Annotated in this window: 52 protein-coding genes (2 of these 52 cut by a window edge); 14 read left to right on the top strand and 38 right to left on the bottom strand. The window is 65.5% G+C overall.

Translation table 11 applies throughout. The features are described from left to right. On the bottom strand, positions 1 to 976 hold the 5' portion of the coding sequence (locus tag QFZ42_RS06795) for a 3-deoxy-7-phosphoheptulonate synthase (RefSeq protein WP_307700229.1). Its footprint begins 149 nt before the window's first position; the window shows 976 of its 1,125 coding nt (coding positions 1-976); its start codon is at positions 974 to 976; its stop codon lies beyond the left edge, outside the window. Positions 977 to 1,182: 206 nt separating this feature from the next. Between QFZ42_RS06795 and QFZ42_RS06790 the strand changes: the two genes are divergently transcribed. Further along, on the top strand, positions 1,183 to 1,998 hold the full coding sequence (locus QFZ42_RS06790) for a class I SAM-dependent methyltransferase (RefSeq protein WP_307700228.1): 816 nt from the start codon (positions 1,183 to 1,185) through the stop codon (positions 1,996 to 1,998). A 238-nt stretch (positions 1,999 to 2,236) separates the two neighbouring features. Continuing rightward, positions 2,237 to 3,370, top strand: a complete 1,134-nt coding sequence (locus tag QFZ42_RS06785) for an ABC transporter substrate-binding protein (protein ID WP_307700227.1) — start codon at positions 2,237 to 2,239, stop codon at positions 3,368 to 3,370. Positions 3,371 to 3,481: 111 nt separating this feature from the next. On the opposite strand, the gene QFZ42_RS06780 is transcribed toward QFZ42_RS06785, so the two are convergent. The 3 genes from QFZ42_RS06780 to QFZ42_RS06770 all read right to left on the bottom strand — a co-directional run bounded on the left by QFZ42_RS06780 (position 3,482) and on the right by QFZ42_RS06770 (position 5,179). Beyond that, positions 3,482 to 4,132: a LysE family translocator gene (locus tag QFZ42_RS06780; RefSeq protein ID WP_307700226.1), complete on the bottom strand. Its 651-nt coding sequence runs from the start codon at positions 4,130 to 4,132 to the stop codon at positions 3,482 to 3,484. A gap of 80 nt (positions 4,133 to 4,212) precedes the next feature. Beyond that, complete coding sequence (locus QFZ42_RS06775) at positions 4,213 to 4,728, bottom strand: DUF3237 domain-containing protein (protein ID WP_307700225.1); 516 nt, start codon at positions 4,726 to 4,728, stop codon at positions 4,213 to 4,215. A 10-nt stretch (positions 4,729 to 4,738) separates the two neighbouring features. Then, entirely contained in the window at positions 4,739 to 5,179 is a 441-nt protein-coding gene (locus QFZ42_RS06770) for a nuclear transport factor 2 family protein (RefSeq protein WP_307700224.1), read from the bottom strand. A 122-nt stretch (positions 5,180 to 5,301) separates the two neighbouring features. On the opposite strand from QFZ42_RS06770, the gene QFZ42_RS06765 reads away from it, so the two are divergent. Further along, on the top strand, positions 5,302 to 5,790 hold the full coding sequence (locus tag QFZ42_RS06765; RefSeq protein ID WP_307700223.1) for a winged helix-turn-helix transcriptional regulator: 489 nt from the start codon (positions 5,302 to 5,304) through the stop codon (positions 5,788 to 5,790). Positions 5,791 to 5,899: 109 nt separating this feature from the next. Further along, the gene (locus QFZ42_RS06760) at positions 5,900 to 6,703 is read left to right on the top strand and encodes a DMT family transporter (RefSeq protein ID WP_307700222.1); all 804 of its coding nucleotides are present in this window, start codon (positions 5,900 to 5,902) and stop codon (positions 6,701 to 6,703) included. A gap of 66 nt (positions 6,704 to 6,769) precedes the next feature. Here the strand turns inward: QFZ42_RS06760 and QFZ42_RS06755 are convergent, their stop codons facing one another. Further along, positions 6,770 to 7,261 carry a GNAT family N-acetyltransferase gene (locus QFZ42_RS06755; RefSeq protein WP_307700221.1) on the bottom strand — a complete coding sequence of 164 codons (492 nt, stop codon included), beginning with the start codon at positions 7,259 to 7,261 and terminating at the stop codon, positions 6,770 to 6,772. 223 nt (positions 7,262 to 7,484) lie between these two features. Next, a complete protein-coding gene (locus QFZ42_RS06750) occupies positions 7,485 to 8,411 on the bottom strand; it encodes a LysR family transcriptional regulator (RefSeq protein WP_307700220.1) in 927 nt (308 codons plus the stop codon). Positions 8,412 to 8,528: 117 nt separating this feature from the next. On the opposite strand from QFZ42_RS06750, the gene QFZ42_RS06745 reads away from it, so the two are divergent. The 3 genes from QFZ42_RS06745 (at position 8,529) to QFZ42_RS06735 (ending at position 12,249) form a co-directional block, all read left to right on the top strand. After that, positions 8,529 to 9,476 (top strand): alpha/beta fold hydrolase, encoded by a 948-nt coding sequence (locus QFZ42_RS06745; RefSeq protein ID WP_307700219.1) that lies wholly within the window; start codon positions 8,529 to 8,531, stop codon positions 9,474 to 9,476. 113 nt (positions 9,477 to 9,589) lie between these two features. Continuing rightward, a complete protein-coding gene (locus QFZ42_RS06740) occupies positions 9,590 to 10,381 on the top strand; it encodes an SDR family NAD(P)-dependent oxidoreductase (protein ID WP_307700218.1) in 792 nt (263 codons plus the stop codon). Between the two features lie 224 nt (positions 10,382 to 10,605). Next, complete coding sequence (locus QFZ42_RS06735; RefSeq protein ID WP_307700217.1) at positions 10,606 to 12,249, top strand: alpha-amylase family glycosyl hydrolase; 1,644 nt, start codon at positions 10,606 to 10,608, stop codon at positions 12,247 to 12,249. Positions 12,250 to 12,253: 4 nt separating this feature from the next. Here QFZ42_RS06735 and QFZ42_RS06730 read toward each other — a convergent pair whose 3' ends face one another. The 4 genes from QFZ42_RS06730 to QFZ42_RS06715 all read right to left on the bottom strand — a co-directional run bounded on the left by QFZ42_RS06730 (position 12,254) and on the right by QFZ42_RS06715 (position 18,994). Continuing rightward, positions 12,254 to 14,539 carry a CocE/NonD family hydrolase gene (locus tag QFZ42_RS06730; RefSeq protein ID WP_307700216.1) on the bottom strand — a complete coding sequence of 762 codons (2,286 nt, stop codon included), beginning with the start codon at positions 14,537 to 14,539 and terminating at the stop codon, positions 12,254 to 12,256. Next, positions 14,536 to 16,176, bottom strand: coding sequence for an ABC transporter ATP-binding protein/permease (locus QFZ42_RS06725; protein ID WP_307700215.1), 1,641 nt, complete (start codon positions 16,174 to 16,176; stop codon positions 14,536 to 14,538). The genes QFZ42_RS06730 and QFZ42_RS06725 overlap by 4 nt, the downstream gene beginning before the upstream one ends. Positions 16,177 to 16,292: 116 nt before the next feature. Beyond that, on the bottom strand, positions 16,293 to 17,702 hold the full coding sequence (locus QFZ42_RS06720) for a glycoside hydrolase family 15 protein (protein WP_307700214.1): 1,410 nt from the start codon (positions 17,700 to 17,702) through the stop codon (positions 16,293 to 16,295). Then, positions 17,699 to 18,994, bottom strand: a complete 1,296-nt coding sequence (locus QFZ42_RS06715; protein ID WP_307700213.1) for a glucoamylase family protein — start codon at positions 18,992 to 18,994, stop codon at positions 17,699 to 17,701. The genes QFZ42_RS06720 and QFZ42_RS06715 overlap by 4 nt, the downstream gene beginning before the upstream one ends. 131 nt (positions 18,995 to 19,125) lie before the next feature. Between QFZ42_RS06715 and QFZ42_RS06710 the strand changes: the two genes are divergently transcribed. After that, positions 19,126 to 21,270, top strand: coding sequence for a glycoside hydrolase family 3 N-terminal domain-containing protein (locus QFZ42_RS06710; RefSeq protein WP_307700212.1), 2,145 nt, complete (start codon positions 19,126 to 19,128; stop codon positions 21,268 to 21,270). 65 nt (positions 21,271 to 21,335) lie between these two features. On the opposite strand, the gene QFZ42_RS06705 is transcribed toward QFZ42_RS06710, so the two are convergent. Then, positions 21,336 to 22,235: a LysR family transcriptional regulator gene (locus QFZ42_RS06705; RefSeq protein WP_307700211.1), complete on the bottom strand. Its 900-nt coding sequence runs from the start codon at positions 22,233 to 22,235 to the stop codon at positions 21,336 to 21,338. A 69-nt stretch (positions 22,236 to 22,304) separates the two neighbouring features. Here QFZ42_RS06705 and QFZ42_RS06700 point away from each other — a divergent pair, with 69 nt between their 5' ends. From QFZ42_RS06700 to QFZ42_RS06690, 3 genes are read left to right on the top strand one after another with little or no spacing between them, the layout of a single operon-like run. After that, a complete protein-coding gene (locus tag QFZ42_RS06700) occupies positions 22,305 to 23,756 on the top strand; it encodes an amidase (protein WP_307700210.1) in 1,452 nt (483 codons plus the stop codon). 44 nt (positions 23,757 to 23,800) lie between these two features. Further along, positions 23,801 to 24,769: a tripartite tricarboxylate transporter substrate-binding protein gene (locus QFZ42_RS06695; protein ID WP_307700209.1), complete on the top strand. Its 969-nt coding sequence runs from the start codon at positions 23,801 to 23,803 to the stop codon at positions 24,767 to 24,769. Then, a complete protein-coding gene (locus QFZ42_RS06690; RefSeq protein WP_307700208.1) occupies positions 24,762 to 26,228 on the top strand; it encodes an MFS transporter in 1,467 nt (488 codons plus the stop codon). The genes QFZ42_RS06695 and QFZ42_RS06690 overlap by 8 nt, the downstream gene beginning before the upstream one ends. Positions 26,229 to 26,271: 43 nt before the next feature. On the opposite strand, the gene QFZ42_RS06685 is transcribed toward QFZ42_RS06690, so the two are convergent. The 14 genes from QFZ42_RS06685 to QFZ42_RS06620 form a co-directional block, all read right to left on the bottom strand. Further along, the gene (locus QFZ42_RS06685) at positions 26,272 to 27,483 is read right to left on the bottom strand and encodes a DUF1501 domain-containing protein (protein ID WP_307700207.1); all 1,212 of its coding nucleotides are present in this window, start codon (positions 27,481 to 27,483) and stop codon (positions 26,272 to 26,274) included. A 57-nt stretch (positions 27,484 to 27,540) separates the two neighbouring features. After that, positions 27,541 to 29,106 (bottom strand): DUF1800 domain-containing protein, encoded by a 1,566-nt coding sequence (locus tag QFZ42_RS06680; protein ID WP_373423312.1) that lies wholly within the window; start codon positions 29,104 to 29,106, stop codon positions 27,541 to 27,543. Between the two features lie 115 nt (positions 29,107 to 29,221). Continuing rightward, entirely contained in the window at positions 29,222 to 29,905 is a 684-nt protein-coding gene (locus tag QFZ42_RS06675; RefSeq protein WP_307700206.1) for a DsbA family oxidoreductase, read from the bottom strand. A gap of 38 nt (positions 29,906 to 29,943) precedes the next feature. Beyond that, positions 29,944 to 31,353, bottom strand: coding sequence for an MFS transporter (locus tag QFZ42_RS06670; RefSeq protein WP_307700205.1), 1,410 nt, complete (start codon positions 31,351 to 31,353; stop codon positions 29,944 to 29,946). A 31-nt stretch (positions 31,354 to 31,384) separates the two neighbouring features. Continuing rightward, positions 31,385 to 33,277 (bottom strand): bifunctional sugar phosphate isomerase/epimerase/4-hydroxyphenylpyruvate dioxygenase family protein, encoded by a 1,893-nt coding sequence (locus QFZ42_RS06665; protein WP_307700204.1) that lies wholly within the window; start codon positions 33,275 to 33,277, stop codon positions 31,385 to 31,387. 142 nt (positions 33,278 to 33,419) lie between these two features. Continuing rightward, positions 33,420 to 34,184, bottom strand: coding sequence for an alpha/beta fold hydrolase (locus tag QFZ42_RS06660; protein WP_307700203.1), 765 nt, complete (start codon positions 34,182 to 34,184; stop codon positions 33,420 to 33,422). Next, positions 34,181 to 35,401: a Bcr/CflA family efflux MFS transporter gene (locus tag QFZ42_RS06655; protein WP_307700202.1), complete on the bottom strand. Its 1,221-nt coding sequence runs from the start codon at positions 35,399 to 35,401 to the stop codon at positions 34,181 to 34,183. Before QFZ42_RS06655 ends, QFZ42_RS06660 begins: the two co-directional genes overlap by 4 nt. Then, positions 35,398 to 35,823: a carboxymuconolactone decarboxylase family protein gene (locus QFZ42_RS06650; RefSeq protein WP_307700201.1), complete on the bottom strand. Its 426-nt coding sequence runs from the start codon at positions 35,821 to 35,823 to the stop codon at positions 35,398 to 35,400. Before QFZ42_RS06650 ends, QFZ42_RS06655 begins: the two co-directional genes overlap by 4 nt. Further along, positions 35,820 to 37,031 carry a 3-carboxy-cis,cis-muconate cycloisomerase gene (pcaB, locus tag QFZ42_RS06645; RefSeq protein WP_307700200.1) on the bottom strand — a complete coding sequence of 404 codons (1,212 nt, stop codon included), beginning with the start codon at positions 37,029 to 37,031 and terminating at the stop codon, positions 35,820 to 35,822. The genes QFZ42_RS06650 and pcaB overlap by 4 nt, the downstream gene beginning before the upstream one ends. 97 nt (positions 37,032 to 37,128) lie before the next feature. Beyond that, the gene (locus QFZ42_RS06640; RefSeq protein ID WP_307704182.1) at positions 37,129 to 37,962 is read right to left on the bottom strand and encodes a shikimate dehydrogenase family protein; all 834 of its coding nucleotides are present in this window, start codon (positions 37,960 to 37,962) and stop codon (positions 37,129 to 37,131) included. Positions 37,963 to 37,988: 26 nt separating this feature from the next. Then, on the bottom strand, positions 37,989 to 38,999 hold the full coding sequence (locus tag QFZ42_RS06635; protein WP_307700199.1) for a TRAP transporter substrate-binding protein: 1,011 nt from the start codon (positions 38,997 to 38,999) through the stop codon (positions 37,989 to 37,991). A gap of 49 nt (positions 39,000 to 39,048) precedes the next feature. Next, the gene (locus tag QFZ42_RS06630; protein ID WP_307700198.1) at positions 39,049 to 40,329 is read right to left on the bottom strand and encodes a TRAP transporter large permease subunit; all 1,281 of its coding nucleotides are present in this window, start codon (positions 40,327 to 40,329) and stop codon (positions 39,049 to 39,051) included. 15 nt (positions 40,330 to 40,344) lie between these two features. Next, positions 40,345 to 40,905 (bottom strand): TRAP transporter small permease, encoded by a 561-nt coding sequence (locus QFZ42_RS06625; protein ID WP_307700197.1) that lies wholly within the window; start codon positions 40,903 to 40,905, stop codon positions 40,345 to 40,347. 96 nt (positions 40,906 to 41,001) lie between these two features. Next, entirely contained in the window at positions 41,002 to 41,925 is a 924-nt protein-coding gene (locus QFZ42_RS06620) for a shikimate dehydrogenase family protein (RefSeq protein WP_307700196.1), read from the bottom strand. A gap of 198 nt (positions 41,926 to 42,123) precedes the next feature. On the opposite strand from QFZ42_RS06620, the gene QFZ42_RS06615 reads away from it, so the two are divergent. Both QFZ42_RS06615 and QFZ42_RS06610 read left to right on the top strand, forming a co-directional pair. Then, positions 42,124 to 42,918, top strand: coding sequence for an IclR family transcriptional regulator domain-containing protein (locus QFZ42_RS06615; RefSeq protein ID WP_307700195.1), 795 nt, complete (start codon positions 42,124 to 42,126; stop codon positions 42,916 to 42,918). A gap of 70 nt (positions 42,919 to 42,988) precedes the next feature. Continuing rightward, positions 42,989 to 43,999 carry a Bug family tripartite tricarboxylate transporter substrate binding protein gene (locus tag QFZ42_RS06610; protein ID WP_307700194.1) on the top strand — a complete coding sequence of 337 codons (1,011 nt, stop codon included), beginning with the start codon at positions 42,989 to 42,991 and terminating at the stop codon, positions 43,997 to 43,999. A gap of 30 nt (positions 44,000 to 44,029) precedes the next feature. On the opposite strand, the gene QFZ42_RS06605 is transcribed toward QFZ42_RS06610, so the two are convergent. Next, on the bottom strand, positions 44,030 to 44,680 hold the full coding sequence (locus tag QFZ42_RS06605; protein ID WP_307700193.1) for a hypothetical protein: 651 nt from the start codon (positions 44,678 to 44,680) through the stop codon (positions 44,030 to 44,032). A gap of 191 nt (positions 44,681 to 44,871) precedes the next feature. Between QFZ42_RS06605 and QFZ42_RS06600 the strand changes: the two genes are divergently transcribed. Next, positions 44,872 to 45,369 carry a hypothetical protein gene (locus QFZ42_RS06600; RefSeq protein WP_307700192.1) on the top strand — a complete coding sequence of 166 codons (498 nt, stop codon included), beginning with the start codon at positions 44,872 to 44,874 and terminating at the stop codon, positions 45,367 to 45,369. A 14-nt stretch (positions 45,370 to 45,383) separates the two neighbouring features. On the opposite strand, the gene QFZ42_RS06595 is transcribed toward QFZ42_RS06600, so the two are convergent. The 12 genes from QFZ42_RS06595 to QFZ42_RS06540 all read right to left on the bottom strand — a co-directional run. Further along, positions 45,384 to 46,607, bottom strand: a complete 1,224-nt coding sequence (locus QFZ42_RS06595; RefSeq protein ID WP_307700191.1) for an ROK family transcriptional regulator — start codon at positions 46,605 to 46,607, stop codon at positions 45,384 to 45,386. Continuing rightward, on the bottom strand, positions 46,600 to 47,397 hold the full coding sequence (locus tag QFZ42_RS06590; protein WP_307700190.1) for an ATP-binding cassette domain-containing protein: 798 nt from the start codon (positions 47,395 to 47,397) through the stop codon (positions 46,600 to 46,602). Before QFZ42_RS06590 ends, QFZ42_RS06595 begins: the two co-directional genes overlap by 8 nt. Next, the gene (locus tag QFZ42_RS06585; RefSeq protein ID WP_307700189.1) at positions 47,397 to 48,356 is read right to left on the bottom strand and encodes an ABC transporter permease; all 960 of its coding nucleotides are present in this window, start codon (positions 48,354 to 48,356) and stop codon (positions 47,397 to 47,399) included. The genes QFZ42_RS06590 and QFZ42_RS06585 overlap by 1 nt, the downstream gene beginning before the upstream one ends. 19 nt (positions 48,357 to 48,375) lie before the next feature. Beyond that, positions 48,376 to 49,380 (bottom strand): sugar ABC transporter substrate-binding protein, encoded by a 1,005-nt coding sequence (locus QFZ42_RS06580; RefSeq protein WP_307700188.1) that lies wholly within the window; start codon positions 49,378 to 49,380, stop codon positions 48,376 to 48,378. Positions 49,381 to 49,860: 480 nt separating this feature from the next. Next, positions 49,861 to 50,325 carry a hypothetical protein gene (locus QFZ42_RS06575; RefSeq protein WP_307700187.1) on the bottom strand — a complete coding sequence of 155 codons (465 nt, stop codon included), beginning with the start codon at positions 50,323 to 50,325 and terminating at the stop codon, positions 49,861 to 49,863. A 203-nt stretch (positions 50,326 to 50,528) separates the two neighbouring features. Continuing rightward, positions 50,529 to 50,780: an RHS repeat-associated core domain-containing protein gene (locus tag QFZ42_RS06570; RefSeq protein WP_307704181.1), complete on the bottom strand. Its 252-nt coding sequence runs from the start codon at positions 50,778 to 50,780 to the stop codon at positions 50,529 to 50,531. Positions 50,781 to 50,790: 10 nt separating this feature from the next. Continuing rightward, positions 50,791 to 50,976, bottom strand: coding sequence for an RHS domain-containing protein (locus QFZ42_RS06565; protein WP_307700186.1), 186 nt, complete (start codon positions 50,974 to 50,976; stop codon positions 50,791 to 50,793). Beyond that, entirely contained in the window at positions 50,915 to 51,166 is a 252-nt protein-coding gene (locus tag QFZ42_RS06560; protein WP_307704330.1) for a hypothetical protein, read from the bottom strand. The genes QFZ42_RS06565 and QFZ42_RS06560 overlap by 62 nt, the downstream gene beginning before the upstream one ends. A gap of 85 nt (positions 51,167 to 51,251) precedes the next feature. Further along, positions 51,252 to 51,707 (bottom strand): hypothetical protein, encoded by a 456-nt coding sequence (locus tag QFZ42_RS06555; RefSeq protein WP_307700185.1) that lies wholly within the window; start codon positions 51,705 to 51,707, stop codon positions 51,252 to 51,254. Between the two features lie 50 nt (positions 51,708 to 51,757). Next, positions 51,758 to 52,156: a hypothetical protein gene (locus tag QFZ42_RS06550; protein WP_307700184.1), complete on the bottom strand. Its 399-nt coding sequence runs from the start codon at positions 52,154 to 52,156 to the stop codon at positions 51,758 to 51,760. A 27-nt stretch (positions 52,157 to 52,183) separates the two neighbouring features. Next, positions 52,184 to 52,675, bottom strand: a complete 492-nt coding sequence (locus QFZ42_RS06545) for a hypothetical protein (protein WP_307700183.1) — start codon at positions 52,673 to 52,675, stop codon at positions 52,184 to 52,186. Beyond that, positions 52,672 to 55,855 carry the 3' portion of an RHS repeat-associated core domain-containing protein gene (locus tag QFZ42_RS06540; RefSeq protein WP_307700182.1) on the bottom strand. It continues 1,514 nt past the right edge of the window, so only the last 3,184 of its 4,698 coding nucleotides appear in the window; the start codon falls outside the window, past its right edge; its stop codon occupies positions 52,672 to 52,674. The genes QFZ42_RS06545 and QFZ42_RS06540 overlap by 4 nt, the downstream gene beginning before the upstream one ends.

The raw sequence follows: 55,855 nt of genomic DNA, 5'->3' as shown, positions 1-55,855 counted from the left end.
CGAGATGGCTCTCGATCATGAGGCCGGTGATGCGCCGCTCGCCGGCCGCGATCTGCGCCGCCACCTCTTCCGCGACGACGATCTGCCGCTGATGCTGCTTGCTGCTGTTGCCGTGCGAGACGTCGATCATCACCTGCGGCCGCAGGCCGTTCGCCAACAGCGCCTCGCAGCTGGCCGCGACATCCGCAGCCGAATAGTTGGGAGCCTTGCCGCCGCGCAGGATCACGTGGCAGTCGTCGTTGCCGCGGGTCTCGAAGATCGCCGCCATGCCCATCTTGGTCATGCCCATGAAGGCATGCGGTGCGCGGGCCGCAAGGATGGCGTCGGCCGCGACCTTGACGCTGCCGTCCGTGCCGTTCTTGAAGCCGACCGGGCAGCTCAGCCCCGATGCCAGCTGCCGATGACTCTGGCTCTCCGTGGTGCGGGCGCCGATGGCACCCCAGGCAATCAGGTCGGCAATGAACTGCGGGCTCAACAGGTCGAGAAACTCGGTGCCCGTCGGCAGGCCCAGGGTCGTCAGTTCGAGCAGCAGGCGCCGCGCGCGCTCCAGCCCTTCGTTGATCGCGAAACTGCCGTCCAGGTGCGGGTCGTTGATGTAGCCCTTCCAGCCCACGGTGGTGCGCGGCTTCTCGAAATAGGCGCGCATCACGATCAGCAGGTCGTCCTGCAGGGAATCGGCGACCGTCTTCAGTCGCTGTGCGTATTCGATGGCCTGGTCGTGGTCATGAATGGAGCATGGGCCGACCACGACCACCAGCCGGTCGTCGCGCCCGTGCAGCACGTCGGCGATGGCCGCGCGGCTGCCTTCGACCAGCGCCAGCGTGTTGTCGCGCACAGGCACGCGCTCCTGCAGCAGCGCGGGGGTGATGAGCGGGCGAACGGCGCCGATCCGCACGTCGTCGATCCGGGTGGTGTCGAGCGTGCTGTCGCGGGAGCCGATTTCGGCGTCGTGGAGGGGGTCGTCGAGACGGGGCATGGTCGTGGATGTGGTTCGAATTGAGCTTCTTCGATTGTCCTCTCCTCTCGAAGGCGCCTGTCACCAGAACGACGTTGACGAAAGCGGCACGCACGGCCACGATGGTGCGTCGTCGCCGAACGCCCAGCCGGGCGACGGACCCACTGAGAGGCCGGGCTCGCTCTGGAATGGGGCCAGGCGCCGTTCAGGGCCTTCAAGGAGTTCTCATGGCTGAAAGCGACAAGGTGTTCTCGGGCTCGATCCCGAAGTTCTACGACACGCTGATGGTCCCGCTGATCTTCGAGGGCTATGCCGCCGACCTGGCGGAGCTTGTCGCCGCCTTCTCTCCTGCCTCGGTACTTGAAACGGCGGCCGGCAGCGGCGCGGTCACGCGGGGGCTGGCGCCAAGACTCGGCGCCGGCAAGCGCTACGTGGTGACCGACCTCAATCAATCCATGCTCGACTATGCCGCCACCCGGCAGAAGCCCGACAGCCGCATCGAATGGCGGCAGGCGGACGCGCTCGACCTGCCGTTCGAAGATGCTTCGTTCGATGTCGTCTGTTGCCAGTTCGGCGCGATGTTCTTCCCCAACCGGGTTGAAGGCTACGCCGAGGCGCGTCGCGTGCTGAAGCCCGGCGGGCACTTTGTCTTCAATGTGTGGGACCGCATCGAAGAGAACGCCTTCGCCGACGACGTCACCAACGCCGTCGCCACGGTGTTTCCACACGACCCTCCGCGATTCCTGGCCCGCACGCCGCACGGCTATCACGACATCGCGCTGATCCGCGAGGAATTGAGCCGCGCAGGGTTTGCCGACATCACGATCGAGACGCGCGAAAAAGTGAGCCGCGCGCCCTCGGCACGCGATGTCGCCACCGCCTATTGCCAGGGAACGCCGCTGCGCAACGAAATCGAGGCGCGCGATGCCAGCTTGCTCCAGCTCGCGACGGACCGCGCGGCAGAGGCGATTGCCAGCCGCCATGGTGGCGAGGGACCGGTGGCCGGCAAGATTCAGGCGCATGTGATCGTGGCGGCGGGATAGCGGGGGCCGACCAAGGGCCCAAGGCCGCCACGACCGAGTCGTTGGAGGCGATTGCAAAACGACGACGGTTCAACGGGGCGAACTGATGAACTGCAACATCGGAGTGGCGTTGTTCCGCAACGTCGGCGCGGGCGTGTCGCGACCTTAAACTGGCCAGGTTCGAACCCGGTCTCTTTCTGACCGCTCGCCCGACTCATTCACAAGGAACACCCTGATCCTTCGCATTCGTTCTGTCCTCATGGCCTGCGCCTTGGGCGCCATGGCGCTGGCCGCCTCCCCACAGGTAAAAATCGGCTTTGTCGGCACGCTGTCGGGACCGGCGGCAGCGCTCGGCCAGGAGCAGTACGACGGCTTCATGCTGGCGGTCCAGCAACGGCAAGGAATGCTCGGCGGCGTGCCTGTGGCGATCATCAAGGAAGACGATCAGCACAACCCCGAGCTCGGTGCGCAACTGGCGCAGAACCTGATCGAGAAAGACAAGGTCAGCTTCATCACCGGCGTGACCTTCTCCGACGTGATGATGGCCATGGCCAAGCCGATGGCCAGATCGGGCATGCTGTTGGTCGGCTCGAATGCCGGCCCGGCGCCGATTGCCGGCAAGCGTTGCAACAGCAAATTCTTCTTCACCTCGTACCAGGACGAGTACCAGGCCGGGATCGTGGGACGGTACGCCGTCGATCAGCGCTACTGGAAGACGCTGTTTCTGGCGCCTGATAGTCCGTCGGGCAAGGAGCAATTGCGAGGCTTCAAGCGTTACTACTCGGGCGAGGTGATCAGCGAAATCCACGTCCGGCCCGACCAGACCGACTACGCGGCAGCGCTGGCGCAAATCAAGCGCGTCGCCCCCGATGCGGTGGTTGCTTTCTTGCCGGGCGACATGGGCGTCAAATTCATCCAGCAGATGAATCGCTCGGGCCTCCTGAACAAGGTGCCCCTGCTGACAATCGGCACGGTCGATGGCACGACACTGCCGCTGCTCGAGGATGCCGCGCTCAATGTGCTGGCAGGCGCGGTCTGGGGCCCCGACCTGCCGAGTCCGACGAGCAAGGCTTTCGTTGCCGCCTTCGAAAAGAAGCACGGGCGCATCCCATCGCAGTACGCTGCGCAAGGTTTCGATGCGGCGCTCTTGATCGACAGCGCGCTGAAGGAAACCAAGGGCGCTGTCGCCGATCGCGACGCTTTGCGCAACGCGCTCGACGCCGCCAACTTTTCTTCGGTGCGCAGTGGCTTCAGGTTTCTGCGCAACGGTTTCCCGGTTCAGGACGGGCACGTCTTCGTTGTTGCGAAGGACGCGCAGGGCCGCGCGTCTCTCAAGCGGATCGCCACGCCGCTGAAGGCGAATCCTGACTGGTACTGGAACGAGTGTCGATAGGGTTGTTGATCTCACCGGTTTGGACTGGCGAACGGCAGACACATGTTTCGTTCAGGGAGCGGCTATACCCCACATGCTCGCCCCGGCTTTCTTCAGTTGGCTGGGCGGCAGCTAACGAGAAGGGATGTCGGTCAGGGCCAGCTTGATGCCGAATCCGGCGAACATGGCGCCCGCCACCCGGTCCAGCCGATGCAGGGCGCTCTGGACGGCGCCGTGTCGGGCCATCCAGCCGGCAGCCAGCGCCCAGCCGCAGTTGAACGGCAAGGAGTTGAGTTTGAACAAGGTGCCCAACAGCACAAAGGTCCATGCCTTGTCGGGCGCATCCGGTGCAATGAATTGCGGCACAAAGGCCAGGAAGAACATCGCCACCTTCGGGTTCAACACATTGGTCCAGAAGCCCCCGAGGAACACAACCACCAAGCTCGCGGCCGGCCGCGACTGCGCCAGGCCGGTCATCTCTGCATGACGCGGCGGTGCTTTGGCCAGCAGCAGTTTGGTGCCGACCCACAGCAGGTACGCGACTCCGATCCACTTCAGCGTGGCGAATGCGGTCGCCGACGTCGCCAGCAGTGCGCTCATGCCCAGCGCGGCTGCGAAGATGTGCACAAAACCACCGGCTGTGATGCCCAGCCCCGCCACGAGGCCGGCCTTGGTTCCGGACCTCAGCGAATGGGTGACGATGTACAGCACGTCCGGCCCGGGCGCGAGGTTCAACAGCCAGCCGGTGGCGATGAAGAGCAACAAGTGTTGCGTGTCAGGCACTGGAAGTCCTCCGAGTTCACCGGCTCTCTGCGCCGTGGGGCATTGCGCAGCACTGCTCTTCGCGTTCTGCGCAGGTCATGTCAGAGGATGCAATACATCCGGTGATCGATCCGGCCAGGCCCATATTCGCCGTAGCCGACGGTGACCATTCCGGAAAGCCATGAATAGCGCTCGTCGGACGTCTCGAACCGGGGCGTTGGACGGATGTATGTTTCGTCGAACGACAATCGCTCGCCCTTGGCCAAACGCGCACGGCCATCCTCCGGGTACCTGAGGAGGCCTTGAGAGTCATAGTGAATGAGAACACCGTCATGGGTGCGCAAGGTGGCGCGAACATCCATGCGGCTGGTTCCGTCGGCACCGAGGTGTACCCAGTCGCCGCCGCCCGGCAGCATTTCGCCCCGGAAGCGGGGGCCTTCGAAGCGTCCGCCCTTCACCACGAAGGTCAAGCGGGTGCCGAGGTGGGTCTTGATCACCTGGCCGAGCTCCAGGTCGATGCTGAGGTCGCACAAATGCTCGACCGGCAGCGCTTCGATCAACGCTCGGTCGAACAATGGCGTCACTGGAGCGGCGATAGGGATTTTTACGTCCGTCATGTCTTGGTCCTCATTTCGCATCGAGTGCTGCTTTCACTTGAGCGAAATCGAAGAAGGTGTCTTTCCTTGTGACAAGTCCGTCGCCGTCCACTTCCACGACATCCAGCGCATGAAATTTTCTGGGTTCCTTGCCGGGGGGCTGGAACGTCAGATCCCAATCGAGTGTCCAGTGCCTGTCGCCGAGAAGAAGGCGGCGTATCTCGACGCCGAAGTTGGGGTAGAGCTCGAACACTCCGGCGAACTCCTTGAGCAGCGCAGCCTTGCCCTTGACCTCTGCGCTGCGGCCATGGGCCTGAAAGGTCGAGTCAGGCGCATGGAGCGCGACAATGGCCTGAGGGTCGTGGGAGAGCCATGCCGCAGCGTAGCGGTCGGCGATGGCGGCAAGATTTGGCTGGATAGCTTCAGACATGTGAAAACCTTTCTCTATCGGCTGGCTCTGTTCGCGGTGCATCGGCTGATTCCGCGGCTCGCGACGGGTGGGTAGACCCCCGCGCGAACACGACAACTATACCTATGATTATCATAGGCACATGAATTGTGAGGAAGAAAATGGCTAAAAAGGCGTCGCCGTCCGTGGCCGACGACACCGTCTGCCCGGTCGCGCTGGCTCAGAAAATCGTCGGTGACCGCTGGACGGTTCTGGTGCTGCGCGAGTTGTTTCTCGGGAGCCATCGCTTCGAGGAGATCCAGGCACAGATAAAAGCCACGCCACAGATGCTGGCGGATCGGCTGAAGAAACTCGAATCAGACGGGATGATTGAACGCCGGCCGTACAGCACAAGGCCGCTGCGCAGCGAATACCACCTCACCCATATGGGTGCCGGGTTTTACCCCGTGTTTCTGGCATTTCGCGCCTGGGGTGAGACTTGGTGCAAGTCCAGCAAGCAAGAGGTGGCCATACGCTACACGCACGTTCCGTGCGGAAAGGATCCGGGATTGGGTCCGATGTGCCAGGCATGCGGTGAGGAGATGCGCAGGGAAGAACTTTCCGCGACGCTGAGCGAGTCGTTCAATGCGGAGCGTCAGGAGCGGAAGGAGGCATTCAAGCGCGGCCCAGCCTGATCGTTGGTCCACTTCGAATCCGCCACACGTCGAGGCGCCCATGCGTCGTGCGAGCAAACGGGCTGCCATTGCATGCTTCGCTCGCCAGCGAAGTGTAGGAAGCTCTTGCTTGCAATCATCGGCGGACCATGCGCATCAACATCCTCGAAACCACGCCGAACGGCTGTCTCGCGATGCGGCACGCTGGCGGCGTTTCATGTTGCAGGCATGCTTCAACAGCGTCCTGCCCTTTACGCTGATCGCGTGGGCCGAACGCAGCGTGGATGCGGGCCTCGCGACCATCCTCAACTCGACTTCGCCTATCTTCATCTTCCTGTTCAGTCTTGGCTTGCAAGGTGCAGAGAAATCTTCACTGCGGCGGCTGGTAGGCTTAGGTGCAGGGCTGGCGGGCATTTGCCCGATCGTGGGTTTCGAAGCGTTGGACGGGCTTGGGGGTTCCTTGCTCGCGCAGCTGGCTCTGGTGGCAGCAGCCGTCTGCTACGCCTGTGCGGCGACGCTCGGACGCGTGTTCAGGGGCCTCGATCCGATGGTGCCTGCCGCAGGCTCGCTGCTCAGCGGCGCGGCGGTTCTGCTGCCCGTCAGCCTGCTAGTCGACAGGCCCTGGACGTTGACCCCTGCTGCCGAGTCGGTGCTCGCAGTGTTGACGCTCGCGGTGCTCTCGACCGCATTGGCCTTCACGATCTACTTCCGGCTCATCCGCACGCTGGGGCCGATGTCGACCTCCGCGCAGGCCTACCTGCGGGTACCGATCGGAGTGGCCATCGGTGTGACGTTCCTTGGCGAACGGCTGGCTCCCACCGCGTGGCTCGGGCTCGCATGCATCCTGGTCGGCGTCACCGCAATGACATTGCCCACCCGCCTGGCCAGGTCGGGGTCGGCATCGATCGATGAGCGGGCAAGGCAAGGACATTGAAATTGGGCGGTGCAGTTGAATGGTTGGCTGCGTCCGACCCTAGCCGGTCGGCGCCTCTCCTAATCCCTACAGGGTTGCCGTTGGGAGTTCATACCGCGCATACGAGGAGCCTCCAATCTGAACGACGCTGTGCAGGGCGAAACCGAAGCCTTCATAAAGATTACGCAGCCCTTGCCGGTCCGCAACGCAGTCCAGGCGCAGGTGAGCACGTCCAAGCTGCCGAGCCCGAGTTCGGGCATATGACAGCAGCGCGGTCGAGACGCCCTTCTTCGCCCATGCGCGGCGTACGGCAAGCTTGTGAACAAAAGCCGAGGTGCCCGGCAGGAGCTCGGGCCAAAAATAGGCGTCCTCCAACTCGAACTTCATGACGCCAGCCAATTGCTCGCCTTGGCGGGCAATGTGGAAGAGACCTTTGCCCACGTCCCGCAGGACGCTTTCGTGGCCAATTTCGGCTGCCGACCAAAGCGGCCGACCATCGCCGGCGAGCCACTCGGCGGCCTCTTGCAGGACGGAGGCAATCATTGGCGCATCGAAGGGGCGCGCTTCGCGGATGTTCATGGATGGCAAGAGTTCATTCAGCGATCGCGGCGAAGGCCCGGTCATGGCCGATTGTTGCCTGAGGCTTGCTCATCCGTCGCGATGGCCAACGTTAGCGCTGAAGCTCGCTGGCGCTGCAAACGCATCTGCTCCGCTTTGTTCAGAGTCTCTGCTGCGTGCTGCGTGCTATGGCTCATAGAGCGAACGCAAGTACGCCAACTCCAGGCAGGAGATCGGCAGCAGCTCACTTGCCAACCGTCGCCAGTTCGCCTTTCTCCAGCGGCGAGTCTTCAAAAGCTTCTACCAGGAAGTCCACCATCACTCGCACCTTCGCACTGAGATGGCGGCGGCTTGCGTAGATGGCCAGGATGTCGATAGGGGGCATGCGGTAGCCAGGCATGACCTCGACCAGCCGCCCGGCCTGTACGTCTTGGCCGATCACGAAACGCGGCTGCCAGATGACGCCGCCACCGGCGAGCGCCGCAGCACGGGCGGTGTCGCCGTTGTTGGCCCGCAAGGCCCAGCGCACGCGCACGGATTCCAGCGTTCCGTTGGGGCCGGCGAACTGCCACTCGTCGGACGTGGCGCCGTACGTGTAGCCCAGGCACAGATGCCGCGCAAGATCCGCCGGGACCTGGGGCATTCCATGGAGGGCAAGGTAATGGGGCGAGGCGCAGACCAGATTCGGCGAGCAGCCCAGGCGGCGCGCGATGTGGTTGCCCGACGTGGTCCGCGAGATCCGGATGGCAAGGTCGTAGCCTTCTTCGACGATGTCGACCACGCGGTCGATGAGCGCGATGTCGAGTTCGACGTCGGGGTACTTCGCCATGAACTTCGGCCACAGCGGCGCCAGCACCAAGCTACCGAAACTCAGTGGCGCGTTGATGCGCAGGCGCCCGCGCGGCTGCAGCGACGCGGTGGTCGCCAGCGCCTCTGTCTCTGCCACTTCCTCGAGGATCGACTTTGCCCGGTCGAACAGTGCCTCGCCGCCTTCCGTGAGCGACAAGCGGCGCGAGGTGCGGTTGATCAACCGCGTGCGCAAGTGCGCTTCCAACTCGTTGACGTAGCGCGTCACGTTGGCCGGAGAGGTGTCCAGCGCGTCGGCCGCCTTGGTGAAGCTGCCCCGCGCCACCACGGTGACGAACACCTCGTACGCACGCAAACGGTCCATCGGGACTGCTCCAATCGTTCAGCAAAGCTGAATGAGTAAACCACTTTCGGGACCTTTTTGAAAGCGAAGCTGAATCATAAATTCGCCTCACCCCCAACCGACCGAAAGGACGTTCCCATGATCGACACCCCTCCCGCCCCCACCCGCCGCGCACTGATCGCCGGCGCAGTCGCTGTTGGCGCTGCTCTGACCATGGGTCGTGCGGCGCACGCCGCACCGGCCGCCGACGCGGTGCCGGGCTTTCGCACGGGCGGCGCGGACGTCAACGGCACCCGCATTCACTACCGCATCGGCGGCAGCGGGCCGGTCGTTGTGCTGCTGCACGGCTACGCCGAGACCGGGCACATGTGGAACCCGCTGATGCCGCTGCTGGCGAGAACACACACCGTGGTCGTGCCCGATCTCCGGGGAGCCGGCAATTCGTCGAAGCCCGAGACCGGCTACGGCAAGAAGAACATGGCCGTCGACATCCATGAGCTCGTCCGGTCGCTCGGCATCCGCAGCGCCAGCATCGTGGGCCACGACATCGGCCTGATGGTGGCCTACGCATACGCCGCGCAGTTCCCTTCGGAGACCAACAAGGTGGTGCTCATGGACGCCTTTCTGCCCGGCATCGGCGAATGGCAGAACGTCTGGCTCCTGCGCGACCTTTGGCATTTCCATTTCCACGGTACGACGCCGCTGGCGCTCGTGAGCGGGCGCGAGCGTATCTATTTCGAGCATTTCTGGAACGACTTTGCGGCCGATCCCAAGCAGTCGGTGCCCGAAGCCGATCGCCGGTTCTACGCCAAAGCCTATGCACAGCCCGGGGGAATGCGTGCCGGCTTCGAGTATTTCAAGGCCTTCGAGCAGGACGCGGCCGAGTTCGCCGAGCTGGGCAAAACGCCCCTGCCCATGCCGATGCTGGTCCTCTCTGGTGAAAAGGCCGGCGGAACCTTCCTGATCGAGCAGGGAAAGATGGTTGCGACCAACGTGCAGGGCGTGATCGTCAAGGGCTCTGGACACTGGCTGATGGAAGAAGCGCCGGCGCAAGTCATCCCGGCGTTGATCAACTTCCTGGGTTAGCGTGAAATGGGCCTCATCATCGAAAGACACTGGCCACCGCCTGCTGTCATGCCGATGGAATGAACAGCAGAACTCGAAGTGCACCAACGTCAAACTAACCAAGGAGAATCAATATGGACCTTCAACTCAATGGCAAGCTGGCCCTGGTGAGTGGCAGCACCGCAGGAATTGGCTATGCGATCGCGCGCACGCTGGCCCAAGAGGGTGCAAGCGTCATCGTCAACGGCAGGTCGCAAACGGCGGTCGATGAAGCGGTGGATCGCATCCGTTCGGAGACGCACGGCACGGTTCTCGGCTATGCCGCGGACCTGAGTCGGGCCGAGGCTGCCGACGAGGCCGTGCGTCGTCACGCCGGCATCGGCATCCTCGTCAACAATCTGGGCATCTTCGAGGCCAAGGCTTTTGAAGATATTCCCGATGAAGATTGGCTGCGTTTCTTCGACGTCAACGTCCTGAGCGGCGTCCGCCTTGCACGCCTGGTATTGCCGGAAATGAGGCGAGTGAATTGGGGAAGGATCATCTTCATTTCGAGTGAGAGCGGGGTGCAGATCCCGACCGAGATGATCCATTACGGTGTGACAAAGACCGCGCAACTCGCGGTCTCGCGCGGGCTTGCGGAATCGGTCGCGGGCACGAACATCACAGTCAACAGCGTACTTCCAGGTCCAACGAAATCGCGTGGCGTCGGCGACTTCGTGGAGGGCATGGCGCGATCGAGCGACAAGAGCTTCGAGCAAGTCGAGGCAGAGTTCTTCGACCATGTTCGACCGACCTCGCTGATCAAGCGCTTCGCCTCGCCACAGGAGGTGGCCTCGCTCGTGGCCTACGTGGCAAGTCCGCTCGCGTCAGCGACCACGGGCGCCGCCCTTCGCGTCGACGGGGGCGTCGTCAAGAGTGCCTTCTGACGAAAGCGCGATGAACAGTCATCGCCGCTCAGATTCGAGATCTGCCGCGCTTGCCCGTGCGAGACCAAGTGAATCAACTTCTGCGAGAGCGGCCTTCGAGTTTGGGATTTCCGCGGCGGCAACGAATGTCTGGTTGTGGGCCATGCGCGGACTATCGCAAGCTGATGCGCCGCACGCTTTATGAAGACAATGACCCGCTCGAAACCGACCATGAAGGGATCAACATGTCAGCCGACGACTGGTGGAAGCACGGAATCGTCTATCAGGTCTATCCGCGTTCGTTCCAGGACAGCGATGGCGATGGCATTGGAGACCTCGACGGAATCCGTGCCCGGCTGGATCATCTGGTCTCGCTCGGTGTCGATGCCGTCTGGATCTCGCCGATCTATCCCTCGCCGATGGCCGACTTCGGGTATGACATCTCCGATTTTTGCGACATCGATCCGCAGTTCGGTACGCTGGCCGGCTTCGATGCGCTGGTGCAGGAGGCCCACGCAAGAGGGCTCAAGCTCATTCTGGACTTCGTGCCCAACCACACGTCGGACCGCCATCCGTGGTTCGTGCAGAGCCGCAGCGCCCGCAGCGATCCGCGGCGTGACTGGTACATCTGGCGCGACCCGGCGCCGGACGGCGGGCCGCCCAACAACTGGCTCAGCAATTTCGGCGGCCCGGCCTGGACCTTCGATCCGGCCACCGGCCAGTACTACGGCCATTCGTTCCTGAAGGAACAGCCCGACCTCAACTGGCGCAACCCCGACGTGCGGGCCGCGATGTACGAGGTGCTGCGCTTCTGGCTGCGGCGCGGCGTCGACGGATTCCGCGTCGATGTGCTCTCCCAGATCATCAAGGACGCGCAGTTCCGCGACAACCCGCCGAACCCGGACTTCGCCGAAGGCCAGGACCCGTTCTTTCGCTGGTTGATGCTCTACAACACAGACCTGCCGGAGGTGCAGCCGATCGTGGCCGAAATGCGCCGGGTGGTCGACGCGTTCAGCGACGCGCGCTCGTCGCGCGTGCTGATCGGCGAGCTCTACCTGCCGCTCACGCGCCTGGTCGCCTACTACGGACTCAATGCCGAAGGTGTGCTCGAAGGCGTGCAACTGCCCTTCAACTTTCAGCTGATCGCGACCGAGTGGCAGGCAGCGCACATCGACCGCTTCGTGCGCGACTACGAAGCCGCCCTGCCCGCCGGCGCCCAGCCGAACTGGGTGCTGGGCAATCACGACAGGTCGCGCATTGTGAGCCGCGTCGGGCCCCGGATGGCGCGGCTCGCGGCCATGCTGCTGCTCACGCTGCGCGGCACGCCAACGCTCTACTACGGCGACGAGATCGGCATGACGGACGTCCCCATTCCCGCCGATGAAGTGCAGGACCCGTTCGAGAAGAACAAGCCCGGTATGGGCCTGGGCCGCGACCCGGAGCGAACACCCATGCAGTGGAGCGCCAGGGAGAACGCGGGCTTCACGACCGGTACGCCGTGGCTGCGCCTGGCAGCCGACTGGCCCACGAACAATGTGGAAGCGCAATCACGCGACGCAGGGTCGATGCTGGCGCTCTACCGGCGCCTCATCGCGTTGCGCCGCGCCGAGCCTGCGCTGAACCGGGGCAGCCATGAAGCGCTCGAGGCCGAGGCCGAGGGCGAGGTGCTCGCCTATGCGCGCAACTGGGAGGGACGGCGGCTCGTGGTGCTGCTCAACTTTGGCGCCACCCCGGCGCCGATCTCGCCGGCACTGATGCCGCGCGAGGCGATCGTGCTGGCATCGACCGACCCGGCGCGGGCCGAGTTCATCGAGGAGCCTCTGGTGCTGGCGCCCTACGAAGGCGTCATTGTCGGCACCGTGAACGACAAGAGTCCGACGACACGATGAGCCATCAAGGCTTGCCGGTCTGGATTTCGATGTAGCTGCGGGCATGCCAGCGCACGCGCACGGGCCACTTGGCGTCTGCAACGGTCTCCGAATTCACGTCCTTGCCGCTGCCGTAGTTGATCTGCCGGTCGGGTCGTTTGTTGAGGGCGATCAGCAGCACGATGCGGCTGCCCGCCGCAAGCCTGCGAGCCGTCACGCGTTCGGCGGTGAACGCAAGCAGCTGGCGCTCGCCGGCCCGAAGAAGCCTGCGGCGCACCCGGTGGCCTGCGTAGCTGGCGCGGAAGTCGTAGGGATCGAACAGCAGTTGGTACTCGCCGCTGTCCGTCTGCTCATAGAGCGAGACGCTGAAGTCAACGTCCTGCCGCGAGGGCGTGATGTCGAACACGCCGCGCAAGCTGCCGAAGATCTCGATGTCCTCTGAGAGCGGCTCACTGACAAAGCTCAAGCCGTTGCGCGTCGGCAGTTGCTTCACGCGCAGCGCGTCCGGCCACGGGATGCGCACGTCACGCCGATCGGCGAGATCGACGGAGAGCCGCGCACTGCCACCGCCTTCGGACGGCGACGCCAACAGGCGGTGCGGGTCGTCGCGCTCGCGGGTGTCGAGGTAGAAGCGCAGTCCGGTGCGCTGCGGCGCGTCCCGCGTCGGCACATGGCGCCACTGGTCCGCACCCATCACCTGGTAGTTGACGCGGTCCATCAGCAGGGAAGGCTTGTTCGCGCCCTTCAGGACGTGGTCGAGCCATTGCAAGCGGAGCTCGGGCAGGTCGACGCGTGCGACGGGGTCCAGCGTGTAGCCGCGCAGCGTCGGCGCGGTGCCGAGCCGGATCGAGGCTGCATCGTAGGGACCGAGCAGCAGCGTCGTGTCGGCTTGTGGCCGATTGCGGCGATGCTCGTCGTGGAAGTAGAGCGCGCCGGCGTCGGCGCCGTAGTAGCCGGCGAAGCTGAGCACCGGGATGTCGATGCGCGCAAACTGCTGCGCCGACGGCAGGAACTTCTGCCAGTAGCGATCGTGGCTGGGGTGCGTCAGCCAGGTGCGAATCAGCCGGCTGCGCTTGCCGATCAGGACGCGGTCGATGTCCCAGTAAGGGCGATTGCCCCGATACCAGCGCGCGTCGAGTGCCTGCCATGTCGCATCCGGGCTGGCGTCTGCGTCAGCCCGAAGCGGCTCGGCATTCGCATGCTCCTGCGCCCAGCGGACCATGGCGTTGCGGAAGATCTGTCCCGCCATCGGGAAGTCGATGCCCGGCGCCATCGGCGCGATGGTGGCGATGGCCTTGAGCGCCGCGGGTCTCAAGCGGGCGGCAGCCCAGGCGGCGTAGCCGGAGTAGCCGTCGCCGATCATGCAGACGCGGCCGTCGCTCCACGCCTGTCGGGCAATCCAGTCGATGACCGCGGCGGCGTCTTCGCCGTCGCGGACGAACGGCCATACGGCGCCGTTGCCGTCGGGCGTGCGTCCGCGCACGTACGCCGTGACGCCGACGTAGCCTTTGGCGGCGCTGCGCTGGGCGTCGTCCTCGGCGGGGTCGAGCGTGAAGCGCAGCAGCGTCGGCAGAGCGTCACTGGTGCGGCCGGGCCGAACCAGGCTCGCATGGATGACACCCCCGCGCACGGGAATCGTGACGTCGCCCTCTGCCACGTAGCGGGCGCGGTTTTCCGCCGCGAACAGTTCGGGCAGCAGCGCACCGAAGCTGCGGCGCGACTGGTACGAATGCCAGGTCCGCACGAGCGCCAGCGCATCGGCCTCCGGGAGGCTGCCCTTCGCGCGCCACAGATCGAAAGCTTGGCGCAGCGGCTCCCTGTACGCCGCCGCTGGGATTTCGAGCCGCGACATGATGGCCTGTGCTTGCAGGTTGTCCAGCGGCGACACCAATTCCTGGAATGCGCGCGCGTAGGCTTCGGCGAAGCCGAGGCGCCCGTCCGCTTCGAGTGCGCGCGCACGCGCATAAATGCCGTCGAGGATCGCGCGTTGGACCAGGTCGTCGAACGGCTTGCCCTGGCGGCGGCTGCGCAGGGATCCGCTGCTGTCGGAGGCTGCACGGTAGGCGCCGCTGACGATCTGCAGGGCGGTCAGGTTGGCCAGGAAGACATCGGTGTCCGCCTCCTGGTACACCGGCAGGATGCGCTCGGCCAGATCTCGCATCAGGTCCGCCGCGGTGGCATCGTCTGGGTCGCGCGGTGGCCGGAAGCCGAAATCCGCCGCCCAAGACCAGGTTGACCACACGGGCAGCGCAAGAACCAGCCGCGTGAGAACGCGGCGCGCACGGCTGAAGGTCGACTCGCGGTGTCTCATGGTCGCTGCTCCTCGGTCGCGGCGCTCGGCGCTTTCACCAGACGCACCACCTGCGTGAACAGCCGGTCGTGCGCTTCTCCGGCCGAGCCTATATGGACAATGCCCGTGTGCGTGAGCTTGCCCAGCACGTCGATGACGAGTTCGAGCGTGTCGTCGTCGAACGCGCCGAAGGCCTCGTCCATCACCAGCCAGGACGGTGCCTGCAGCGCCACGCGGGCGAAGCCCAGGCGCAACTGCTCGTCCATGCTGAGGTCGCTCTCCCAGCGACCCGTCCTGTCGAGCAAGGGTTCCAGGCGCTGGAGGCCCACGCTCGCCAGTGCGGCCACCATGGCTTCCCTCGGGTAGGTCGACGGCTCCATCGCATACGACAGCACTTCGGCCAGCGTGCCGCGGGGAATGTAGGGCGTGCCGCGCGGCATGTAGTGGATCGTCTCGCCGGCGGGCCGGCGCACCGTGCCGGCGCCCCAGGGCCAGAGGCCCGCGAGCGCCCGGAACAGCAAGGTCTTCTCGGTGCCCGGTGTGCCGAGAACCAGGACGCGCTGGCCGCGGTGCACGACGAGCTCCGGGGTGTCCAGCCGGTCGTGGCCGGTCCAGGAACGAACCTCGAGCGCTTCGATCGCGAGCGCCCCGGCTTCGCCCTCCTCGTAGGCAATGCGGCTGCCGCCTGCTTGTGCCTCCAGATCGGACGCCAGCATCCGGCGCAGGTCGGCGACGCGCAGCAGCGTGGCGCGCCAGTCGGCAATGATGCTGAAGTTGTCGACGAACCAGCGCAGCGACGACTGCGCCTGCGTGAAGGCCGCGGCAGCCATCATCAAACCGCCGAACGAAACCTTCCCCGAGAAGTAGAGGGGCGCGGCCACCAGCGTCGGCGCGATGATGGTGACCCAGCCGAAGCCCGCGGTGACCCAGGTCAGGTTGGTCAGCCCGAGCACCACGCGCGATGTGGCGCGCAGGACGTCGCCGAAATGCATGGCGACGCGGCGCTTCTCGTCGGCCTCGCCGCCAGCCAGGGAGATGCCGTCGAGATGCTCGTTGATGCGCGTCAGCGAGAAGCGCAATTCGCCTTCGCGCGCGTAGCGCTCGGCGTTGCGCGAGATCAGGCCGTTGCCGACCCAGTAGGTGACCAGCGAACCGGCGACCGCATAGGCGATGGCCGCCCACAGCATGAAGCCCGGCAGCACGTGGTCCTTGCCGTCGAAGAAAAGGCTGAAGTCCTTGGAGAGGACCCACAGCACGCTCGCAAAGCTGCCGAACAGCATCGCTGCCTGCAACAGGCCTACGCCGAGGGTGACCGACAGATCGCACAGCTTCAGCGTGTCGTCGTGCATGCGCTGGTCGGGGTGGGCCCCCATCGGGCCGCTGGCCTGGAGCCAGAACGCCCGGCGCGGCTGCAGCCACAGCCCCACGAGGTCACTGACCACGGCCTCGCGCAGCTTCAGCTGCAAGGTTTCGGCCAGCCATCTCTGCGCCACGTTCAAGACCAGCAGCGCGCCCGCAATCACCGCAAAAACGCCGACCTGCGTGACGAATTCGCCCAGGTCGCGACGCGAGATCGCATCGTAGAACGGCTTGTTCCAGCTGTTGAGTTCGATCTGCCCGTACGCCGTGAGCGCGACGACCACGACGATTGCGCTCATCAGCGCCACAAGCGTTGTCGCGACCGGGGACAGGCGCAAGGCGCCGAGCAGCTCGCTGACCTGGCGGAAGAAACCGGTCCTTGCAGCCGGCTCGAGGCGGTTCCCGGGCCTCGCGCTCATCGCCCGCGCGGCGCCAGGCAAGCGCCGGCCGCGATGTGGCGCGCCGAGACACACGAAATGAAAGCGGCGTGGCTCCAGGCCAGTTGTTTTGCCGAGGTCTGCGCGCCGCTGCGCTGGTCGAACTGTTCCGACAGATCACCGCCGGCCGGCGTGTACGCGCGCACGGTGGCGAGATAGGCGTCGCCGCAGTCCAGCCAATGGCGTGCATCGCCGCCCATCGCCGCCGCGGCGCGGAAACAGAACTCGGCGGCGCCGAGCGTCGAGAAGTAGTACGCGCCGCCTGAGTAGTACACGTCGCCGGCATACCGGCCCATCGCCGCGCCACGGCCTGCGTCGCGGCCGTGGTTGATGGGATAGGCCGCGTCGAACAGCGCGTCCAGGCGCGCCAGCGTAGCCTGCATGCGCAGATCGGCCGGTCCATGCGCGGCTTCGTCGCCGAGGCTGTGGATCGCCGACAGGATCACCGCGATGTCCAGCGCCTTCGGACTGGGCTGGCCGTCCGCCAGCGCACGTGAACGGTAATAGCCGCGCGTGGCGTCGCGATCGACCGACCGCTCGTCTCGTTCATCGACCCAGTAGTCGTCGAGCAGGCGCAGCACCGCGCGCGACTCCTCACGGCAGCGCTGCGCCTGCGCCTGCGCCGCGTCGCCCAAGCCATCCAGCCATGCCGCGCCTTCGGCCAGCGCGGCCGCCGAGACGCGCAGCGTGTAGTAGTGGTGGCCGAGCTCCTCCTCCCAGATGTCGTATGACGGCTCGCGCCAGCGACGCAGCGTGAAATCGATATCGAAGCGGATCAGCTCGGAGGCTTCCGCCAGCAGCGCCGCGTCGAGGTGCCCGCCGGCCGACCAGCGCAGCAGCGCCAGCGCGCGCAGCGGCGCACCGTCGTGCTGCGGGCGATTCCATCGGCAGACATCGAGCGTGCCGTCGGGGTTCACCCGTGTCTCGGCGGCCACCAGGTCGCCGAAAGCTGTCGCAAGGTCATGGTCCTCGCGCAGGTACTGCAAGAGCTCGGGGGCCACGCACGCGCTGCGGTCCTCCACCGCGGCAGCCGCGCGGCCGTCGAGCCGGTTCAAGTCCAGGCTGAAGCGGATGAAGTCCCGCAGGTGCTGCAGGGCTTCGTCGCCGATGCGCCCTTCGGCGTAGAGCAGGCGCAATGCATCGATGACGACGGCGGAATCGCGGAACCAGTGAAAGAAGTAGTCCGGGTCCGGGTTGTAGTCGGCGAGGACCGGCGAGGCCACGATGGCGCCGACGATCGGCCGCACGGTCTGGCCGAAGCCCGGCCGGTGCTTGACGACCGACACCGGCGAGATGCTGGACAGCATCGCCGTCGCCGAATGGCGCAGCTGCGTTTCGAGCCAGGACTCGAACGCCGGATCCGGCTGGCTCGCCACGCTGAAGGTCACGGTGCAGGCGACCCCAGATGCGGGCTGCTGAAGTCCAGGGCGCGCAACCCGGCCTGAACTTCGGGCACGCTCATGAACAGTTTCCACAGAAGACCCGTCCGATGGTTCTCCATCATCACGACGATCGGGCCCTGGTCGATGGCAAGGTAGGTGTCTGCGAACCAGCCTCGCTGCTCGCAGAATGCATCGACAAAGCCGTAGTCTCTCCACAGCCGCTCGCCGTGCGCGGTGAGGAAATGCCGCAGCACCCGCATCACCTCGGCCGGCGCGTACGGCAGGCTGGCCAGTGCGGCCGTCGGCGAGATGGTGCCGTTGTCGTTGTTCGGATCGTGCGCGAGATAACCATCGGGGTCGTCGCTCGCGGTCAGGCCCCAGCACGATTCCCCATAGCCCGGGTAGCCCCGCGGATTGGCGACGCAGTGGGCGCGGTTGATCCGCACGTGGCGGGTGTTGAGATCCCAGTAGTCGGCGTAGCGATCCTTCAGGCCGCGTGGATCGAGGCCGCAGAACGAGTAGTGCGCAAAGAACAGCGGGCCGGCGTTCGGCGGGCCCAGCGGCAGTTCGATGCCTTGGTACGAGTGGCCGTTGCGAAAGTCCGGGCCGGAGGCGAAACCGCGGTGGTAGACCTTCGGATCGATCGCATGGCGCGGCGCGGCCGCCGCCAGGAAGTAGGTGATCAGGCACTCGTTCCAGCCGTGCACCTCATGGTTCATCGCCCAGCCGTGGTTCGGGCTCCAGTGCCAGTACAGCACGTCACGCCCGCCCTGGGTGAACCAGTTCCATTCGACCTCGTGCCACAGCGTGTCGATGTCGGCGCGCAACCGGCGCGCCGCAGCCGTGTCCTCGCTGAAATACTGGCGAGCGCAGAGCAGGCCCATGCAGAGGAACGAGGTCTCGACCAGATCGCCGGCGTCGTCCTTCGGGCTCATCGGGATCGTCGCGCCGCTCGCCCCGTCCATGAAGTGCGGGAAGGCGCCGTGGTAGCGCTTGGCGCGCATGAGGGCGTCCCGCATGCGCCCCAGGCGCTCCAGCGCCGCGTCGCGCGTGACCCAGCCGCGCTCCACCGCGACGATCAAGGCCATGATGCCGAAGCCCGTGCCGCCGATCGCGACCCTCTCGTCGGCCAGGTCTTGGCCCGTGGCCGCCACGAGCGTGCGGCGGTCGAGCGCCAGGCCGCTGACGGCATCCGCACCGTCCCAGAAGTAGCGGAAGGTCTGCCGCTGCACGGCGTCGAGCAAGGCTTCATCGGGCAGGGCTGCAAGTGCCCTCGGGTTCCTGTCATCCTTCAGCACGAAGGGCTCCTTTCGTTGTCGTCTCGGTAACACGTTTGGTTTCACCGAATTGTCGGCAGCGCAACGCGGCCGATGCTCTCCGCCCGCAGCATGCCATCATTAAGGCCCTTGGGTTCTATTCGCAATCCCTGATGAGCCGCATCGATACCCTCATGGCCCGGATGACGCTAGCCGAAAAGCTGGGTCAACTGACGATGACTGCCTCCAGCTACACGGTCACCGGGCCGGTGCTCGCGGGGGACTCCACGCAGTCGATCATCGACGGCACTGTCGGCAATCTGCTGAACATGGTCGGCGCCGGCCCCACGCACGAGATGCAGCGGCTGGCCGTCGAGAAGTCACGGCTGGGCATTCCGCTGCTGATCGGCCTGGACATCATTCATGGCCATCGCACGCTCTTTCCGATTCCGCTTGCCGAAGCCGGCACCTTCGACGAAGACCTCTGGGAGCGCACGGCGCGCGAGGCCGCCCGCGAAGCCGCTGCCGACGGCTTGGCGATGACTTTCGCGCCGATGCTCGATGTGTCGCGCGATCCACGCTGGGGCCGCACCGCCGAGGGACCCGGCGAAGACCCCTGGCTGAACGCACGCATCGCAGAGGCCAAGGTGCGCGGCTTCCAGGGGGCCGACCTGTCTTCGGCCGAATCGCTGGCCGCCTGTGCGAAGCATTTCGTCGCCTACGGCGCAGTCAACGCGGGGCGGGAGTACGCCGCCGTGGACATCTCCGAGCGAACCTTGCGCGAGGTCCATCTGCCGGGCTTCGCAGCAGCGGTCCGCGCCGGCGTCGCCACGCTGATGCCCGCCTTCACCGATCTCAACGGCGTGCCGATGACGGCGCACATCCCCTTGCTGCGCGACTGGCTGCGCGGCGAGATGGGCTGGGACGGCGTCATCGTCAGCGACTACAACGCGATCGCGGAATTGATCAAGCATGGCGTCGCGGCCGATCTCGCCGATGCCGCGGTACTGGCGCTGAAGGCCGGCGTCGACATCGACATGATGGCCGACGCGTATCGCAAGGGTTTGCCGATCGCCCTCGAGCAGGGACGGGTGACGATCGAAGAGATCGACGCCAGCGTGCGCCGCGTGTTGCGGCTCAAGGAGCAGCTCGGCCTGTTCGACGACCCCTACCGCCGCGGCGCGACGCCGGAACCCCCAACGGTTGTCGCCGAGCGGCACGCGCTGTCGCGCGACGCCGCGCGCAAGGCCATCGTCATGCTCAAGAACGAGCGGGACACCCTCCCCTTGCCTGCTGCACCGAAGGCACTGTGTGTCATCGGCCCGCTGGCCGACGCAAGCACCGAGATGAAAGGCCCGTGGTGGGGTGCCGGCGAACACGAGCCGGCCGTCAGCGTGCTTGCCGGCTTGCGCGCCGCGCTGCCGCAGACCGACATACGCCATGCACCGGGCGTCGCCATCGAGAGTGACGACGACAGCGGCATCGAAGCTGCCGCCCTGCTGTGCGACGGCACCGACGCCGTCCTGCTGTGCCTGGGCGAGCGTGCCACGATGAGCGGCGAGGCGGCGAGCCGCGCCACGCCCGCGCTCCCCGGCCGCCAACAGGTTCTGGCCGAAGCGGTGATGGCACGTGCACACGCGCTCGGCATTCCTGTCGTCGTCGTCCTGTTCTCGGGCCGCCCGCTCGTCGTTCCCTGGCTGGCCGAACACGCCGATGCGCTGCTGGCTGCATGGTTCCTCGGCATCGAAGCCGGCCATGCGATTGCCGACGTGGTCACGGGCCGGGCAACGCCAAGCGGCCGCACGCCGATGAGCTGGCCGCGCGCCGTCGGGCAGGTGCCGATCCACTTCGGCGAGCGTCCCACCGGCCGGCCGATCAATCCGGCCGACTACTTCACGAGCAAGTACCAGGACGTCGAAAATACGCCGCTGTATGCCTTCGGCCACGGCTTGACTTACGGCCGGTTCATCTACGACGAGCTTCAGGTCCAGCCGCAGCGCGTGTGCGAGCAGGACACGCTGAAGGTCAGCGTCAAACTGCGCAACGTCGGCGTGCGCGAGGCTGAGGAGACCGTGTTCCTGTTCGTTCGCGGCAAGCTGAGCCGTGTCACCCGGCCCTTGCTGGAACTCAAGGGCTGCGCGAAGCTGCGATTGATGCCTGGTGAGGCCGGCTCGGTGAATCTGGAGCTGCCGGCGGCCGAGTTACGCTACCTGGGGCCGGACCTGCAGCCCTTGTTCCAGGCGGGCGAAGTCGAGATCCTCGTCGGGCCAAGTGCCGAGCAATCAGGCTTGCTGCGCCAGACCATCGAGTTGTACTGAAACCTTGCGGATGTCGTCGACGATGTCGGCGAAAGTCCAGATCCGAAGGCAGACAGGCCGTTCATCTACATCGGCTCTTCCAGCGACGCCCGCGCACAAGCCAGAAACGGCTCGATCAACGGACTGTCCCAATCGCTGCGCCAGCAAGCCGCAATCTCCATCCGCGCATCGACATTGCGCAACGGCCTGAACACCACGCCCGGCGGCCGACCGATCTGCGCGCAGGCGGGCAATATCGCCACGCCCTTCCCCGCCAGCACCAGCGCCAGTGCCGACATCATCGTCTCGACCCGCTGCGCGATCGGCATGCTGACGTCGTGCCGCCGCAGCAGCGAGGCGATGACCGATTTGTCGACGTCGCCCTCGGGCACGGGCAACCCGATGAGCGGCAGGCCCGAGAGCCGCGCCAGCGGAATGCTGGCCAGGCGCGCCAGCGGTGAGTCGGTGCGCACCGCGAGCATCAAGGGCTGGCTGCCGATGCGCTCGGCCGAAATGCCCGCCTGCGCAATGGGAGGAATGCAGATCGCCACCGACACGTCGGCGTTGGTGAGGGCCGCAATGTTGTTGACGGCGTTCAGCTCCGCATACTGGATTTCCACCTCCGGCAACCTGCGCCGCAATTCGTTTTCCAGCCGAGGCAGCACCAGGTAGGACAGCACGACCATCGTGCCGATGGTGAGCCGGCCCCGGCGGCCCGAGCCGACGGCGCGGGCCGCGTCGAAGCCTTCGTTGGCGAGCAGCAATGCCTCTTTCGCGCGCCGGAACAGCGCATTGCCCGCATCGGTAATTTCCATGCCGTGCGGCGCCCTTCGAAAGAGCGGCGTGCCCAGGGCCGCCTCGAGGTTCTTGATGTGCACCGACAGCGGCGGCTGCGCCATGTTGAGCCGGCGCGCGGCCTTGCCGACGCTGCGCTCCTCGGCAACGGCCACGAAATAGCGAAGGGTTCGAAGGTCTGGTGTAGCCATACGCTGTGCATATGCCTTTTCAAGAAAACAGTATTGGACGCCATGTGGCGGCGCATCAATCATTTGCGCATGAAAGAATTTCCCGTCCTTCCGAAGTCCGAGATCTGCGAGATGCCTGCAACAACCATGCGCAGGCTGGTCGCGCAGCGCGAGCTCTCGCCGGTGGAGATCGTCGAAGCGGTGCTGCGCCGCGCCGATGCGCTGCAGCCGCACCTGAACTGCTTCATCACGCTGTGCCATGAGCAGGCGCTGCAGCAGGCCCGGGAAGCCGAACAGGCGCTCATGCGCGGCGAGGCTTCGGGCCTGCTGCATGGCCTGCCCTTCACGGTGAAGGACATCGTCGACACGGCGAACGTGCGGACCACCTACGGCTCGCTGCTGCACCGCGATCATGTGCCCGCGAAAGACGCGGTGGCCGTGGCGCGAATGCGCGACGCCGGCGCCATCCTCATCGGCAAGACGACCTCGTCCGAATTCGGCGCCAAGTGCCTGACCGATGCGCCGCTGTTCGGCAGCACCCGCAACGCGTGGAATGCGTCGCGCACCAGCGGCGGCTCCAGCGGCGGCGCGGCGGCGTCGATGGCGGCGGGCATCGCACCGCTCGCGATTGCCACCGACGGCGGCGGCTCGACGCGCATTCCGGCCGCGTGCAACGGCGTGGTCGGCTTGAAGCAAAGCCTGGGCGTGGTGCCCCACAGCCAGGTGCAGGACGCGTTCGGCAACTACACCTACGTGACGCCCACCACGCGCAACGTGGCCGACACGGCACTGATGCTGCAAGCCATGACAGGCGCGCACGGGTCGGACCCGTGGTCGCTGGGCGTGCCGGCCCAGCGCTACTTCGACGATCTGCAGGCGGGCGGCGATCTTTGCGGCAAGCGCATTCTTTTCTGTGCGGCGCCCGCGGGTCGGCCGATTGCCGCGGACGTCGCATCCGCCTTCGAGGCCGCTCTCGCAACCCTGCAATCGATGGGCGCCGAGCTGGTGCCGATGTCCGGCGAAGGCTTCGACGTCGAGCCTGTGTGGCGCGTGATCAACCACACGAGCTGGCGCGGCCGCTTCGCCCCCATGGCCGAGGCGCACGGCGACCGGATGAGTCCGTCGCTGCTGCAGCAGTTGGCGCTGGCCGAGCATGTGGACGGCGTCGCATTCCAGCAAGCCATGTTCGCGCGGACTGCGTTGTTTCGCGACGTGCAGGCGCGGCTGGAGACGCACGATTTCATCTTCACGCCCACGCTGTCGCGTACGGCCCTCCCCATCGACCAGGACCTGTTCGGCAGCATCGAGATCGACGGCACGGCCTATGCCGAGGTGCGCGCGAACTGGTTCCCCTGGACGATGCCGTTCAACCTGACCGGACACCCCGCGATCAGCCTGCCCTGCGGCGCAGACCGCGATGGTCTGCCCATCGGCATGCAGCTGGTCGGCCGCTTTCGCGAAGACGCGCAACTGCTGCAGGCCGCCGCGTCGCTCGAAGCCGCTCACCGGCCGGCGAATCCGCTGCCTGTGCTGGCCTTCTGAAGCTTTCTTTTTTCTTCCAATTTTTCAACCAGCAGGTAGCCACCATGACCATGTTCCTGAAGACACTCGTGCTCGGCGCGTCGATCGCCCTGGCCGGTGCCGGCGCGCACGCCGACGACGCGCCCGTGCGCCTCATCATCGGTGTTCCACCGGGTGGCGCGCTCGACAACCTGTCGCGCTCCATCGCGGAGGAACTACGCGGCTCGCTCAAGGCGCCCGTTCTGGTGGAGAGCCGCCCCGGTGCGTCCACGCGCATTTCCATCGAGGCGGTGAAGACCGCGCGGCCCGATGGCCACACGATCCTCATCGGCGCCACACCGCCCTTCGTGCTGTTTCCGATGACCTACGCGCGGCTGAACTACGACGTCGACAAGGACTTCATTCCCCTCGCGCATCTGGCCAACGTGCCCAGTGTCGTTTCCACTGGCGCGAACCAGCCGTACAAGACGCTTCCCGAATACGTCGCGTGGGTCAAGAAGAACCCCGCCCAAGCCAGCGTGGGCATCACCAACCTCGGCGGCGGCCTGCACTTCAGCCTGTGGCAGCTGTCGAAGTCCATCGGCGTGCCGCTCGCGGCCGTCACCTACCGAGGCGGCGCGCCGCTGGCGACGGACATCATCGGCGACCACGTGCCACTCGGCGCCGACGCGCTGGCCAGCCAGCTGGAGCTGCACCGCTCGGGCAAGCTGCGCATCCTGGGCGTCGCGGGGACGAAGCGGCTGAGCTGGCTGCCCGATGTTCCGACCCTCAAGGAGTCCGGCTACGACGCCTTCGACCGCGCCAATGCGTCCTATGCCGCCTTCGTGCCGGCGGGCACGCCGAAGGAGGTGGTCGCAAAGCTCGAGGCGGCCTTCCTGGCCGCGATGCGCAGCCCGCAGGTGCGCGGCCAGCTCGAGCGCATGGGGCTCGAGGCGACGGGGCTGCCCGGCGCCGAAGTGACCCGTGCCATGAACGAAGACCGCGCGTACTGGCGCCCCATCGTCAAGGCTTCGGGCTTCAAGAGCGATGAATGAAGCGGTGACGGAAGACGAGGAAAGAGCCGCATGGGCGGTGCTCGTCGTTGCAAGCCTGGGTGCGCTCCTGTGCTTCCTGAACCTCAGCGCGCTCAACGTGGCACTGCCCTCGGTGGCGCGCAGCCTGCATGCCTCGCCCGCCCAGGCGAGCTGGATCCTGCTGTCCTACATGCTGGTCAGCACCGTCTGCATCCTCAGCTTCGGAAGACTGGCCGATTTGTGGGGGCGGCGGCCGCTCTTTCTCGCGGGGTTGGGCCTTTTCGTGATCGCGTGCGCGGCCTGCGCCGCCGCGACAAGCACCGGCGCGCTGCTGGTCTTTCGCGTCTGCCAGGCCGTGGGTGCGGCTGGCGTCATGGCCAACGCCAGCGCGTTGGTGGGCGATGCGTTCGGCCGCCAGAGGGTAGGCCTCGCACTCGGTGTGCTCGCCATGGTGGCCGCCCTGGCGCAGGTCGCGGGGCCGCTGGCCGGCGGCTTCGTCGTGTCGTGGTGGGGCTGGCGCGCTCTCTTCATGCTGAACGTGCCGGTCGGGCTGTGCGTGCTGGCCTTGTCGTGGCGGGTGCTGCCGAAGAGCGCGGCGGCCGGCAAGGCCGAGCGCTTCGACCTGGCCGGCGCCTTGCTGTCGCTCGCCGGGATCGGGGGCGTGAGCTATGCGCTCACGCTGGCGGCCGCGCACGGCTGGGCGAGCACGCCGGTGTGGACCTTCATGCTCGCCGGTCTTTGCGCCATCCTCGTGTTCGCCCGGGTGCAGCAGCGCGTGGCGAGCCCCCTGGTCGACCCGGCGCTGTTCAGGGACCCGGGGCGTCGCACCGCCTATGCGGGCATCCTTTTGCTGTCGATGTCGCAGGCTGCGCCCCTGCTGCTCGTGGCCCTGTATCTCCAGGCCTGCGCGGGCCTGGCACCGTCCGAGGCAGGCATGCGCATTGCGCCGGTCGCGCTGGGGATGTTGATGGCCGCGCCAACGGCCGGCAGCCTGATGCGGCGCTTCACGCCCGAAGCCATCTGCGTGGCGGGCCTGCTGCTCGCCGCGAGCGCACTGGCGCTGCTGGCAGCCATGCTGCGGCCGGCCATCGGCGCCGGGCAACTGGCCGCCTGCCTATGGATGCTGGGCCTGGGCATCGGGAGCTTCGTGACGCCGAACAACGTGTCGATCCTGCAAAGCGTGGTGCCCCAGCGCCGGGGTATTGCGAACGGCGTGCGCTCGACGCTGCAGAACACGGGGATCATGATCGGAACCGCCCTCATGCTGAGCGTGGCGATGGCCGGCCTGCCCTACAGCGCGCAGCTCTTGATTCTCAGGAACGGCGGCTCGGGCCTCTCGGGCGCCGATGTCGCCGCGTTCACCCAGGGTGCAAGAGCCGCTTTTGCCATGCTCGCCTGCCTTTGCCTTGCGGGTGCGGTTCTGATTGCAAGGCGCCAGCGCGCGGCGGCTTCTGTCATGGGCGCTTCGCGATCGCCTTGATTCCGAACCGGAAAGCCACGGGGCCAAGCCACGCCAGGAAGCATCAGACCAGCTGCAGTTCCTTCGGCGCCACCCCGTCGAACACCCGCTCGAGCTGTGCCGGCGACAACCCGTACATCCGCCTGAACAGCCCGCCGAACACCGCCCGGTATTCATTGAGCACCGGGTAGTCGCGGTTCTGGAACAGCGTGGCCTGCGACAGCGCCTGCTGCTCGCCCACGACGCGCCCGCCGGCCTGTGCCGAGAGGCCGCCGCCGAGCACCCAGTAGACAGTGCCGTGGCCATGGTCGGTGCCGCGGTTTCCGTTCTCGCGGAAGGTGCGGCCGAACTCGCTGATGACGACCACCACGGTCTGGCGCCAGGCCTCATCGCCCATTTCCTGGGCGAAGCCGGCGACGCCGCGGCCCAGTTCCTCGAAGCGGTTGGCGAGGTAGCCTCTGGCGCCGCCCTGCCCCACGTGCGTGTCCCAACCACCGACGTCGACAAAGCCGAGGTCGAAGCGCTCCCGCATGAGCAATGCCATGCGGCGTGCGACGAGCTCGAAGCCCTTGGCGCTCATGGCATTGCGGCTGGCTGCATCCATCTCGGCCTGCACCGCGCGCATCACCTCGTCGCGCACCTGAAAGCCCTCGGCCACCGGCTGCGCCAGCGGAGTGTTGCGGTACATGGCGGTGATGACCTGGCTCTGCCGCGCGTCGATACCTGCCCGCGCCGCGCCCGCGAGCGCCATGTTCGCGGCCTTGGCATCGCCGCGCAGCGCAATGGGCAGCTGATCCGTGAAAGCGATGGGCGACACGTCGGCCACCGGCCCCGCGCCGAGCACGCCAGCCAGCCGGTTGAGGAAACCCGAGCGGTAGTCGCGCTGCCTGCCGAGCGCCTGGCCGAGCTCGATGGAGTCCTGCGTTTCGAAGTGGCTGCGCGTGAGGTCGTCGGTGCCCGCAAAGGCGATGAACGACGCCTGCTTCCGCTGGAACAGCGGCATCACGCTTTGCGCGAGCGCGGGGTGCAGGCCCCAGTTGCTGTCGAGCGGCAGCGCACCGTTGGGCTCGCCCGGCCGCGCGATGGCGATGTTGGGCCGCGAGGCGTAGTAGAAATCGCTGGCGGTCGGCACCAGAAGGCTGGTGCAGTCGTAGGCACCGCGCAGGAACACGACCAGCAGCTTGGCGCCTTCGGCGGCGGGCGCGGCCATCAGCTGGCCGGCGGCGCCCGCGAACGGGGCGGCGGCCATGAGCTTGAACAGTTCTCGACGTTGCATGACGTGTGTCCTTTCCTGTGCCTTGCCCCTTCCCCTTCCCGGGAAAGAGAAAACCCATCACCGGCGCATCAACTCGGGCGAAGCCAGCAGGAAGGTGTTCCATTCCTGCGGGTTCTTCGCCCCTGCGAGCGCTTCGCGTGTTTCTGCACTCAGGCCGCCCTGCATCGCAAGGACCGCGCGCGATTCGGCCAGTTGCGGGAATGAAGGCTTCTCGAGCGGCGCCTTGTCGTCGGTGCGGAACAGCACCGCACCATTCGCCCCGATGGCCCGCGCGATTTCGAAGCGCGTGTTCATCTGCCCCGCACTGGCCCACGCCGCCTCGTTGAGCGGGTAGCCGTCGGGCGTCTCATGGCCATACAGCGTCTCGCCCATGCGGTTGATCCAGTTCAGCATCGGGGTCACGTTGAGTGCCACCCGGTCGTCATACGCCAGCCGCACGCCGGCCATCACATAGTGCACCGGGTCGCGAAACTTGCGGCCCAGCGAAGCCGCGAACTCCGGCGATTCGAACAGCGCCTTCAGCGTGACCGCGATATCGCCATCGCTGCGCGTGAAAGCGGCGGCCATGCGGTCGACCAGCGCCGGCGGCGGCTCGTCCGCCACGAAGTACACCGCAAGCTTGCGCGAGATGAAGTGCGCGGTGGCCGGCGCACGCGCCAGGCGGTCGAGCGCCTCGTCGGCTTCGGCCAGGCCGCGCGCCAGGATCGGCTGGCCCAGCAGTGTCTTGGGGCCGTAGTCGTGGCGGTTCGGGTTGAACTCGAACAAGCCCTGGCGCACGTAGCCGGCACGCACCGCCGGCCGGACGTTCGGCGGCGGCGCATCGGCGGGCTGCAGGCTCACGCCCACGCCGGTCAGCACGCGCGCCAGCTCCTGCACGTCGGCCTGCGAATAGCCGCCGCCCACGCCCAGCGTGTGCAGTTCCATCAGCTCGCGCGCGTAGTTCTCGTTGATGCGGTTGGCTGCGTTCTGCGCGTTGTCCAGGTAGCGCAGCATCGCGGGGTGATGCAGCGTGGCGCCGAGCAGGTCGCGGAACTTGCCGAGCGCATGCGGCCGGACGGCGTTCTCTTCATAGTCGCCGACCAGCGCGCGGATGTTGCCCTTGCGCAGATTGACATTGAAGTGGTTCATCCAGAACCAGGTCATCTGCTCCTGCAGCTGGTTCGGCGAATAGAGCGCGCGCAGAACGAAGCGCTGCTGGGCCTCGCGGACCAGCCCATTGAGTTGCTGCTGGTAGGCCTGCCGCGCGGCCTTCTTCTGCTCTTCGTCGGGCAGCGCATCGGCGGCCTTGCGCTGGGCCTCGAGGCCGATGACGAGCTGATCGAGCGGCGTACGCGAGAGGGTCATCGCGTCGATCTGCGCCTGGGCCGCGGGCGGCAATGGCAACGGTTGCGGCTTGAGCTGGTCGCCCATCCAGCGCGCGAGGCCGGTGCGGGACAGTTCGGCCTGGCTGCTGGCGTTCGCCCCCCAGGTCACGCGGTCGAGCCACTGCAACTGCGTGGCCGGGTTGTCGGCCACACGGTTCAGCGCCGTCAGCGGAGGTGGGTCCGTCCGAGGCGACCCGGTTGTGCAGGCCGCCAACGCCATGGCGGCCGACACCATGCAAAGACGGCCAAGATGCAGCATGGGACTCATCATGAACCGATCAACCCGCGCAAGGCAGGCCCGGTTGACCGTTCAACGCCGCCCGTCAGGTAAAGCTGGCGGTCAGCTTCGCATCAGGCCGAAACCGCGGGTCGACTCAGGCGCTTGCGACCGCACTCGGCTCCGCACCCGCAATCTGCTTCAGCGCCCGCTCGAACACCTCGACCGGCTGGCCGCCGGAAATCAGGTGCTGGTCGTTGATGATGATCGCGGGCACCGAGTGGATGCCTGCATCGATGTACATGCGTTCGCGCTCGCGGGTCTCGGCGGCGAACTCGTCGCTCGTCAGGATCTCTCGGGCGCGCGCCGCATCGAGCCCGGCCTCGGTGGCCGCGCGAACCAGCACGTCAGGATCCGACGGGTTCTGCCGGTCGGTGAAGTAGGCCTTCAGCAGCAGCTTCTTGAGTCCCGCCTGTTTGGCGGGGCTTTCGAGTTCGGCCCAGTGCAGCAAGCGGTGGGCGTTGAAGGTGTTGTAGACGCGCGGGCGGCCTTCGGGGCTGAAATCGAAACCCACCTCGGCCCCGCGTTGGCGGATCATCTCGCGCGACTGCGCTTGCTGCTCGCGCGTGGAGCCGTACTTCTGGTTCAGGTGCTCGAAGGTGTCCTGGCCCTCGGGCGGCATTTGCGGATTCAGCTCGAAGGGCTGGAAATGCAGCTCCGCCGTAACGTCCGGCGCCACACGCCGGAGCGCCGCCTCGAGGGAACTCAAGCCGACGGCGCACCAGGGGCAGGAGACATCGGAAACGAAATCGATCTTCAGGTGAGAGGTCATGGGCGCCATTCTTCATGGCGCCGACGCCCTTGGCGCGCGCAAGGTCTTCAGGCGGCTGCCTTGGCCAGGCGTGCGTCCACCAGCGTCTGCTCGCGCAGGCGGTCGTACTCGGGCTTGTCCACCGGCACCGCTTCGGGCTTGCCCAGGTCGTTCATGTGCACGCGGTAGGTTTCGCGCGCGGTCCACGCCGAGACAGCGGCAATGGCACAGATCGCCAGCGTGATGGCACCGACCACCAGCGGGATGTTGGCGGCGCCGGGAGGCGCGACCGCCACGAACAGCGCCGGCAGCAACGCGGTGATCGCGGTGCCGATGTTTTGCGAAATGGCCATGCCCGAGACGCGGGTGCGCGTGGGGAACATCTCCGGATAGAAGCTCGGGAACACGGCGTTGTAGCCCTGGTAGACCACGCCCCACATCAGCAGCGACATCACGATGGCCAGCGGCACGTTGTGTATGCTGATCGCGTACAGGTAGCCGAACGACAGCAGGCCCGAACCGAGGGCGCCGACGATGATCGGCAGGCGGCGGCCGACCTTGTCCGACAGGTTGCCCACGAACGGGATCACGATCACGGCCAGGATGTTGCCCATCACCGGAATCCAGAGGTAGATGTCTTTCTCGAAGTTGATGCCGTAGCCCGGCTGCACCGCATAGGCGGCACCGAAGATGGTCGCGACCACCGGAATCACGTTCATCAGGGAGCACAGCAGCACCCTCAGCATGTCGCGCCAGCTCTCGGTCACGGCCTGGATCACCGGCGCCTTCGGCACCGCTGCACTCTTCTCGACTTCGGCGAAGGCGGGCGTCTCCTCCACTTCCTTGCGGATGATGTAGCCGGCCACAATGACGATGAAGCTCAGCAGGAACGGAATGCGCCAGCCCCAGGCATTGAAGGCGTCCTTGTCCATGTAGTGCGCGAGCGGCAGGAACACAGCGGCCGCCATGATCTGCCCGGCCTGCACGCCCTGCAGCGTGAAGCTCGCGAAGAAGCCGCGGCGCCCGAACGGCGCGTGCTCCAGGATCATCGAACTCGCGCCGGAAATCTCGCCGGCCACCGCGAAGCCCTGGATCAGGCGCAGCACCACCAGCAGCGCGGGTGCCCACAGGCCGACCTGGTCATAGGTCGGCAGCAGGCCGACGGCAATGGTGGAAAAGCCCATCAGGAACATGCAGAGGATCAGCACGGTCTTGCGGCCGTGCGTGTCACCCCAGTGGCCCAGCAACACGGCGCCGATCGGCCGTGCGACATAACCCACGCCGTACGTCGCAAGCGACGCGATGATCGCGATCTGCGGATCGCCCTTCGGAAAGAAGATCTGCGGAAAGATCAGCGCCGCGGCGGTGGCGTAGATGAAGAAGTCGTAGTACTCCAGCGCCGAGCCGATCCAGCCGCTTGCGGTGGCCTTCTTCGACTGGTGCTTGCCTTTCGGCTCGTGGGCCGTGATGGTTGCCATGGTTTGTCTCCAGGGTTGACGAAAAAATTGCTTATTCCTGCGCCTGCGATGCCATGCGCGCGGGTGCGTTGAGGGCACCGTAGGCGTCGTAGCCTGCGGTGCGTTGTGCCAGTTCGAAGAAGAGACCGCCTTCGATGCTCTCGGTGTAGATGTGCAGGTAGTCGCCCGCCGGAGAGCGGTCGAACAGCACGCCTGCCGCGCGCATGCGTGCAACGAGCGCCGGGTCGAGGTCGATGCGGGTCGCCAGGTCGTCGTAGTAGTTGTCCGAAATGGGCACGAAGCGCGTGCCGGCGGCGCGCAGCCGCTCCACGCTCTCGAAGATATCGTTGCAGCGCAGTGCGATGTGGTGCACCGCGCCGCCACCGGTCACGCTCAGCGTGCGCGCGGTGCGGGTGCGCTGGCTCAGCGACACGTTGAGCACCAGCCGCACGCTGCGCGCGGCATCGGCCACGCCGCGGCTGCGGATCAGGCCGAACGGGTCGGCCAGCTCCAGGCTCTCGCCCGGCTCCAGCCCCAGCACCGCGCGCGAAAACAGCACCCAGGTATCGAGCTGGTCCACCGCCAAGCCAAGCGCCACGTGGTCGATCTGCGTCAGGCCCGCATCGCCGACGTGCGCTGCCGTGTCTTCTTCGAGAATGAAGTCGGCCTCGTACAGGCCGTTGGCGCCCAGTGCTTCGGACACGAAGTGAACGAGATTGCCGCCCGGCGCGACGATGGCGGGCACGCGCAATTCGTTCGGCCCGACCGGGCTGTCGTGGCGCTGCGAGCGCATGCCGGTGGCACGTTCCACGGCCGCCAGCGGATCGGCGCAGCGCACACCCAGCGCGCAGACCGAGGTGCCGTGCGCATCGAAGCGGCTGCGTGCGAACGAGTCGGGCTGCGCGTTGACGATCAGGTTGATCTCGCCTTGGCGGTACAGCACCACGGCCTTGGAACGGTGCCGGCCGACGCGGCGGAAACCGAGCTGTCCCAGCAGCGTGCCGAGCGTCTTGGCGGAAGTTTCATCGGCCGCGAACTCGATGAACGACAGGCCCGAAAGGGCCGGTACGGGCGGCGGGGTGAACAGTTCGATGCACGGCGTCCGCGCGGGCGCATCGGCCGCCGATGCGAGCCGCCGGTGGGCTTCGCTTTCGAGGTACAGCAGCGAGCGCATTGCGTCCACGGCGGTGCGCCGATTCGGCGTCTCGCGGAAGACGTCGTTGAAGATTTCGAGCGACAGCGGCCCGGTGTAGCCCGCGCGCAGCACCTGCTCGAAGAAGCCGATCACGTCCAGATCGCCCTGCCCCGGGAACGAGCGGTGGTGGCGGGCCCACTGCAGCACGTCCATCGAAAGCAGCGGCGCGTCGGCCATCTGCAAGAAGAAGATCTTGTCGCCCGGAATGGCGGCGATGCCCGTGGGATCGTCCTTCAGCGACAGCGTGTGGAAGCTGTCGAGAATCAACCCGAGGTTCGGGTGATCCGCCTCGCGCACGATGTTCCAGGCCTGGCCGTAGAGCGACGTGAAGCGGCCCCAGGCCAGTGCCTCGAAACCCACGCGCAGCTCGCGGCGGGCGGCGCGCTCCGCCAACTCGTGCAATTGGGCCGCGGCAAGCGACGGGTCGTCGATGGCCAGCGCGGAGGTATTGGAGCAGCACAGCATCAGCGGCGCGCCCATGGCTTCCATCAGGTCGAACTTGCGCTCGGCGCGCTCCAGGCTGCGCCGGAACTGCGCCTCGGGCATGGCCTCGAAATCGCGGAACGGCTGGTACAGGTCGATCGAGAGGCCGAGGTCCGACGCGATGCGGCGCAGCTCGGCGGCGCTGCCCTTGAAGTTGACGAAGTCGCTCTCGAACAGCTCGATGCCGTCGAAGCCCGCAGCCGAAACGGCTTCGAGCTTCTGGCGCAGCGTGCCGCTGAGAGAGACGGTGGCAATGGAGCGGTGCATGGGAGCCGACTGTAGAAACACCACGCGCCGCCCACAATGCTTTACGCCCCTCCACCGTTCGATAATCGCACGCCTACGTGCATTCTTCGCGCGAAATAGGGGTTAGACCTAGGCCAACCCGCACCGAGCGCGAGCCGATTTTTCAGAGACTGCGCCAGTAATCGATCAGCAGTTGGGCGAATTCGACCGGCCGCTCCACCGCGCTGAGGTGGGCCGCGTCGATGGTGGCCAGGCGCGCACCGGGAATGGCAGCCACCATGGCTTCGGACATGACCAGCGGCGTGGCTTCGTCCTGCAGCCCTGCGATGACCAGCGTGGGCACCGCGATGCGGCGGTTGCTCTCGCGAAAGTCGATGGCGGCCACGGCGTTGCAGCTTTCGATATAGCCCTGCGGGTCGGTGCGCACCAGCACCTCGTTCAACGCCTGGGCGGCGGCCTTGCCTTCCCCGGTCGTGACATAGCCGGGCGTCAGCCAGCGGGAAACGGCGCCCGGCGCGATCGCCGCGACGCCCTTGCCGGCCACCGTTTCGACGCGCGCGCGCCAGGGCGATGGGTCGGAATAGTGCGCCGACGAATTCGCGATCACCACGCTGCGCAGCAGTTCAGGGTGCCGAACCGCGAGCGCTTGCGCGGTCATGCCGCCCATCGAGAGGCCGACGAAGTGCACCGGCTCTCCGCCCGCCTCGCGCTGGATGAGTTCCGCGACGTCTTGTGCCAGCGTCTCGACGCGCAGCGCGCCCGGCACCACCTCCGAGCTGCCGTGGTTGCGGTGGTCGTAGCGGATCACGGTATGGCCGCGCGCAAGCTGCTCGGCCACACCGTCCCACATGTGCAGGTCGCAGCCGAGCGCATGGCTCAGCACGACGAAGGGGCCGCTGCCTTCGCGGACGATGTTCAAACGGGTCATGGTGATTCCTTTATCGGGTGTGGAGACAGGCGCGGCAGCCAGAAGAATGCGATGGCCAGCAGCACGCAGCCCGCGAGCAGCATCGGCACGACCATCGGCCAGGCACCGTTCGAGAAACCGGTGTCGACGAACTGTGCCGCAATCTGGCCGACGCTGAATGCGACCATCATCATGCCGAACCCCGACCACGAGACGGCCCGCCCCGCCAGGTGCGGCAGGTCGCCCACCGCACCGGCCTGTCCGCAGGGCTGGTGAATGCCGTGGCCGAGGCAATAGACCGCGTGGCCCGCGAGCAGCGGCACGGCGCTGTGCGGCGCCAGCCAGCAGCCCAGCGCCTGGATCGTTGCGCCGGCAATGCTCAGCACGGCGCCGAGCTGCACGGTGCGCACCGGCCCGCGCTTGCGCAGCAGCCGCCGGCACAGGGTGGTGCTGAAGATGTAGACCAGCGAGCCGCCGGCCGGAATCCAGCCGTACATCGCGGGCGACCAGCCCAGGTAGCCGATGTAGACCATCGGCGACAGCAGCAGGAAGCAGAACAGGCCGCCGTAGGTGGTTGCGGCCACCGAGGCCCAGGCCCGAAAGCTGCGGCTCGCGAACACGGCACGGGCGCTGCCGCGCGGCGCCGACACGTCGCCCGCCAGCGGCCGCCGCGTTTCGCCGAACGAACGCCAGCAGAGCGCAAGAAGCACCAACGCATAGAGCGCCATCGACGCCATCACCCAGCGCCAGCCGGCCCCCTGCACCAGCCATGCGCCCACGAGCGGCGCCAGCAGCCCGACCACGCCCAGGCCCGTGAGTCCGCGCGCCATGACATGCGGCCCCTCGTGCGCGGGGTACAGGTCGCGCACCGCGGCACGCGCGCACACCAGGATGGCGGCCATCGAAAATCCCTGCAGCGTGCGCCAGCCCGCGAGCACTGCCACGCTGCCGGCGAACGCACCGCCTGATGCGGCAACGACGTAGCACCCGAGCCCGGCCAGCAGCACCGGCCGGCGGCCGAAACGGTCGGCGAGCGGGCCGCACAGCAATTGCGCAAAGCCGAAGGCCAGCACGAACAGCGTGAGGCTGGTGCTGGCCGAACCCAGTTCCTTCGCGATGGCGGGCAGCGCCGGCAGGTAGCTGTCGGTGGCCACGGGCTGCGCCGCCAGGAGCAGCGGCAGCAGCAAGGTGAAGCCGAGCTCGAAGCGGCCCTTGCGGGTACGGCTCGGCCCGGTCACTTCGGGGCCGCTGCCAGCAGGCCCTTCTCGCGCAGGATGCCGGTGGCAATGCCGAATGCGTGGTTGGCCACCGGCACGCCGCAATAGATGGCCGCCATCATGATGACTTCCTTGATGTCCTCGGGCGTCAGGCGCGATTCGGGCGGGCCGTCGAGCGCCGCGCGCACGTGCATCGCGAATTCTTCGTAGGCGTGAATGCCCAGCATCATCGACAGCACCATGTAGCGCCGCGTCTTGTCGCCGAGCGCAGGCCGGCCCCAGATGTCGTTCCAGGCGTGGCGCGTGATCAGTTCCTGGAATTCGGCATTGAACTCGTTGCGGTTGGCCAGCGACTTGTCGACCCACGCGTCGCCGAGCACGCGGCGCCGGTTGACGAGGCCCGCTTCGTAGTCGCCGGCGGGAGGTGTGCTTGCATCGGTCATCGGGATTTTTCTTTCGCAGTCAGTTGGGCGCGCAAGGCCGCCACCTGGCGCAGCGCGGTCTCGCCGGCGAGCTCGGCCAGGGCGGGGTCGAACCATTCGTCGGCGGCCTCGCGCGGCAATTCCGCACGCAGCGTGTCGATGTTGGCACGCATGCGTGCCGCGTCGATCTGCAGGCCCGGCAGCGCGCCGGCCAATGCGCGCACGCTGCCGTGCGCGGACATCAGCAGCTGCGGCCACTCGGCCAGCTCGGCCTGCCAGCCACCGAGCGCACGCTCGTGCTCCTGCGGCATCGCGGCCAGCAGCGCAGCCACGCGCTGGGGCGCACGCTGCGCCGCGGCCAGCGCAACCATGGCCGCCACGGGGTTGCGCTTGTGCGGCATCGCCGAAGAACTGCCGCGGCCCGGTTCGGTGGGTTCGGCCACCTCGCCGACTTCGTACTGGCCCATGAGCGAAATGTCGCGCGCGATCTTGCCCAGGCTGCCCACGAGCAGGCCCAGCTCGCAGCCGAGCGCCACCCATTCGTCGCGCTGCGTGTGCCAGGTGGCTCCGGCATTGCCCAGGCCGAGTTCGTCCACCACGCGCTGCACGACGGCCGGGCCCTGCCCCTTCATCTGCGAGAGCGTGCCGACCGCGCCGCCGAGCTGCACGTTCAGCGCGTGGCGCGCGGCCGTTCGCAGGCGCTCGCGGCTGCGCACCAGCGGCGCGGCCCAGCCTGCGCACTTGAGGCCGAAGCTCGTGACCGACGCCGGCTGCATCAGCGTGCGCGCAAGAATCGGCGTGGCCGCATGCTGCGTGGCGTGCTGCAGCAGCGCCTCGATAGCGCGGTCGACATCGGCTTCGATCAGCGCGATGCCTTCACGCGTGACCAGCGCCATGGCCGTGTCGATCACATCCTGGCTGGTGCTGCCGAAATGCACGAAGGGCACGGCCTCGGGGTTGAACAGGCCCACGGCCTCTTTCAGTGCCTTGACGAGCGGAATCGCGACGCTGCCCGCGCGGCCGCTGTCGCGCACGATCTTGGCCACGTCGAACAGTTCGACCTTGCAGCTGCCGACAATCGAATGGGCGGCCGATTCGGGCACCAGCCCGAGTGCGGCCTGGGCGCGCGTGAGCGCCGCCTCGAAGCGCAGCATGGCATCGACGAAATTGCGGTCGCTGAAGGCTGAAAGCGTCTCGGAGGTGGAAAGAAAGCCTTCAAAAATACTCATGGTGAACGCCTCCTGCGTCAAAAAAATCGAGTGGGCGAAACGGCATTACACCGCGCCCGCCTCCGGCGTCGCGCCGCGGGCGTGCGGTGGCGGCCACTCAGTAGCTGATCTTCGCCTCGGCGCGCAACTCGTCGGCCGTGGCGGTGCCGAAACCGAAGAACTCAAGATACGCGGGAATCATTTCAAACAGCATGTCGGTGCCCACCTGCACCGCGCAGCCCTTGTCCAGTGCGGCGCGCAGCAGCGGTGTGTACTCGGACTTCATGACCACCTCGCCGACGAAGGTCGACGGCGCGATGCGGTCCACGTCGAAAGGCAGCGGGTCGTCCTCCTTCATGCCCAGCGGCGTGGCATTGACGACCACGTCGAAGCCGGCCGGATCGTTCGAGCCCGTGGACACGGCGAGCGCCGGATAGTGCGCGCGCAACCGTCCGGCGAGCGCATCGGCCGACGGCGTGTGGGCGTCGAAGAGCGCAATCTGCGCGACGCCCGCGGCCGCCAGCGAAGCCGCAATGGCCGAGCCGACACCGCCGCTTCCCGAAACCAGCACGCGCGTGCCCTCGAGCGCGCGGCCCTTGCGCAGAACGCCGCGCACGAAGCCGGCGCCGTCGAACTGGTCGCCCACCAGTGTGCCGTCGGCGCGCTTGAGCACCGCGTTGCAGGCGCCGGCGATCTTCGCGGTCGGCGTGACCTCGTCGACCAGCGCCATGGTCGTGATCTTGTGCGGCATGGTCACCAGCGCACCCCGGATGTTGGTGAGCCGGAACAGCGCCGCGAATGCCGCCGGATAGTCCTCGGGCTTGACGCCCATCGGCACCACGACCGCATCGATGCCCTGCTTGTCGAACCAGGGGTTGTAGATCATCGGCGCCTTGAAGCTCTCGGTGGGAAAGCCCAGGTGCGCGACGAGGGTGGTCTTGCCGGTGATCATGCTGTCCTTCATTCGCCTTCTTGGATTTACTTGCGGACCTTCGCGATTTCGGCGTACAGGTCTTTCACCACGGCTTCGCCGACCAGGGCGCTGTGCTTTTCCACCACAGGCTTGACCTTGTCGCGAAGGCGCTGCATTTCGGCCGGGCTGAACTCGGTCACCTGCATCCCGGCCTTCTTGAGGTCGGCGAGCGCGGCTTGCGCCTGTCCGCGCGACACCTCGCGCTCGTACTTGGTGGCTTCGTCGGCCGCTTCGGTCATGATTTTCTTTTCGGCTTCGCTGAGCGAATCCCAGAGCTTCTTGCCGACGATCAGCGCCTGCGGGTTGTAGACGTGCTGCGTCAGCGCAAGATGCTTTTGCACTTCGGCGAACTTCGAGGTGCGGATGACCGTGTTCGGATTTTCCTGGCCGTCGACCGCCTTCTGCTCGAGCGCCGGATAGAGCTCGGGGAACGGCATCGGGGTGGCATTGGCGCCCAGGGCGGTGAACAGATCGATGTAGATCGGCGACTGGATCACGCGGATCTTCAGGCCCGCCAGGTCTTCCACCTTGTTGATCGGGCGCTTGCTGTTGGTCACGTTGCGAAAGCCCAGGTCCCAGTAGCCGAGGCCGACGAGATTCTTGGCCGGCAGTTCCGAAAACAGCTTCTTGCCGAACGGCCCGTCGGTCACCGCATCGGCTTCCTGCGGGTTGGCGAACAGGAAGGGAAAGTCGAAGACCGCGAAGGCCTTGATCTGGTTGGAAAGAATGCCGGCGTTGAGAACGGTCATCTCGATGGTGCCGCCCTGAATGGCCGAAACGGTCTGCACGTCGCCGCCGAGCGTGCCGCCCGGGAACAGCTTGACCTGCATCTTGTTGCCCGACTTCTGCGCAACGAGGTCGCCGAACTTTTTTGCGCCCAACGCCTGGGGATGGTCGCCCTGGTTCTGGAACGCGAACTTGATCGAACGCTCCTTGATGTCTTGCGCGACGGCAGCGGCCACGGGGAGCAGCATGGCAATGCCCAGGCAGAGGGCGCGGGTGAGGGTCTTCTTCATGGAGTGTCTCCTAGGGTTTCAGGTCGAGAAAAGGAACGCGGGCTCGGCGTCAGTTGGCAAACCAGCGCATGGGCACCAGCACGAGCGAGGGAAAAAATACAAGCAGGAACATCACGATGAACTGCGCCGTCATGAACGGCAGCACGCCGCGGGTCACCTCGTCCATCTTCATCTTGCCGACGCCCGCCACGACGTTGAGCACGGTGCCCACCGGCGGGGTGATGAGGCCGATGGCGTTGTTGATGATGAACAGCACGCCGAAGTACACCGGATCGATGCCCGCGGCCTTGACCACCGGCATCAACACCGGCGTGAGAATCAGGATGGTCGGCGTCATGTCCATGGCCGTGCCGACGGCCATCACGAGCAGCATGATGGCAATCAGCAGCAAGGTCTGGTTGCCCATGAAGGGCTCGAGCAGGCTGACCAGCTTGCTCGGCAGGTCGGCCACGGTGATGAGCCAGGCGGAAACCATGGCTGCCGCCACCAGGAACATGATCACGGACGTTGTCTTGGCCGCGCTCACGAAGACTTGATAGAGCTGCGCGAAATTCATCTCGCGGTAGACCACCATTGCGACGAACAGCGCGTAGACCGCCGCCACCACGGCCGCTTCGGTCGGCGTGAATACGCCCATCTTCAGGCCGACCAGCACGATCACTGGAAGGAACAGCGCCCACAGCGACTCCTTGAAGGCCTTCGCACGTTCGGCGCCCGTGGCCTTGGGCGGCGGCTGGACGTTCTCGCGCTTGGCGACCCACCACCATGCAACGGCGATGCCGATCCCCAGCATGAGGCCGGGCACGATGCCCGCAAGAAACAGCTTGCTGATCGACACGTTGGCGGCAACGCCGAAGATCACGAAGCCGATCGAGGGCGGAATGACTGGCGCGATGATGCCGGCCGAAGCGATGAGGCCCGCGGCGCGCGCCTTGTCGTGCCCTGCGCGCACCATCATCGGCAGCAGCAATGCGGCCAGCGCGGCGGTGTCCGCAACGGCCGAACCCGAGAGCGCGGCCAGCAGGCAGGCCGCCACGATGGCCACGAAGCCCAGCCCTCCGCGGCGATGGCCGACGAGCGTCAGCGCCAGATTGACGATCCGCTTGGAAAGGCCGCCGACATTCATGATCTCGCCGGCGAGCATGAAGAAGGGCACGGCCAGCAGCGGAAAACTGTCGGCGCCGTTCACCACGTTCTGCGCAAGAATCTGCGCGTCGAACAGGTCGAGGTGGTACATCAGCGCCACGCCCGAAAGCAGCAGCGAATAGGCGATCGGTATGCCCAGCGCCATTGCGGCGAGCAACGAGCCGAGGAAGATGAATACGGTCATGGCGGGTTCAGGCTTTCAGCGCTTGTCGCGGGTCTTGTGCTCGGTCATGTCGTCGCGCTCGAGCTGCGCCAGGTCTTCCGACTCCTTCACCATCACGAGTTCGTCGTCGCCCAGCTTGCCGGTGAGCGCACGCGCCAGGTCGCTCAGCAGGAACACCGCCGCCGAAACGGCGAACACGATGCCCGAGGCGTAGAAGATCGCGGTCGACGCACCGGTCACCGGCGCCTGCACGTCCCAATTGATCTTCGCCTGGGCCAGGCTGCCGCTGAACAGCAGCCAGGTCGCATACAGCATGAGCAGATGGCCGGCCACCAGGCAGATCTTCTTGCCCAGCACCGGCAGGCGCGCCACGAGGAAGTCGGTGCCCAGATGCGCGCGCTCCCTCACCGCCACCACGGCGCCCAGGAACGTGACCCACACAAAGAGCCAGCGCGACACCTCCTCCGAGATGGTGATGCCCGAATTGAAGGCATAGCGAAGCACCACGTTGCCGAACACCAGCACGACCATGATCGCAAGCGCCAGCGCGATCAGTGCGTCGAGCAGCTTGCAGTAGCCGTCGAATATCTTTGTCATTGCGTCTCCTCTTTTCTTCTTCAACAAGTTCTCGTTCAGATCGGACCACGTCCGGCAACATGTCCGTGCGCCGGCTCCCGGCTCCCGGCTCCCGGCTCACGCGACGCTCGGGGACTGGTAGCGCAAGGGGTGGCGAATCTCCGCCTGCATGGCCGGTGGATAGATGATTTCGCGCAGAAAGTTCGCGTCCTTGCGCAGACCGTGCGCCGCATCCGCATGGCCGAAGTAGGCAAAGTAATGCGGCATCTGCTGGATCAGCATCTCGAAGCCGGCCTGCGCATTGAGGCCGCGTGCACGCGCTGCGCGCACCAGCGGCGTCGGCTGGTTGCGCAGCAGAATGTCGAACAGCGCGGCATGCCGCTCCATGCGGGCGACGTCGACGGGCAGCGCGTCGGCCTCGTCCAGCCCCAGCGGCGTGGCATTGATGACCAGGTCGTAGCCCTCGGGTGCGTTGCTGTCGACCGCCACCACACGGGCATCGAAAAACGCATCGAGCTTGGCCGCCACGCCCGCCGCCTTGCCGGCCGAGGTGTCGTAGAGGGCGATGTGCTCGGCACCGTTGACCGTGCCGCCTTCGGCCAGCGCAACGCCGATGGCCGCGGCGCTCACGCCGGCCCCGAGAATCAGCACCCGCTTGCCGCGGAATGGAATGTTGAAGTGGTCCAGCGCGCCCAGGAGGCCCTCGCCGTCGAACAGGTCGCCCTCCAGTTCGTTGTTTTCGACACGGCGCACCACGTTGACCGAGCCGGCCACGCGGCCGAACAAGCCGCATCCGTCGAGCAGGTCGACCGCCAGCGGCTTGTGCGGCGGCGCAATCACCATGCCGCGCACATTGCGGGCCAGGAACGCCGACTTGAGGAACACCGCGAAGTCGCGCAGCGGCACCTGCATGGGAATCAGCACCGCGTCGATGCCGAAACGCTCGAAGACGGCGTTGAACATCTTCGGCAGGCGCACGTTGCGCACGGGGTCGCCGGGGATCAGGTACGCCAGGGTATTGCCGGTGATGGAGGTGGTCATGTCTTGCCCCTTTTGTGCGGCAATCGCTCCAAAGCCGATGCCAGCGCGGACTTTATCCACCTGCCCTGTGGTCCTGACCATTTCGTCATCGAAAATGGACGATCATCGACTCAACACGTTCGCTTATCGTACAAAAACAGGGTTAATCCCGATAAGCGTAGATCGCGACGGCGCCTGCCGCGCGGCACACTCCCCGCCATGAGCACCGACCTCGCCGACCTTTCTCCCGCGCCGCCCGGGCTCGACAAGCGCGACTGGATCGCGGGCCTGGAGCGCGGCGTGAGCATCATCGAAGCTTTCGACGACGCCCACCCGCGCCTCACCGCCAGCCAGGCCGGCGAACGCACGGGCATGACCCGCACGGCCGCGCGGCGCTACCTGCTGACGCTGCAGCACATGGGCTATGTGGCGAGCGACGGCAAGCTGTTCTGGCTCACGCCGCGCGTGCTGCGGCTGGGCCAGTCGTACCTCGACTCGGCGCGGCTGCCGCGCATCGTCCAGCCTTTTCTGCAGCGCGTGGCGGCCGGCACCAACGAGATCGCCTACCTCAGCGTGATGGACGGCGACGAGGTGGTCTACATCGCGCGCAACGGCCCCAACCGCAGCATGAGCACCGGCTACGTGCTCGGCGCGCGCGTGCCGGCGCAGGTTACGGCCGCGGGCATGCTGATGCTTTCGCTGCGCGGCGACGCCGAGCTGGCCGACTGGCTCGCGACCCGGCAGCTGCAGGTGTTCACCTCGCACACCATCGCGAGCAAGGAACGCATGAAGCTCGAACTGGCGCGCATCCGCGCACAGGGGTGGGCGCTTTCGGAACAGCAGCTCGACCTCAACTCGCGCGGCATCGCGGTGCCGCTGCGCGACCGGCACGGCATGCTGATGGGCGCGCTCAACATCACCATGCCCATGGGCCACGAAAGCTCCGAGGATGCGGTGGCGCGCGTGCTGCCGGTGCTGCGCGAAACGGCGCAGGCCATGCGCAACCTGATCTGACCGGGCTCTTTGCAGCGGCATTCGTCGGGCAAGATGATCCCCTCACGCAAAAAGCAATGGAGACGAATTCATGTCCGACGACCACTTCCTGAACGATCAACAGTCCACACGCCGCCAATGGCTGCAGGGCGGCGGCGCGCTGGCCTTGGGAGGCCTGCTGCCTTCGATGGCTTCCGCACAAGCGACCTGGCCCAGCAAGTCGATTCGCTTCGTCGTGCCCTTTGCGCCCGGCGGCAGTTCGGAGATCGTGGCGCGCTCCACCGCCGCCGAGCTTTCTCGCACCTTGGGACAAAGCGTGTTCGTCGACAACAAGCCCGGTGCGGCCGGCAACATTGCCATGAGCGAAGTGGCGCGCGCGACCGACCAGCACACCTTGATCCTCGGGCACATCGGCACGCTTGCGGTCAACCCGTACATCTTTGCCAAGCTGCCCTACGACGCGAACAAGGACTTCAAGCCCGTGAGCCTGCTGGCCAAGGTGCCCAGCCTGTATGTGGTGCACCCCGACGTACCGGCCCAGAACCTGAAGGAATTCATCGCCTACGCCAAGTCGAAGCCGGGCAAGCTGAGCTACGGCTCCGCGGGCAACGGCAGCGCGGGCCACCTGGCTTTCGAGTACCTGAAGATGACCGCCAATGTCTTCATGCTGCATGTGCCCTACCGCGGCACCGGGCCCATGGTGACCGACCTGCTCTCGGGCCGGCTCGATGCCTCGGCCATCGGTGCGGCCGCCGTCCTTCCGTTCATCAAGGCCGGCAAGGTGCGCTGCATTGCCACGGGTTCGGCCAAGCGTTTACCGCAACTGCCCGACGTGGCCACGGTGGCCGAGCAAGGCTTTCCGGGCTTCGAGATGACGCAGTGGTACGGCATGCTTGCGCCGGCCAGCATCGAGCCCGCTCAGTTGGCCAAGCTCTCGGCCGAAACCATGAAGGCCGTGAAGTCGCCCGACTCGATGCAGCGGCTGACAGGCGACGCGGCAGAAGCCATCGGCGGCACGCCCGAACAGTTCGCGCAGTTCATTGCGGCCGAGCAGGCGCGTTGGCAAAAGGTGATTGCAAGGGCAAATATCAAGCCGGACTGAGCCGGGCCTGCATGGCCTCGCGCCGGGCGTTCACGCCAATGGGCGCGACAGCGTTGCGAGCTTCTTCTTCGCGCTTTGCAAAAGGCCGACCTTCTCGACGGGCGGCTGGGCCTTCGTATCCCCGAGCGCGATGATCTCGAGCGCGCCCGGCACGACCAGCTTCGACGCAAGCGGGTCCCGCGGCGCCATGCTGTTGAACCTGGCGCTCGAGATGACGTGCATCTTCAGGTGGCGGTGGATGTTCTTCGACAGCTTCTGGCACGCGGCCTTCATGGCCGATTCATCGGGCATCAGCTGGCCGTGCACGACGAGCAGCTCCAGGGTGCCGTCCTTGTCCTCTTGCAGGATGAAAGCGCGCATGACCGAGTCCTTGAACTTGGTGCGCAGCATGGAGCGGACCGGTTCGGCTGCGGCAAAAGACTTCAGCGCGATGTTTCGCAACTCGTCGTGAAAGATGAACGCGCGGTCGACCGAGAGGGTCTCTGCCTCGTCGGCCTTCGGCTTGTTCCGCTTCAGGATGCCGCTGCCGACGAGGTGCTCGAGCGTGCGCACCGCATCGTCAGGGTCGAGCTTCGAGCGCTTGGCCAGCTCGTTGGAAGAAAACTGTTGGTCGGGCGCCGCGTAGGCAACCATCAGTAGCTTTTGTACTTCGGGGGCGAAGAGGAAATCTGCGGCACTCATTTTTTGCGGTTCGGTTCTCTACGGGACGGACTGCATTATCGAAACTCTCGCGTCTCGGCCATTCCAACCGTCCAAGCGGCTTTCTCCGCGGCGTTTTCGAGGCGTATTCCGTCGTGGTGCATGGCGCAGGCCTACAAGGGCGGTCGGTTCCGGCCAGTAGAACGGCTGAACACGACCAAGGAGCTTCAGCCATGGGCCTCGAACAGATGATCGGCAAGTCCGGGCAAACGGATATTGCGCAAGGCTCCACCCGGTACTGGGCGCCTTGCCTGGGCGTGGCGCTGGTGGCAGCGTCGCTTTTCTATGTGACCTTGAAAGACCTGGTTCAAGAGAGCGCGGCGCGCGCACCGGCCTTGGCACCCGCGGTCATGCCGGCGCACGTCGAGCCCGCCGCACCAGCCGCCGGCAAGCGCGCGTTGCCGGATGAAGTGGCCGGCTCCTCCCCGGAACCTGTCATGCCCATGTCCCCTTACGCGCCCGCTTATGCGCCGCTCGCAAGCGCGAACGTCGGGGCCCCGGTGGTCGCTCCGCAGGAGCCGGCCGCCAAGGCCGCGCCGGCCATCGTCGAGGTGCACAAGTGCGTCATGCCGGAAGGCAATGCCGCCTATTCAGACGGACCTTGCCCCGAAGGCGCGCGCGCGAGCACGCTGCGGCTGCCGCGCGACCTGCACGCGTCGGCGAGCCTTTGAGCGGCGCAAGCTTCTCAGGCCGCCTTCAGGAACACGTCGTGGTCCGGCGCGAAGTTGGCGTGCAGCGGCAGCATCGCACCGCCCAGGGCACACGCCTGCGCACCCGCCCTGCCTCCGTGCAGCTGCGGCGGCCACAGGCCTTCCCAGTTGCATCGCGCCAGTGCGGCGCGTGTCTGGCCGAGCAAGGCTTGCAGCAATGCACGTGACATGGAGCCGTCCATCACCACGTCGGCGAGGTCGAGTACCGCGGTGCTGCTGACGATGGCGTGCGCGAGAGCCAGCGATGCGGAGCCGAGCCAAGCCTGCGTCGCGGCGGCAAAAGGCGGCTGCAGCGCGCGGTCGTCATAAGCCGCGGTGGGGTCCAGCCCTTCACCCTGCAGGCGCTGCTCCAGTTCCCACAGCGAGGCCTCGGCCATCACCTGCGATGGCGGCGCCCCACCGGGCCGCACCGACTGCATCGGCAACGAAGCCAGCGCACCCGCGTTGCCATGCGCGCCCGTGTGCAGGTGCGAATCGATGACCAGCCCGCCGCCCACGAAGGTGTCGACGAAGATGTAGAGAAAGCTCTTCAGGTCGTGCCCGCGCCCGCCGACCAGCTCGGCCACGCAGGCGGCCACCGTGTCGCGCGCAAAGCTCACCGGCACCTCGGTGCGTGCCCGCACCTCGGCCAGCAGGTCCATCTGGTTCCACTCGTCCGCCTGCGCCTTCGACAGGCCCAGCGTGCGGTGCCAGCCGCCCAGCAGGAATGGCGCGACCAGCCCCGCGCCCACGTTGCGCGCGGCGAGCGGACCGAGCCCGTCGCGCAATCGATGGATGTGCCGCGCAATTGCCGGCAGCAATGCGTCCGCATCCGGAAAGTCGTAGTTCATCGCAAACCGTTCGCGCACCTGCGAGGCGAAGTCGATCAGCAGCCATTCGGCACCGCGCCGGCCCACCTTGATGCCGATGGCAAAGGCCCCGTCGGGGTTGAGCGCCAGCGGCACCGAAGGCTGCCCGATGCGGCCGCGCACGCGGCCCTGCTTCACGATGAGCCCGTCTTCCTCGAGCCGCGCGGTGATGAGCCCGATGGTCTGCGCGCTCAGCCCGGTGAGCCGCGCGAGCTCGGCCTTGGGCAGGCTGGTGTGAACGCGCAGGGCCTGCAGCACCACGCGTTCGTTGAACTGGCGCATGCCGACCTGGTTGGAGCCGCGCGGGCGCAACAGGTCGGGCGGGCGCGCGGCGGCTTCTGCATCAGGCATGCGCCTCCGCGGGCAGCTGGTCGGCCGTCATGGCGCCGGTCATCACGGCCACCGTGTCGCTCATGCTGATGTGCTTCGGGTTGAGCACGGCCGCACGCTTGCCGAGGCGCGCCACGTGAATGCGATCGGCCACCTCGAACACATGCGGCATGTTGTGGCTGATGAGCACCACGGGCAGGCCGCGATCCCGCACGCGGCGGATCAGCTCGAGCACCATGTTGCCCTCTTTCACGCCCAGCGCAGCGGTGGGCTCGTCCATGATGACCACGTGCCGCGCGAAGGCCGCGCTGCGCGCCACGGCCACGCATTGGCGCTGTCCGCCCGAAAGCGTCTCGACCGCCTGCGTCATCGACTGGATGCCGACCTTCAGGTCCGCCATGCGCGCGGCGCTTTCCTGCAGCATCTTCTTCTTGTCGAGCATGCGCAGCACCTTGCCCATGAAACCCGGGCGGCGCAGTTCGCGGCCGAGAAAGAGGTTTTCGTAGATGGTCATGGCGGGAGCCACCGCCAGGTCTTGGTAGACCGTCTCGATGCCCGCGCGGCGCGCGTCGAGCGGGTTGCGAAAATGCACCGGCGCACCGTCGAGCAGGATCTCGCCCTCGTCCGGCACCACCGCACCCGAGAGCGCCTTGATGAGCGACGACTTGCCCGCGCCGTTGTCACCGATCACCGCGAGGATTTCACCTTCGCGCAGTTCGAAGTCGACACCGTCGAGCGCCGTGACCTGCCCGTAGCGCTTCACCAGGCCCTTGGCCTGCATCACGATCTTGGGGTTGGCGACTGCGTTCATCAGCGGGCCCCCTTGCGCGAGAGCTGATCCGCAGCGACCGCAAGAATCACCAGCACGCCCGTCACCAGCACCTGGTAGATCGACGACACGCCCATCAGCGTGAGCCCGTTGCGGAACACCCCCACGATCAACACGCCGATCAACGAACCCAGCACCACGCCGCGGCCGCCGAACAGGCTGGTGCCGCCGAGCACCACGGCCGTGATGGCGTCGAGATTTTCGGTCTGCCCCGCGTTCGGATCGCCCACGCCGGTGCGCGCCACCGACAGCAGCGAGGCGATGCCGTAGAGCACGCCCGCCGCCACGTACACGCCCAGCAGCACGCGCTGCGTCGGAATGCCGACCAGGCGCGTGGCCTCGGCGTTGTTGCCCACGGCATAGATGTGCCGGCCCGCGGCTGTTTCGCGCAGCACGAACCACGCGAGCGCATAGAGCACCACCATCAGCACCACGCCCCAGGCCATTTCGGCATTGCCGATGGCGAACGTGGTGCCCAGCCCGGTAAGGCCGGCGGGCAGGTCGGTGATGGTCTGCGAAGAGGAATACAGCTGCGTGATTGCGAACGCGATGTTCAGCGTGCCCAGCGTCACGATGAACGGCGGCAGCTTGATGCGCGTGACCAGCAAGCCGTTGAGCAGGCCGAACAGCGTCGTCACCCCCACGCCGCACAGGATGGCCACCGGAACCGGCAGCCCGAGCTCGGTCGCGAACTTGCTCATGATGATGCTGCCCAACGCCATCACCATGCCGCACGACAGGTCGATGCCGGCCGTGAGAATGATCAGCGTCTGGCCGATGGCGATCACGCCGACCACCATCACCTGCTGCATGATCAGCGAGAGGTTGCCACCCGTCAGAAAGCGGTCGGACTGGGTCGCAAAGAAGATGCATGCGCCAAGCAGGGCCAGCCACGGCCCCAGGGCGCCCCACGGAATGTGGTGCGTCGGAGATTTCGCCATCAGGATGCTCCGGGCCTGCTTACTTCTTGCCCCAGCACAGCTCGGCGCCGGTCTTGGTGTCCTTGCTGTCGACGCCAGCCACGCTCTTGCCGGCGATGAGCGTCACGCCCGTGTCGACGTAGCCCGAGGCCTTCTTGCCCGTCTTGGCATATTCCACGCCCGCCGCCACGCCCATGGCCGCCATCTTGAGCGGGTACTGCTGCGATGTCGCCGCGATCACGCCGGCGTTGGTGTCCTTGATGCCCTGGCAACCGCCGTCGACCGAGACGATCATCACGCCCTTCTCCTTGCCCGCACGCTTCAGCGCGTTGTAGGCACCGGCCGCGGCGGGCTCGTTGATGGTGTAGACCAGGTTCACCTCGGGCGCCCTTTGCAGGCAGTTTTCCATCGCCGTCTGCGCCTTGGCCTGGTCGCCGAAGCTGTCTGCCATGCAGACGATTTCAGGCGCCTTCGACAGCTCGTTCGACTTGGCATCGTTCGCCGCAAGCCCGAAGCCCTTCATGAAGCCGTTGTGCCGCTGCGCGCCCACCGGGTGGCCCGGCAACAGGTCGAGCGCGATGATCTTCGCGGGCTTGCCCGCCATCGCGGCCTTGGCGTATTCGCCGATCAGCACGCCGGCCGTGTAGTTGTTGGTGGCGAAGAGCGCATCGGTCGCATCCGGCGGATCGGCCGGGCTGTCGAGCGCAATCACCATGATGCCCTTGTCGCGCGCCTTCTTGATCGCCGGCACGATCGCCTTGGCGTCGCTCGGCGTGATGAGGATGGTCTTGGCACCCGCGGCAATCATGTTTTCCATGGCCGTGATCTGGCCCGCGTTGTCGCCGTCGGCCTTGCCCGCGCCCGAAAGCAGCTTGGCGCCGAGCTTCTTGGCTTCCTCCTGCGCGCCCTCCTTCATCTTGACGAAGAAGGGGTTGGTTTCAGTCTTGGTGACGAGGCCGATGACGGGCTGGTCGGCGGCAAAGGCAGCGGACGATGCGGCCAGGGACATAGCCGCCAGGGCCAGGATGGAGCGGGAACTGAGCATGTGTGTGTCTCCGTGGGCAGGCGGCATGCGCCTGCGGTCTTGGGATCCGGATGCGGGCCGTGGAAGGCGTGGGCGTCCGGGCGCAGGGAGACTATCCGACAGCGCGGGGACTAAATCAAGTGGATTTAGTTATCGAAAACCCGCAGGGCTTCCCTCATCTTGATGTCGTCAGCGAACCGGACGAACGGCCAGCAGAGCTCGTATTTCCAGACTTCCCCGTCAACCGTTAGTACTCCCCGCTTGGGAAAGTCCGTCAACAACTTGAAGTCCACCACGCCTGGGTTCTCTAGGGAAAATACCTGCAAAAGCTTTTTTGGATCGACTCCACTCGTATAGCTGTTTTCAGAACGTTTCCGAGGGACGGGCCAGCATTCATTCATCCTTTCGGCACGCAAATGCCGCTTCAGAAAATTTTGAGCACTAGTTGCCTCGACCTCCTAGAGGCGAGAAGTTTCGGCATAAAACACGTTCGTGCTCGCATCAACTCCATGGCGGGATTTCTTCGTCTACAAACATCCATTGATAAAGCGACTTTGAATCCTTGCCAGAATCAGGTACACCGATTTTCAAGCTCTTTTCGTCGAACATCGAAATTCCGTGGGACTCGAGTATTTTTAACACGTCGAGCTCCATTGCATCCTGGGTATTTTCACGAACGATTGGTTGCGATGTTGAGCCTCTCTCCTTGATTTTTGCCAAAAATGCATAAGGCGCAATCATTGAGATTCTGAGCAAAAAATCACGCCCAGGCGCAAGGAACAAGACATAACCGAAGCTGATGTCGGTATTCTCGTCAGTATCCTCATTTATGGAAAATCCTCTCCGAATATCTTCAACAACTTTCGCATATGGATTTTTCCCGATTTCATCCAATACAAAAGAGTAGTTTGGTGCTTTAAGATTTTTATACTTAGCCTCGAGGAGGGCAATCCAAGTGCTTTTCATAAGAGTCCTTATGTTTCTGGGCCGGCCGGGTGTCCATGGATCTTTCCTTTTGAATCTTGGTGGACTCTCACCTTACTCTGAGCGCCACCCTTCGGCCCTTCGCCAGCCGGCGTTCCAAATTCGTAGTCCTTCACTCCGGCCGTCCTGGAACTTGTGTTCCGTTTGTCCATGCTTCATCCGTGTGCTTTATCGCTGCACTCCAGTCACAAAAAACACGACGTCGGTTTTCCGACATCCACTCGATTTCGGTACTGAGGTGTGCCTTTTACGTGACCAGTTTGTTTTTGTTGCGAGATATGGGGCGGTACGCGAGGCTGCAGACCGAGAGGATCAATCCATGCAATTGAATTCGATGCATAAACATGCAGGTTCAACCCTCCAGCCAAGGCGATGGGATCTTTGGACACAAACCGTTCGGCGATTGGATCGTCGTACTGATACCGGTTGTAATGCAGCCCCGTTTCCTCATCGAAGTACTGTCCCTGGAACCGGATCGGATTCCTGAACCCTTGCCCTTCTCCCCGCCTCGCTGATCGTCTCCCACGCCTCGCCCCAAGCCTTGTACTGCGCGGACCACGCAATGCTTCCCTCATGGTCCGTCAACTCCTCCGGCGTACCCAGGTGGTCGCACTGATAGAACGAGAACGCCATCCTTGCGCTCGAAGGCGCTCGGCACGCTGCGCTGTTCGCCGTTCCACAGCGGGTCCTGCTCTATGTCATACGCGCGTCCGTTCGCTTCCATCAGCGCCTTCACATCCGGCGTCTCGTTCAGCACCATGGCGCGCGGCTGCCTGATCTGCATCAGCGGCACGAACGAATCGCGCTCGTGGATGTAGTGCACGCTCCATCCTTTCCCTTGCTGCTAGCAGCAACCCAGCTTCAGCGGTTGAGTGACAGGCGGCTTTTTCGTGGCAGAAACTGAAGAACTATTCGTGCACGTCAACGCCTTGCGGTCCTGCGCTCTTGACCAACTCCACATCCGGGCCGAAGTCTCTGTGCGGCTCGTGGCCAGAAAGCTTTTTGTACAGGGCGCACAAGTAGGCAGGCTTGTCCTCAACTTCATCGAGGTCCACTGCTTGAGGTACGACCCAACTCCAGAGCTTCTCGATCTGACCAGATGACCAGATGTATTCCAGGGCTTCCAAAACTCTTTGCTTGCTCACCGGGCCGAAGCTGTCGAAGTCCACCTTCATTGCATCGAACAGCTTGGCGCGCCAAGGCTCTTCGTTGATATGGAATTCATCGAGCTCGTCACCACCCATGGCGAGCAGGCGGTAGTACATCTTATGAACGTAGCGGGGAAATATTTGTGTTGCCATGGATTCGACAAAACGACAGGATTTAGCGCCTTCTCCTCCCATAGCTTTCAAATAAATCGCCATCCCGTCAGAATTTAACTCAATACCGCGTGCGACACGAGCAAAATATATCGCTATTTACTCTCAACCCTATATCGAGCAACACGTGCAACATTCTCATCAACATCTTGGAGCAGATGCTGAAGTATCTCAGGCGGGGTCTTTGCGTTAGCTGCGATTTTCTGCCGCACCAGAGAATCTGAATCCTTGGATAAAACAAAAAACAAATCAGGTGGCAACTTTCGCTTCTCAGCAATCATTGAGCGCACAGTGGGATTTCCCTTTTCCACTAGCATTCTTTTGATTTCGTCGGGAATTGTACGGTTTTGCGCCACATCCAGATGCCTCGCAGCATCGCAGTTAATAATTTCCATCCAGACATCAAGAGAAGCCGAATAAAATAGGGATCTATTTACATCCATTTCATCTTGGCTGGAAGATAAAGCCTTAAAACGCTCTGCGGATTCAATCATGACTTGGCATTCTTGCATTTAAGACCTTTAAGGTCCACAGTTTTTCTCAAGCAGATGCGTGCGCACGTATGTCAAAAGCTCCGCCGCCATGCGGGGATCGAATCGTTTGAGCAAAAAGAGGTAAAGCGGGATAGGCGTTGCGTCCTCTTCTTTATCGGGGTCCCATCCGCCGCCTTCTTCATAGAAGCAGCAGACAGCGCATCGAAGGAGGGCCGCAAGATCCGGTCGTTCGCTTTCAAGGCGACGAGAAAGCCGCACTAGCTCGACTCTGCATGCACTTCGCACTCCGTCACTATTGGCAGTGCCGAAACTGGCAATTGCCGTTTGAAGGTGTTGAACCAGCAAATCCAACTCAAGAGACGGACTGATTTCTTGTGCGCCCTGCCTCCGTCGGATGGATGCGAGTAAAAACTCGGCATACATCTTCATCATTCGGCCGTAAGTAACCTCGCCCTTCGTCAGTTCGTACTCGAGAAGTTCGAGTTCTTCTTCTTCAGCATCGCTGAATGGTCCATTCATTTTTTTGCTCCATCACATACGCCAAGCCGACGCATCACATGTCCACACGAACTACAGAACGGAAGAGCTACCCCATCATTTCTGACGGTAGTCGAAGTGGCGCCATGAACAACCTTGCGAAGCTCGGCAACATTCGACACATTGTGCTGGTTGGCAACTCCGCTAAGTGCGTCCGGTTCACCGCACCATGAATGCGTTGGGGATTGCAGTTCCTCCGGCACGGAGTCATAGAGTTCCTTGACCACAGGGTTGCTGGCACCACTTCCGCCGGCTCGTCCGCTGTAGCCCACCGCGGCCTCTGGAAGCGCCCCTCCTTCTATAGTCGTCCGAGTGCCCTTGTTATTTGGAGTAATTCCTTTTTGGCGTGCGAGACCTAGTGGATCAATCCATTCGACCGGGTTAGGAACGAACTGGTGCAAATTGAAGCCACCGAGTAGGCCAACCGGATCTCGCGAGAGGAATCGTCCTGCATACGGATCGTAGTACCGGTACCGGTTGTAATGCAGCCCCGTTTCCTCATCGAAATACTGTCCCTGAAACCGGATCGGATTCCTGAGCCCCGCCCTTCTCCCCGCCTCGCTGATCGTCTCCCGCGCCTCGCCCCAGGCCTTGTGCTGCGCCGACCAGGCAATGCTTCCCTCATGGTCCGTCAGTTCTTGCGGCGTACCCAGGTGGTCGCATTGATAGAACGCCATCTCCTTCCCGTCGAAGGCGCTCGGCACGCTGCGCTGCTCGCCATTCCACAGCGGATCCTGCTCGATGTCGTACGCGCCGCCGTTCGCTTCCATCAGCGCCTTCACATCCGTGGTCTCGCTCAGCGCCATGGCGCGCGGCTGCCTGATCTGCACCAGCGGCACGAACGAATCGCGCTCGTGGATGTAGTGCACGCTCCATCCCTGCCCCTGCTGCTCGTTCAGCGCAGCGGTGCTTTGGGTGCTCTCGAATGCAAGCACGTCGCCGTCCCATCCGAACGAGGTGGTCGCGTCGCGTGACCGTTTGGCGACGCGGCGGCCCAGCGGGTCGTAGCTGAATGTGGTGGTAATGCCATCGGGATCGGTAGCGGCCGCCATGCGACTGAAGCCGTCCCATGCGAAGACGGTCTTGCGCCCGTTCTTCACGCGCTCAACGAGATTGCCGCGTTCGTCATGGCGGTAGCTGGTGCCGGCGTACTCCTTCAGCAGGTTGTCGAGCAGCTTGTTGGCCGTGCGCTGCACCGGGCCTTCAGCCAAGGCAGGGTCGACGATATTGCCCGCAGGATCGAAGGCGAAGACCTCGCGGCCGAGCCGGCTGTTGGCTTCGAGCAGGCGGCCGACCGGGTCGTAGCGGTAGTCCAGCCGGCCGCGGCGGCTGTCGCCAATGGCGGTGAGCTGGCCGGCCTTGTCGTAGGTGTAGCGGCGGCTGAGCTCCAGCGCATCGGCAGGGCCGCGGCCGGTTTGCGAAATGCGTTGCTCCAGCAGCCGGCCGGCGGGGTCGTACTTCTGGCGCTGGCTCAGGCCGTTGCCCTGCTCCCTGGCCACTTCGCGGTGCAGGTCGTCGCGCTCGAAGCCGAGAATGTCTTGCCCGTCGACAAGAAGGCCGTGCACATGGCCAGAACCATAGGTGAGCCATTGGGTCACGTGGCCGTCGGGGCGAGTGGTGGCAACACGCTCGTTGAGCTCGTCGTAGCGGTGCTGCCAGACCGCCGTGCGCGCATTCGCAAGGTAATGGTGATGCTCGCGCGTCAGGTTGCCCGCCGGGTCATAGAACCACTGCAAGCGCGCATCGCGATTGGCGGCCTGCACCAAGCGGCCATTGCGGTCGTACGCGAAGTGCTCCAGCTGGCCTCCCCCGGCATTCCGCTCGACAAGTCGGCCGAGTGAATCGAACTGCAGCTGGGTCGCGTGGCCGGCCTCGACCACTTCGGCGAGCGTACCGGTGGTTGCCTCGTGGCGATAGTGCGTGGTCTTGCGGTCGAAGCCGGTTTCTTCGAGCAGCCGTCCTACGGGGTCGTAGTGAAAGTTGTAGTGGCTGCCGTTCTCGTTCTGCAGCTCTGTGAGCCGGCCCAACAAGTCCCAGTGGTATTTGAGCGAGCGGCCGGCAGCGTCGGTGCGGCTCGCGATGAGGCCTGCGCGCGTGTAGCTGTAGCGGGTACGCCGGCCGAGCGCGTCGGCGTGTGCGAGCAGACGCCCTTCGGCGTCGTGCGTTAAGTGCTCGCTGGTCTTGTCGGGCAGCACGATTTCTTCGAGTTGGCCACTGGCATAGCGATAGCCGGTGGTGTTGCCTGCTGCGTCCACGGCCTTGGTCACACGGCCACGCTCGTCGTACTCCCATCGGCTGGTCTTCGCGGAGCAATCGGTGTAGCTGAGCAATTGCCCTGACGGGGAATAAGCAAGCGCCTTCACGCCGCCCTTCGCATCGGTAATGCGCACAGGCCGCCCGGCCTTGTCATAGGCGTACTCGATCTTGTGGCCCAGCGGATCGATCTCTTCCGTCAGATGACCCTGTGCGTCGTAGCCGCGCTTCCAACCACCGCCCTCGGCATCGCGGATGCCGGTGAGGCGGTGCTGGCTGTCGTACTCGAAGTGCACCCGGCTGCCGTCGGCACGGGTGTGCGTCTGCAGGTTGCCGTCTTCGTCGTAGCTGTAGTCGTCGGTGGTTCCGTCGGTATGCACATGCCGCGTGACGTTCTTTGCATCGTCGCGGAAGAACCATTCCTCCAGCTTGTCGGGGTGGATGATTCGGTAGGTGTAGCCCTCGATGTCGTAGTAGTGCCAGGTCTCGCCTCCCAGCGCATCGGTGACATAGGTCAGGCGGATGTTGGCGTCCCACTCCAGCTGCAGTGCAAAGCTGCCGTCGTCGGACCACTCGCGCACGGCCTTGGCGTCGGCGCCGGTGCCGTTGTATTCCAGGTTCATGCCGCGGCCGGTGCGGTCGGTGTAGCGGGTGACAAGGTGCTGGCTGTAGGTGTAGCTCCAGCTGGCGCCGTTCTCGTCCTGCGCGGCAATCAGGTCATGTTCGGCATCGTGCGTGTAGGCGGCCAGCTGGCGCACGACCTGGCCTTCCTTCAGCTCCCACAGCGACTGGACGAGGCCGGTCTTTGCATCGGGCTGGGTGCCGACGTGCGCCATCACCGCATCGCCCTGCTTGCTGATGATGTCGCTGAGCACCTGCTCGCCGGTAGAGGCGATCACGTGGTCGTAG

It is taken from the genome of Variovorax paradoxus (assembly GCF_030815855.1).
Classification (GTDB): domain Bacteria; phylum Pseudomonadota; class Gammaproteobacteria; order Burkholderiales; family Burkholderiaceae_C; genus Variovorax; species Variovorax paradoxus_M.
Note: the sequence above shows the minus strand (reverse complement) of the source record. Positions and strands in the feature narration are given on the sequence as shown.

What these genes read in the sequence shown, in the direction of transcription:
- QFZ42_RS06730 (WP_307700216.1), bottom strand. Translation starts at nt 14,539, where the DNA reads ATGAGACACCGCGAGTCGACCTTCAGCCGTGCGCGCCGCGTTCTCACG.
- QFZ42_RS06595 (WP_307700191.1), bottom strand. Translation starts at nt 46,607, where the DNA reads ATGCCTGATGCAGAAGCCGCCGCGCGCCCGCCCGACCTGTTGCGCCCG.
- QFZ42_RS06790 (WP_307700228.1), top strand. Translation starts at nt 1,183, where the DNA reads ATGGCTGAAAGCGACAAGGTGTTCTCGGGCTCGATCCCGAAGTTCTAC.
- pcaB (WP_307700200.1), bottom strand. Translation starts at nt 37,031, where the DNA reads ATGAGTATTTTTGAAGGCTTTCTTTCCACCTCCGAGACGCTTTCAGCC.
- QFZ42_RS06750 (WP_307700220.1), bottom strand. Translation starts at nt 8,411, where the DNA reads ATGGACCGTTTGCGTGCGTACGAGGTGTTCGTCACCGTGGTGGCGCGG.
- QFZ42_RS06705 (WP_307700211.1), bottom strand. Translation starts at nt 22,235, where the DNA reads ATGGCTACACCAGACCTTCGAACCCTTCGCTATTTCGTGGCCGTTGCC.
- QFZ42_RS06670 (WP_307700205.1), bottom strand. Translation starts at nt 31,353, where the DNA reads ATGGCAACCATCACGGCCCACGAGCCGAAAGGCAAGCACCAGTCGAAG.
- QFZ42_RS06565 (WP_307700186.1), bottom strand. Translation starts at nt 50,976, where the DNA reads ATGGCGTTCTCGTTCTATCAGTGCGACCACCTGGGTACGCCGGAGGAG.
- QFZ42_RS06660 (WP_307700203.1), bottom strand. Translation starts at nt 34,184, where the DNA reads ATGACCCGTTTGAACATCGTCCGCGAAGGCAGCGGCCCCTTCGTCGTG.
- QFZ42_RS06575 (WP_307700187.1), bottom strand. Translation starts at nt 50,325, where the DNA reads ATGAAAAGCACTTGGATTGCCCTCCTCGAGGCTAAGTATAAAAATCTT.
- QFZ42_RS06600 (WP_307700192.1), top strand. Translation starts at nt 44,872, where the DNA reads ATGGGCCTCGAACAGATGATCGGCAAGTCCGGGCAAACGGATATTGCG.
- QFZ42_RS06725 (WP_307700215.1), bottom strand. Translation starts at nt 16,176, where the DNA reads ATGAGCGCAATCGTCGTGGTCGTCGCGCTCACGGCGTACGGGCAGATC.
- QFZ42_RS06625 (WP_307700197.1), bottom strand. Translation starts at nt 40,905, where the DNA reads ATGACAAAGATATTCGACGGCTACTGCAAGCTGCTCGACGCACTGATC.
- QFZ42_RS06610 (WP_307700194.1), top strand. Translation starts at nt 42,989, where the DNA reads ATGTCCGACGACCACTTCCTGAACGATCAACAGTCCACACGCCGCCAA.
- QFZ42_RS06650 (WP_307700201.1), bottom strand. Translation starts at nt 35,823, where the DNA reads ATGACCGATGCAAGCACACCTCCCGCCGGCGACTACGAAGCGGGCCTC.
- QFZ42_RS06680 (WP_373423312.1), bottom strand. Translation starts at nt 29,106, where the DNA reads ATGCTGCATCTTGGCCGTCTTTGCATGGTGTCGGCCGCCATGGCGTTG.
- QFZ42_RS06785 (WP_307700227.1), top strand. Translation starts at nt 2,237, where the DNA reads ATGGCCTGCGCCTTGGGCGCCATGGCGCTGGCCGCCTCCCCACAGGTA.
- QFZ42_RS06605 (WP_307700193.1), bottom strand. Translation starts at nt 44,680, where the DNA reads ATGAGTGCCGCAGATTTCCTCTTCGCCCCCGAAGTACAAAAGCTACTG.
- QFZ42_RS06775 (WP_307700225.1), bottom strand. Translation starts at nt 4,728, where the DNA reads ATGACGGACGTAAAAATCCCTATCGCCGCTCCAGTGACGCCATTGTTC.
- QFZ42_RS06770 (WP_307700224.1), bottom strand. Translation starts at nt 5,179, where the DNA reads ATGCACCGCGAACAGAGCCAGCCGATAGAGAAAGGTTTTCACATGTCT.
- QFZ42_RS06635 (WP_307700199.1), bottom strand. Translation starts at nt 38,999, where the DNA reads ATGAAGAAGACCCTCACCCGCGCCCTCTGCCTGGGCATTGCCATGCTG.
- QFZ42_RS06580 (WP_307700188.1), bottom strand. Translation starts at nt 49,380, where the DNA reads ATGCTCAGTTCCCGCTCCATCCTGGCCCTGGCGGCTATGTCCCTGGCC.
- QFZ42_RS06690 (WP_307700208.1), top strand. Translation starts at nt 24,762, where the DNA reads ATGAATGAAGCGGTGACGGAAGACGAGGAAAGAGCCGCATGGGCGGTG.
- QFZ42_RS06630 (WP_307700198.1), bottom strand. Translation starts at nt 40,329, where the DNA reads ATGACCGTATTCATCTTCCTCGGCTCGTTGCTCGCCGCAATGGCGCTG.
- QFZ42_RS06745 (WP_307700219.1), top strand. Translation starts at nt 8,529, where the DNA reads ATGATCGACACCCCTCCCGCCCCCACCCGCCGCGCACTGATCGCCGGC.
- QFZ42_RS06710 (WP_307700212.1), top strand. Translation starts at nt 19,126, where the DNA reads ATGAGCCGCATCGATACCCTCATGGCCCGGATGACGCTAGCCGAAAAG.
- QFZ42_RS06640 (WP_307704182.1), bottom strand. Translation starts at nt 37,962, where the DNA reads ATGATCACCGGCAAGACCACCCTCGTCGCGCACCTGGGCTTTCCCACC.
- QFZ42_RS06545 (WP_307700183.1), bottom strand. Translation starts at nt 52,675, where the DNA reads ATGAATGGACCATTCAGCGATGCTGAAGAAGAAGAACTCGAACTTCTC.
- QFZ42_RS06740 (WP_307700218.1), top strand. Translation starts at nt 9,590, where the DNA reads ATGGACCTTCAACTCAATGGCAAGCTGGCCCTGGTGAGTGGCAGCACC.
- QFZ42_RS06615 (WP_307700195.1), top strand. Translation starts at nt 42,124, where the DNA reads ATGAGCACCGACCTCGCCGACCTTTCTCCCGCGCCGCCCGGGCTCGAC.
- QFZ42_RS06685 (WP_307700207.1), bottom strand. Translation starts at nt 27,483, where the DNA reads ATGCAACGTCGAGAACTGTTCAAGCTCATGGCCGCCGCCCCGTTCGCG.
- QFZ42_RS06620 (WP_307700196.1), bottom strand. Translation starts at nt 41,925, where the DNA reads ATGACCACCTCCATCACCGGCAATACCCTGGCGTACCTGATCCCCGGC.
- QFZ42_RS06695 (WP_307700209.1), top strand. Translation starts at nt 23,801, where the DNA reads ATGACCATGTTCCTGAAGACACTCGTGCTCGGCGCGTCGATCGCCCTG.
- QFZ42_RS06700 (WP_307700210.1), top strand. Translation starts at nt 22,305, where the DNA reads ATGAAAGAATTTCCCGTCCTTCCGAAGTCCGAGATCTGCGAGATGCCT.
- QFZ42_RS06585 (WP_307700189.1), bottom strand. Translation starts at nt 48,356, where the DNA reads ATGGCGAAATCTCCGACGCACCACATTCCGTGGGGCGCCCTGGGGCCG.
- QFZ42_RS06665 (WP_307700204.1), bottom strand. Translation starts at nt 33,277, where the DNA reads ATGCACCGCTCCATTGCCACCGTCTCTCTCAGCGGCACGCTGCGCCAG.
- QFZ42_RS06550 (WP_307700184.1), bottom strand. Translation starts at nt 52,156, where the DNA reads ATGATTGAATCCGCAGAGCGTTTTAAGGCTTTATCTTCCAGCCAAGAT.
- QFZ42_RS06755 (WP_307700221.1), bottom strand. Translation starts at nt 7,261, where the DNA reads ATGAACATCCGCGAAGCGCGCCCCTTCGATGCGCCAATGATTGCCTCC.
- QFZ42_RS06735 (WP_307700217.1), top strand. Translation starts at nt 10,606, where the DNA reads ATGTCAGCCGACGACTGGTGGAAGCACGGAATCGTCTATCAGGTCTAT.
- QFZ42_RS06555 (WP_307700185.1), bottom strand. Translation starts at nt 51,707, where the DNA reads ATGGCGATTTATTTGAAAGCTATGGGAGGAGAAGGCGCTAAATCCTGT.
- QFZ42_RS06590 (WP_307700190.1), bottom strand. Translation starts at nt 47,397, where the DNA reads ATGAACGCAGTCGCCAACCCCAAGATCGTGATGCAGGCCAAGGGCCTG.
- QFZ42_RS06675 (WP_307700206.1), bottom strand. Translation starts at nt 29,905, where the DNA reads ATGGCGCCCATGACCTCTCACCTGAAGATCGATTTCGTTTCCGATGTC.